The organism is Streptomyces sp. NPDC091280 (assembly GCF_044768565.1).
Classification (GTDB): domain Bacteria; phylum Actinomycetota; class Actinomycetes; order Streptomycetales; family Streptomycetaceae; genus Streptomyces.
The window spans coordinates 113,600-171,270 of sequence record NZ_JBIVUZ010000018.1 but is presented as its reverse complement, the minus strand read 5'-3'; the positions used below and the strand labels follow the sequence as shown (position 1 = coordinate 171,270).

General features: G+C 69.6%; 44 protein-coding genes and 1 pseudogene (2 of these 45 running past the window's edge). 17 read left to right on the top strand and 28 right to left on the bottom strand.

The genetic code is table 11. The annotated features are described in order from the left end of the window. Nucleotides 1-1,371, top strand: partial view of a class I adenylate-forming enzyme family protein gene (locus ACIQPR_RS42445; RefSeq protein ID WP_403660698.1) — the 3' portion only. The gene continues 189 nt to the left of window position 1, outside the view; only the last 1,371 of its 1,560 coding nucleotides appear in the window; its start codon lies off the left edge, out of view; the stop codon is at nucleotides 1,369-1,371. Nucleotides 1,372-1,429: 58 nt separating this feature from the next. On the opposite strand, the gene ACIQPR_RS42440 is transcribed toward ACIQPR_RS42445, so the two are convergent. Continuing rightward, nucleotides 1,430-1,990, bottom strand: coding sequence for a TetR/AcrR family transcriptional regulator (locus ACIQPR_RS42440; protein WP_403660695.1), 561 nt, complete (start codon nucleotides 1,988-1,990; stop codon nucleotides 1,430-1,432). 120 nt (nucleotides 1,991-2,110) lie between these two features. Between ACIQPR_RS42440 and ACIQPR_RS42435 the strand changes: the two genes are divergently transcribed. Continuing rightward, complete coding sequence (locus tag ACIQPR_RS42435) at nucleotides 2,111-3,805, top strand: CocE/NonD family hydrolase (RefSeq protein WP_403660692.1); 1,695 nt, start codon at nucleotides 2,111-2,113, stop codon at nucleotides 3,803-3,805. 31 nt (nucleotides 3,806-3,836) lie between these two features. Here ACIQPR_RS42435 and ACIQPR_RS42430 read toward each other — a convergent pair whose 3' ends face one another. Then, entirely contained in the window at nucleotides 3,837-5,852 is a 2,016-nt protein-coding gene (locus tag ACIQPR_RS42430; RefSeq protein ID WP_403660690.1) for an FtsX-like permease family protein, read from the bottom strand. Between the two features lie 19 nt (nucleotides 5,853-5,871). Further along, nucleotides 5,872-6,555: an ABC transporter ATP-binding protein gene (locus tag ACIQPR_RS42425; protein ID WP_403660687.1), complete on the bottom strand. Its 684-nt coding sequence runs from the start codon at nucleotides 6,553-6,555 to the stop codon at nucleotides 5,872-5,874. A gap of 195 nt (nucleotides 6,556-6,750) precedes the next feature. On the opposite strand from ACIQPR_RS42425, the gene ACIQPR_RS42420 reads away from it, so the two are divergent. Further along, nucleotides 6,751-7,935 carry a sensor histidine kinase gene (locus tag ACIQPR_RS42420; RefSeq protein ID WP_403660684.1) on the top strand — a complete coding sequence of 395 codons (1,185 nt, stop codon included), beginning with the start codon at nucleotides 6,751-6,753 and terminating at the stop codon, nucleotides 7,933-7,935. 399 nt (nucleotides 7,936-8,334) lie between these two features. On the opposite strand, the gene ACIQPR_RS42415 is transcribed toward ACIQPR_RS42420, so the two are convergent. The 4 genes from ACIQPR_RS42415 to ACIQPR_RS42400 form a co-directional block, all read right to left on the bottom strand. Continuing rightward, on the bottom strand, nucleotides 8,335-9,495 hold the full coding sequence (locus tag ACIQPR_RS42415; protein WP_403660682.1) for an ArgE/DapE family deacylase: 1,161 nt from the start codon (nucleotides 9,493-9,495) through the stop codon (nucleotides 8,335-8,337). A 60-nt stretch (nucleotides 9,496-9,555) separates the two neighbouring features. Beyond that, the gene (locus ACIQPR_RS42410; protein ID WP_403660679.1) at nucleotides 9,556-10,830 is read right to left on the bottom strand and encodes a M20 family metallo-hydrolase; all 1,275 of its coding nucleotides are present in this window, start codon (nucleotides 10,828-10,830) and stop codon (nucleotides 9,556-9,558) included. Between the two features lie 41 nt (nucleotides 10,831-10,871). Continuing rightward, complete coding sequence (locus ACIQPR_RS42405; protein WP_403660677.1) at nucleotides 10,872-11,048, bottom strand: hypothetical protein; 177 nt, start codon at nucleotides 11,046-11,048, stop codon at nucleotides 10,872-10,874. Nucleotides 11,049-11,143: 95 nt separating this feature from the next. Further along, nucleotides 11,144-12,265, bottom strand: coding sequence for a diaminopropionate ammonia-lyase (locus tag ACIQPR_RS42400; protein WP_403660674.1), 1,122 nt, complete (start codon nucleotides 12,263-12,265; stop codon nucleotides 11,144-11,146). 116 nt (nucleotides 12,266-12,381) lie between these two features. Between ACIQPR_RS42400 and ACIQPR_RS42395 the strand changes: the two genes are divergently transcribed. Further along, complete coding sequence (locus ACIQPR_RS42395; protein WP_403660671.1) at nucleotides 12,382-13,332, top strand: LysR substrate-binding domain-containing protein; 951 nt, start codon at nucleotides 12,382-12,384, stop codon at nucleotides 13,330-13,332. A gap of 276 nt (nucleotides 13,333-13,608) precedes the next feature. On the opposite strand, the gene arsM is transcribed toward ACIQPR_RS42395, so the two are convergent. Further along, complete coding sequence (gene arsM, locus ACIQPR_RS42390; RefSeq protein WP_403660668.1) at nucleotides 13,609-14,502, bottom strand: arsenite methyltransferase; 894 nt, start codon at nucleotides 14,500-14,502, stop codon at nucleotides 13,609-13,611. A gap of 122 nt (nucleotides 14,503-14,624) precedes the next feature. Here arsM and ACIQPR_RS42385 point away from each other — a divergent pair, with 122 nt between their 5' ends. Genes ACIQPR_RS42385 through ACIQPR_RS42375 form a run of 3 tightly spaced genes read left to right on the top strand, consistent with a single transcriptional unit; the run spans nucleotide 14,625 to nucleotide 16,186 of the window. Next, nucleotides 14,625-14,999 carry an ArsR/SmtB family transcription factor gene (locus tag ACIQPR_RS42385; protein WP_403660665.1) on the top strand — a complete coding sequence of 125 codons (375 nt, stop codon included), beginning with the start codon at nucleotides 14,625-14,627 and terminating at the stop codon, nucleotides 14,997-14,999. Next, entirely contained in the window at nucleotides 14,996-15,739 is a 744-nt protein-coding gene (locus tag ACIQPR_RS42380; protein WP_403660663.1) for an aquaporin, read from the top strand. The genes ACIQPR_RS42385 and ACIQPR_RS42380 overlap by 4 nt, the downstream gene beginning before the upstream one ends. A 24-nt stretch (nucleotides 15,740-15,763) precedes the next feature. Next, the gene (locus ACIQPR_RS42375) at nucleotides 15,764-16,186 is read left to right on the top strand and encodes an arsenate reductase ArsC (protein WP_403660660.1); all 423 of its coding nucleotides are present in this window, start codon (nucleotides 15,764-15,766) and stop codon (nucleotides 16,184-16,186) included. A gap of 544 nt (nucleotides 16,187-16,730) precedes the next feature. Here ACIQPR_RS42375 and ACIQPR_RS42370 read toward each other — a convergent pair. The 5 genes and pseudogenes from ACIQPR_RS42370 to ACIQPR_RS42350 all read right to left on the bottom strand — a co-directional run bounded on the left by ACIQPR_RS42370 (nucleotide 16,731) and on the right by ACIQPR_RS42350 (nucleotide 26,825). Beyond that, complete coding sequence (locus ACIQPR_RS42370; RefSeq protein ID WP_403660657.1) at nucleotides 16,731-18,896, bottom strand: RICIN domain-containing protein; 2,166 nt, start codon at nucleotides 18,894-18,896, stop codon at nucleotides 16,731-16,733. Beyond that, the gene (locus ACIQPR_RS42365) at nucleotides 18,889-19,815 is read right to left on the bottom strand and encodes a hypothetical protein (RefSeq protein WP_403660654.1); all 927 of its coding nucleotides are present in this window, start codon (nucleotides 19,813-19,815) and stop codon (nucleotides 18,889-18,891) included. Before ACIQPR_RS42365 ends, ACIQPR_RS42370 begins: the two co-directional genes overlap by 8 nt. Before the next feature lie 960 nt (nucleotides 19,816-20,775). Further along, nucleotides 20,776-22,234: pseudogene (locus ACIQPR_RS42360) on the bottom strand (NF041680 family putative transposase). 631 nt (nucleotides 22,235-22,865) lie between these two features. Beyond that, nucleotides 22,866-25,136 (bottom strand): ATP-binding protein, encoded by a 2,271-nt coding sequence (locus tag ACIQPR_RS42355; RefSeq protein WP_403660651.1) that lies wholly within the window; start codon nucleotides 25,134-25,136, stop codon nucleotides 22,866-22,868. Nucleotides 25,137-26,207: 1,071 nt separating this feature from the next. Then, a complete protein-coding gene (locus tag ACIQPR_RS42350) occupies nucleotides 26,208-26,825 on the bottom strand; it encodes a TetR/AcrR family transcriptional regulator (protein ID WP_403660648.1) in 618 nt (205 codons plus the stop codon). A gap of 189 nt (nucleotides 26,826-27,014) precedes the next feature. Between ACIQPR_RS42350 and ACIQPR_RS42345 the strand changes: the two genes are divergently transcribed. The 3 genes from ACIQPR_RS42345 to ACIQPR_RS42335 all read left to right on the top strand — a co-directional run bounded on the left by ACIQPR_RS42345 (nucleotide 27,015) and on the right by ACIQPR_RS42335 (nucleotide 30,803). Beyond that, the gene (locus ACIQPR_RS42345) at nucleotides 27,015-28,670 is read left to right on the top strand and encodes an amidohydrolase (protein WP_403660645.1); all 1,656 of its coding nucleotides are present in this window, start codon (nucleotides 27,015-27,017) and stop codon (nucleotides 28,668-28,670) included. A gap of 91 nt (nucleotides 28,671-28,761) precedes the next feature. Next, nucleotides 28,762-30,243: an APC family permease gene (locus ACIQPR_RS42340; RefSeq protein WP_403660643.1), complete on the top strand. Its 1,482-nt coding sequence runs from the start codon at nucleotides 28,762-28,764 to the stop codon at nucleotides 30,241-30,243. Nucleotides 30,244-30,614: 371 nt separating this feature from the next. After that, entirely contained in the window at nucleotides 30,615-30,803 is a 189-nt protein-coding gene (locus ACIQPR_RS42335) for a hypothetical protein (protein WP_403660640.1), read from the top strand. 180 nt (nucleotides 30,804-30,983) lie between these two features. Here the strand turns inward: ACIQPR_RS42335 and ACIQPR_RS42330 are convergent, their stop codons facing one another. The 3 genes from ACIQPR_RS42330 to ACIQPR_RS42320 form a co-directional block, all read right to left on the bottom strand. Beyond that, nucleotides 30,984-32,219, bottom strand: a complete 1,236-nt coding sequence (locus ACIQPR_RS42330; RefSeq protein WP_403660637.1) for an MFS transporter — start codon at nucleotides 32,217-32,219, stop codon at nucleotides 30,984-30,986. 87 nt (nucleotides 32,220-32,306) lie between these two features. Then, the gene (locus tag ACIQPR_RS42325) at nucleotides 32,307-32,699 is read right to left on the bottom strand and encodes a cupin domain-containing protein (protein WP_403660634.1); all 393 of its coding nucleotides are present in this window, start codon (nucleotides 32,697-32,699) and stop codon (nucleotides 32,307-32,309) included. 10 nt (nucleotides 32,700-32,709) lie between these two features. Beyond that, nucleotides 32,710-33,360 carry a TetR/AcrR family transcriptional regulator gene (locus tag ACIQPR_RS42320; RefSeq protein WP_403660631.1) on the bottom strand — a complete coding sequence of 217 codons (651 nt, stop codon included), beginning with the start codon at nucleotides 33,358-33,360 and terminating at the stop codon, nucleotides 32,710-32,712. A 154-nt stretch (nucleotides 33,361-33,514) separates the two neighbouring features. Here ACIQPR_RS42320 and ACIQPR_RS42315 point away from each other — a divergent pair, with 154 nt between their 5' ends. Next, nucleotides 33,515-36,304, top strand: a complete 2,790-nt coding sequence (locus tag ACIQPR_RS42315; protein WP_403660628.1) for an FAD-binding and (Fe-S)-binding domain-containing protein — start codon at nucleotides 33,515-33,517, stop codon at nucleotides 36,302-36,304. 96 nt (nucleotides 36,305-36,400) lie between these two features. Here ACIQPR_RS42315 and ACIQPR_RS42310 read toward each other — a convergent pair whose 3' ends face one another. The 4 genes from ACIQPR_RS42310 to ACIQPR_RS42295 all read right to left on the bottom strand — a co-directional run bounded on the left by ACIQPR_RS42310 (nucleotide 36,401) and on the right by ACIQPR_RS42295 (nucleotide 41,577). Then, nucleotides 36,401-37,288 carry a fumarylacetoacetate hydrolase family protein gene (locus ACIQPR_RS42310; protein ID WP_403660626.1) on the bottom strand — a complete coding sequence of 296 codons (888 nt, stop codon included), beginning with the start codon at nucleotides 37,286-37,288 and terminating at the stop codon, nucleotides 36,401-36,403. 102 nt (nucleotides 37,289-37,390) lie between these two features. After that, nucleotides 37,391-38,761: an NAD-dependent succinate-semialdehyde dehydrogenase gene (locus ACIQPR_RS42305; RefSeq protein WP_403660623.1), complete on the bottom strand. Its 1,371-nt coding sequence runs from the start codon at nucleotides 38,759-38,761 to the stop codon at nucleotides 37,391-37,393. A 37-nt stretch (nucleotides 38,762-38,798) separates the two neighbouring features. Next, a complete protein-coding gene (locus ACIQPR_RS42300; protein ID WP_403660620.1) occupies nucleotides 38,799-40,421 on the bottom strand; it encodes a flavin-containing monooxygenase in 1,623 nt (540 codons plus the stop codon). Between the two features lie 229 nt (nucleotides 40,422-40,650). Next, on the bottom strand, nucleotides 40,651-41,577 hold the full coding sequence (locus tag ACIQPR_RS42295) for a LysR substrate-binding domain-containing protein (protein WP_403660617.1): 927 nt from the start codon (nucleotides 41,575-41,577) through the stop codon (nucleotides 40,651-40,653). A gap of 328 nt (nucleotides 41,578-41,905) precedes the next feature. On the opposite strand from ACIQPR_RS42295, the gene ACIQPR_RS42290 reads away from it, so the two are divergent. The 5 genes from ACIQPR_RS42290 (at nucleotide 41,906) to ACIQPR_RS42270 (ending at nucleotide 47,589) form a co-directional block, all read left to right on the top strand. After that, nucleotides 41,906-42,781 carry a C-terminal binding protein gene (locus tag ACIQPR_RS42290; RefSeq protein ID WP_403660614.1) on the top strand — a complete coding sequence of 292 codons (876 nt, stop codon included), beginning with the start codon at nucleotides 41,906-41,908 and terminating at the stop codon, nucleotides 42,779-42,781. 183 nt (nucleotides 42,782-42,964) lie between these two features. After that, complete coding sequence (locus ACIQPR_RS42285) at nucleotides 42,965-44,437, top strand: APC family permease (RefSeq protein ID WP_403660611.1); 1,473 nt, start codon at nucleotides 42,965-42,967, stop codon at nucleotides 44,435-44,437. 146 nt (nucleotides 44,438-44,583) lie between these two features. Next, entirely contained in the window at nucleotides 44,584-45,888 is a 1,305-nt protein-coding gene (locus ACIQPR_RS42280; protein ID WP_403660608.1) for an FAD-dependent oxidoreductase, read from the top strand. 1 nt (nucleotide 45,889) lies between these two features. Continuing rightward, nucleotides 45,890-46,342 carry a flavodoxin domain-containing protein gene (locus ACIQPR_RS42275; protein WP_403660605.1) on the top strand — a complete coding sequence of 151 codons (453 nt, stop codon included), beginning with the start codon at nucleotides 45,890-45,892 and terminating at the stop codon, nucleotides 46,340-46,342. Nucleotides 46,343-46,377: 35 nt separating this feature from the next. Next, entirely contained in the window at nucleotides 46,378-47,589 is a 1,212-nt protein-coding gene (locus tag ACIQPR_RS42270) for a cytochrome P450 (protein WP_403660602.1), read from the top strand. Nucleotides 47,590-47,820: 231 nt separating this feature from the next. Here the strand turns inward: ACIQPR_RS42270 and ACIQPR_RS42265 are convergent, their stop codons facing one another. After that, nucleotides 47,821-48,366: a TetR/AcrR family transcriptional regulator gene (locus tag ACIQPR_RS42265; protein WP_403660599.1), complete on the bottom strand. Its 546-nt coding sequence runs from the start codon at nucleotides 48,364-48,366 to the stop codon at nucleotides 47,821-47,823. A 237-nt stretch (nucleotides 48,367-48,603) separates the two neighbouring features. Between ACIQPR_RS42265 and ACIQPR_RS42260 the strand changes: the two genes are divergently transcribed. Further along, on the top strand, nucleotides 48,604-49,638 hold the full coding sequence (locus tag ACIQPR_RS42260) for a ketopantoate reductase family protein (protein ID WP_403660596.1): 1,035 nt from the start codon (nucleotides 48,604-48,606) through the stop codon (nucleotides 49,636-49,638). Nucleotides 49,639-49,722: 84 nt separating this feature from the next. Here ACIQPR_RS42260 and ACIQPR_RS42255 read toward each other — a convergent pair whose 3' ends face one another. From ACIQPR_RS42255 to ACIQPR_RS42225, 7 genes are all read right to left on the bottom strand, one after another. Then, the gene (locus ACIQPR_RS42255; protein ID WP_403660593.1) at nucleotides 49,723-50,592 is read right to left on the bottom strand and encodes a 3-hydroxybutyryl-CoA dehydrogenase; all 870 of its coding nucleotides are present in this window, start codon (nucleotides 50,590-50,592) and stop codon (nucleotides 49,723-49,725) included. Next, nucleotides 50,589-52,217: a bifunctional 3-(3-hydroxy-phenyl)propionate/3-hydroxycinnamic acid hydroxylase gene (locus tag ACIQPR_RS42250; RefSeq protein WP_403660590.1), complete on the bottom strand. Its 1,629-nt coding sequence runs from the start codon at nucleotides 52,215-52,217 to the stop codon at nucleotides 50,589-50,591. Before ACIQPR_RS42250 ends, ACIQPR_RS42255 begins: the two co-directional genes overlap by 4 nt. Further along, entirely contained in the window at nucleotides 52,214-53,404 is a 1,191-nt protein-coding gene (locus ACIQPR_RS42245; RefSeq protein WP_403660587.1) for an acyl-CoA dehydrogenase family protein, read from the bottom strand. Before ACIQPR_RS42245 ends, ACIQPR_RS42250 begins: the two co-directional genes overlap by 4 nt. An 84-nt stretch (nucleotides 53,405-53,488) precedes the next feature. Then, nucleotides 53,489-54,607, bottom strand: a complete 1,119-nt coding sequence (locus ACIQPR_RS42240; protein ID WP_403660584.1) for an alcohol dehydrogenase catalytic domain-containing protein — start codon at nucleotides 54,605-54,607, stop codon at nucleotides 53,489-53,491. A 74-nt stretch (nucleotides 54,608-54,681) separates the two neighbouring features. Beyond that, nucleotides 54,682-56,133: a class I adenylate-forming enzyme family protein gene (locus ACIQPR_RS42235; protein ID WP_403660581.1), complete on the bottom strand. Its 1,452-nt coding sequence runs from the start codon at nucleotides 56,131-56,133 to the stop codon at nucleotides 54,682-54,684. Then, on the bottom strand, nucleotides 56,130-57,371 hold the full coding sequence (locus tag ACIQPR_RS42230; RefSeq protein ID WP_403660578.1) for an NAD(P)/FAD-dependent oxidoreductase: 1,242 nt from the start codon (nucleotides 57,369-57,371) through the stop codon (nucleotides 56,130-56,132). Before ACIQPR_RS42230 ends, ACIQPR_RS42235 begins: the two co-directional genes overlap by 4 nt. Then, nucleotides 57,368-57,671, bottom strand: the 3' portion of a protein-coding gene (locus ACIQPR_RS42225) for a 2Fe-2S iron-sulfur cluster-binding protein (protein WP_403660575.1). It continues 20 nt past the right edge of the window; 304 of the gene's 324 nt are visible here — the last part of the coding sequence; the start codon falls outside the window, past its right edge; its stop codon occupies nucleotides 57,368-57,370. The genes ACIQPR_RS42230 and ACIQPR_RS42225 overlap by 4 nt, the downstream gene beginning before the upstream one ends.

The following is a 57,671-nucleotide window of genomic DNA, read 5'->3' as shown; positions in this document are numbered from 1 at the left end:
GCGCCCGGCGACAAGGTCGGCATCATGCTGCGCAACCAGGTGGAGTTCCCGCTGACCTGGCTCGCGGTGATCGAGGCGGGCGCGGTCGCCGTGCCGATGAACCCCAAGTACACCCCACGGGAGATCGACTTCGTCCTCAGCGACGCCGGTGCCCGCTGGCTCGTCGCCGCCGAAGACGTCGTCACGGGTGCAGTCGGTGAAGGGCACATCGGCCCCGTGGTGAGCGAGCGGATCATCGCCGTCGGCCGACCGGTCGACGGTGTGCACGACTTCGCGACGCTCACGGCACAGGAGCCGACACCGCGCGCCCACCGGGCCGATCCCGGGGAGGTGGTCAACATCCAGTTCACATCGGGTACGACCGGGCTGCCCAAGGGGTGTCTGCTCACCCACACCTACTGGATCCAGATCGGCGTCTACGGCTCGGCCCTCGGCGACGCGCAGCGGATCCTGGCGGACCACCCCTTCTACTACATGCAGAACCAGGCCTATCTGATGATGGCGCTGATGGGCGGCGGAGGCCTGCACGTCACCGCGGGGCTGAGCCGGCGCAAGTTCATGGACTGGCTGGTCGACCACCGGATCGACATGGCGTGGATCGACGAGGGCATGCTGGACTTCCCCGAGAGCGAGGCCGACCGTCGACTCGCCCTGAAGCAGGCCCCGGTGTCAGCTCTCCCGCCCTCGCTGCACGAGCCCCTGGAGCGGCGCTTCGGCCTGCGGGCGCGCGAGGTGTACGCCAGCACGGAGGTCGGCAACGGCACCTACGTCCCGTACGACCGCACCGACACCGTCGGCACCGGCTCCATGGGCTGGTGCTTCCCGCAGCGCGAGTCGAAGGTCATCGACCAGGACGGCGGGGAGGTCGAGCCGGGCCGCTCCGGCGAACTGTGCCTGCGGGGCCCCGGCATGATGCTCGGTTACCACAACCGCCCGGAGGCCAACGCCGAACTCTTCCTGCCCGGCGGCTGGTTCCGCACCGGCGACATCGTCCGCAAGGCCGGCGACGGACAGCACTACTACGAGGGCCGCCTGCGCGACGTCATCCGCCGCAGCGGCGAGAACATCGCCGCCGCCGAGGTCGAACTGCAGATCCTGGGGCTGCCCGAGGTGGACGAGGTCGGCGTCATCCCCGTCCCCGACCCGCAACGCGACGAAGAGGTCAAGGCGGTCGTCGTGCTCAAGCCGGGGGCCAGCCTGACCGCCCAGGAGATCGAGGCCTGGTGCCTCCAGGGACTCGCCCGCTTCAAGGTGCCTCGCTACGTCGAGTTCCGCGACAGCCTGCCGTACACCGCCAGCGGCAAGATCGCGAAGGCGGAACTCCGTGCCGAGCCGCACAGTGACCGCGTCGTGGACCTGCGTGCGTCCTGAAACGGGACAGCGGACCGGCCTCCTGGCGCCGACCGGTCCGCTCCCCCACCGCCGACGCTCAGCCAGCCGGGAGCTCCGCGAACGACAGCACCTTCAGAAAACGCTCCAGCGCGGCCTGCTGGCGCTCGGGCGTCCAGATCTCCGGGTGCTCGACCACGGACAGGGCTATGCCGGACACCCACACCCGCACCATGTCGACCGTGCCGTCCACCTCGTCGGCCGGCACCAACTCCTCCACGGCCCGCACCAGCACCGCGCGCATCGCGGGCTCCATGCGCTGCAAGTGCCGCCCGATGACGGGCTCCGCACCCTGGTGCGTCAGCAACGCCACCCGCGCCCGCTCCTGCGTCAGCGCCTCCTCGGTGTCCGGGAGGAACCACTCCAGAGCGACCCGGAGCCGTTCCCGGGGGTCCGCGATCTCGTCCAGTTCCCCGAGAATCGCGTCCGCGTCGGCCAGCGCGTACTCCAGCACGGCGTCGAGCAGCGCCTCGCGGTTGGCGAAGTAGTGCGTGATCAGCGTGATCGACCCACCCATGCGCTGCGCGATCTTCCGCAGCGTCAGCTCGGCCAACCCCCCCTCGCTCAACGCCTGCAAGGAGGCCACGACGATGTCGCGCACGCGCTCCTCCGGATCCACAAACCGCGGCACCGAGACCTCCCTGCCCTTCACGCCGGGCGATTGCCGGGCGCGACTCGCACACCGTTGTATAACAAGCGAAATATATCTCGGAGGCAAGCCATGAGCTTCACCATCGTCGAAACCATGACGCCGGAGCCGCCGTCCGCACACGCCCGCGAGCACATGGTCGCCATGCGTGACGGAGTGGAACTCGCCACGGACGTCCACCTCCCGGAGCACTCGACCGCCCACTCGGCCATTCTCGTGCGGACCTGCTACGACAAGTCGAGCCGTTACACCGCCCTGTCCTTCGAGGCCGAGTACTACCGCGCACGCGGCTTCGCGTTCGTGACCCAGGACGTACGGGGCAAGTTCCGTTCGGGCGGCGAGACGGTCCCCTACGCCCACGATGTCGCCGACGGCTACGACACCGTCGACTGGATCGTCCGTCAGCCCTGGTCCAACGGCCGCGTCGGGGTGACCGGCCAGTCGTACTACGGCTTCACGACCTGGGCCGCCGTGGCGAGCGGCCACCCGGCCATCAAGGCGGCCGTCCCGATGGTGACAGGGATCGACATGGGCGCCGGGCACGTGGGCTCGCAGTGGGGCCAGCAGATCCCCTACCTCGCGGGACTCAACGACCTCCTGCAGATCTGGACCGACCACAACGGCTACCTCGCCGAGATCGACTGGAGCGCCGGCTCCGCCGAGGACATCGTCGCCGCGGCCCGCGCGCGGATCGGCGAGTGCCGGGCGGCCACGGACATGCTCCGGCGCTCCGTCGACCAGGGGTGGTACAACCCGTACGGCGACCGGCACCCGTACCACACCACCTCCGTCCCGATCCTGCACTGGCAGAACTGGTACGACCCCGGCCTGGCCCCGCTGGGGTTGCGCGACTGGCGGCATTTCCGCTCCCTGGCCGGCCCGCGCGACCTGCACTACCTGCGCGTCGGATCGGCCGACCACTCCGGCTACCTGCTCCAGGACGTCGGAGCCGGGGACGAGCGCAACCCGTACCTCAGCGGCGCCGCCCTCGCCGAGAAGATCGAGACCGAGTGCGCTGAGGTGGCCGACTTCTTCGACGAACACGTCAACGGCGTACGGCCGGCGGCCCCCCGCCCGCGCGCCCGGTGGCACGTCGGACACGTCGGCTGGCAGTCCTCGCAGGAGTACCCGCCGCCGAGCCGAGCGCTCACCTTCCACCTCTCCGCGCACGGCACGGGGACCTGTGCCCTGAACCGCGATCCGGACGCGGAGGCGACGACGCTGACCTGGACGCACGATCCGGACCACCCCGTCCCGTCGAGCACCGACATCGAGGCGATCTGGTACCTCCTGGCGGCCTGGCCCGATGAGCGCGACCTCGCGGAGCGGGCCGACGTGCTGACCTTCCGGTCCGAACCGCTCGCCGGGCACCTCGACTTCGCCGGACAACCGGTCCTCACGGGACAGGTCTCCTTCTCGGCGCCCTCCACTCACATCGTCGCGAAGCTCCAGGATGTCCACCCCGACGGCACCACACGCCCGATCTCATGGGGCCGCACCGTCCTGTCCCGAGCGGCCGGCGGTTCCTTGACCCTCGCCCTGGACGACAACGCCTACCGGCTCCGCAAGGGCCACCGCCTCCAGGTACAGATCCAGTCGAGCGACTTCCCCCACTCCGCCGTACACCCGGGCACCGACGGCAACCCGTGGCTCACGACGGAGCGGACCCCGAGCACGCAGGGCCTCACCGTCGGCGGCAGCACCGGCGCACGGCTCATCCTTCCCGTCATCACCGCCACGGAGACACCCGACGACGGATCACACTAGGCAGGAGGGCGGTCCGACCGTCGGTACGGCGTCAGTCCGCCGTCTGTGCCGCTCCCGCGGTCACCCTCCGCAGAAGGGGTCTGCTGCCGGTGATCGCGGCGAGCACGGTCAGCATGCCGACGGCCAGGCAGATCACCAGTTCCACCGCGCCGGAGCTGTTGATCGTGGTGCCGGCGGCCTTGTTGAGCTGCATGGCGCCGAAGGCACCCATCGCGGTGGTTCCGCCGGCGAGGACGGCCAGTGGGATGACGGTCTCACGGGTCCGGGCCCGGTCCAGGACGTCCAGCGGGGCTCCGGCCAGCCGCAGCAGGCCGTAGACCCGGCGCCGGTCGAGGACGTTAGCGGCCGCCGTGAGGCCGGCGGAGGCAGCCGCGACGAGGAAGCTCAGCACCAGGGTGGCGGTGCTCACGGTGGTGACGCGGGCGGTCACCGTGTCATCCGACGCGGACACGTACTCCTGGGTGAAGGGGAACCTGCCCGATCCCAGGGGCGTCAGGGCGGTGACGGCGGTGTCGATCCGCTCCTGCCCGCCGGAGACCTGGGCGATCACCCCGTCGACGCCGCCCAGCAGACTGTCGTACGCGTCCTCGCTCGTGACGGTGACGGTCGCCGTGACCCCCGCCCGCCGCAGTTTCGTGCGGGCCTCCGCGGCGGCGTGCCGGGCGTCGGCGGCGTTCGCGGTGATCACCGCGACCTGGCCCCGGTGACTCGGGCCCTCGGAGCCGAGCGTGCTGACGGAGAAGAACCCGGCCACGAACCCGACGAGCACCAGACCGCTGACGGTGCGCCAGACCGCACGCGGGTCGTCGCTGAGCCGACGTGCGGCCAGCAGCGTGGCCGGAGTCCTGGCGCGGCGGGCCACGATCCGGCCCAGCCGGTCCACGACCCAGGGACCGAACAGCCAGAACGCACCGTAGAAGAGCGCCAGCAGCACGAGCATCTGCCGGGTCTTGAGCTGGCCGTCGCCACCCGTACTGATCCAGATGCAGAGGAGGACAGCGACGAACAGCACCATGCGGATGGCGCGGGTGCGGCGCGGGTCGGCCTGCTGGGCGACGCCGAGAGGTGAGACGGCCACCTGGCGCAGCGTCGTCACCGCGCTGACGGTGATCAACGCCGTGACGGCCAGCACCACGGCCGCGAACCACGCCGGCCCCACCCACAGCTGACCGGGGTACCAGCCGCCGACGCCGTACGGCAGCTCAGCGAGCGCGGGCAGCAGTGCGATGTAGGCGAGCCCGCCCGCCAGGGCCCCGGCCGCACCGACCCCCGCGGCCTCCACGGCGGTCATGCCGAGGATCTGCCGGGGAGTCGCCCCGGCCAGCCGCAGCGCGGCGAGCTGCTGCTCCCGCCGGGCGGCACCGAGCCGTCCGGCGGCCGAGGCCAGCACGACGACCGGCATGGCGAGCAGCACCACGCCCAGCAGCACGGTCCCCTGGTCGGTGCCGGTGAACACGCTCGGCCTGGTGGAGGAGAACCCGGAGACGAGTGCGCGTCCGGTCAGGTCCTCGTCGTAGTAGTTCTGGTTTCCGGCAGCCTTGGAGACGGCCGCGTCGCCGGACGCCCGTCCGACCACCGCGACCAGTTCGTCGGGCGAGGCGAGACCGGCGGCGCCGATCGTGCCGTAGAACGTCGTCTTCGGGAAGCGGTCGGCGAGTTGGCCGGCGGGGAGCTTGTGCAGCAGGTCCGCCAGGGCGGGAGAGACGTACACCTCGCCCCGCTTCGGGAAGCCGTCCAAGCCCGGGGGCGCGGAAGTCGCCGCACGCCCGGGCAGCTGGGCCAGGTTCACGACGGTGACGGGTTCGCCGCGGACATGGGTGACGGTCGTGGCCTGGATGGCGGTGGCCTTCTTCGCCGGTACGGCGTCGGGGGTGCGCCACGTGGTGTGGTCGGCGCGGGCGCCCGCGCCGAGAGAGGCAGCGATCATCAGCAGCATGAGGAACGAGCCCACGGCGGCGGCCCCAGCCGCGAGCAGCTGGGACTGCAGGCCACGGCGGCCGGAGGATCTGGCGAGGTGCCAGGTCAGGGGAAGGACGGGGGAACGCATGGCAATGACTCCTGCGGAATCAGACGGCGGTGTACTGGTTGTGGCCGCTGATGAGGCCGTCGCGGACCTGGAGGACCCGGTCGCAGTGCGCGGCGATGTCCGGGTCGTGGGTGACCATGACCAGTGCGGCGCCCGTGTCCCGGGTGGCGAAGGTCAGCAGCTGGACGACCTCGGTGCTGGTGCGCTGGTCCAGAGCCCCGGTGGGCTCGTCGGCGAAGACCACCTCGGGCTCGCCGACCAGCGCACGGGCGATCGCCACCCGCTGCGCCTGGCCGCCGGACAACTGACCGGGCCGACGCCGCTCCAGACCGTCCAGACCGAGCGGTGCGAACCAGCGCCGGGCCCGCTCGACGGCCTGCGTGCGGGGCATGCCCTCCAGCATCAACGGCAGCGCCACGTTCTCCTCGACGGGCAGCTCCGGCAGCAGCTGGCCGGACTGGAACACGAACCCGAACCGCGTGCGGCGCAGTGCGCTGAGCCTGTCCTCGCCCAGATCGTCGACGCGCTCGCCACGAAGGAGGACCTGGCCGCCGTCGGGCCGGACGATCCCGGCCAGCGTGTGCAGGAGCGTGGACTTCCCGGACCCCGAAGGGCCCATGATCGCCAGCGAGTCGCGCTCGCCGACCTCCACGTCCACGCCGGCGAGGGCGGTGGTGGAGCCGTACTTCTTCACTAGGCCGTGACCGGCCAGAACCGTGCTCATGCTGTGTCGTGAGCCCTTCTCATTGCTCGGACTTCCACCGCATCGCGTGCTCCGGGTGTCCGTGGGTGAGGATGCGGCTCCACCCTGGCCCGCAGGCGGGGGCGCACGCCTCGGCCGAACAGCCGGGATCACGGACCGCCCGCCTCGGCCATTCGGCCGATACCGCTGCCGGAGGTCTGACCTACGGTGATCGGCATGAGGTCCGCTTCCGCCTGGGGTTGTGCCCGTGGCTTCGCCGTCGCCCTGCTGATCGCCGTGGGGGTCGTAGATGTCGCCCTGTACGCGGGTTCCGACGGAAGCAGCGTCCTGCCGGGGCTGGGTACCGTCTGGCAGACGCTGGTCGTGGTGCTGGTCGGGCTGGCCGCGGTGCTGTGGCCGGCGCGGCGGCGGCCCCACTGGCTCACTCCTCAGGTCCGCACGGCCGTGCCCGCTCTCGCCTCGCTCCTCCTCACAGCGGCGTCGCTGCTGGTCCGGGGGCCGGTCGTATTCGGCCCGGGTGAGATGACGATCCTGCTGAGCCTGCTCTTCATCGCGGTACGGCACTGCCCGCCCCGCTGGGCCCTGGTGTGCGGCAGCCTCGACGCGGGAGCCCTGCTAATCCTTCCGGTACGGGGCGACGCGACGCTGAGCAGTGACGCGATGGGCCTGGAGATGATCGGCCTGGTGCTGGTCGGCCTCGTCGCCGGGCTCGCGAGCTATCTGCGCTCGATGGACTACCGCCGCACCGTCGCCGTGAGCGATACCCGCCGCAGCGAACGCCTGGCCATCGCCGCCGACCTGCACGACTTCGTCGCCCACCACGTCACCGGCATCCTGGTGCAGACCCAGATGGCCCGCATGATGGCCACCACCCAGCCGCAGGACCTGGACCCGGTCCTCGCCGGTATCGAACGCGCCGCGACGGAGGCCCTCGCCTCGATGCGCCGCACCGTCGGGGTTCTGCGCGACACCGGAGAAGGGGCGGCTGACCGCCGCCCGGTCGGCGACCTCGCGGGCATTGCCGAACTGATCGAGAACTTCGCGACCCCGGGCCAGGGAGTCGTCCTGCGCCGCGACCCCGCCGTGACGGACGACCTCTCCCACGAGGTGCAGGCCGCCGCTTTCCGGGTCGTCCAGGAGGCGCTGACCAACATCCGCCGGCACGCGGCCGACGCCACGCACATCGAAGTCGTCCTGGGACAGGACACCGGCCGCCTTGAGGTGACGGTCGTGGACGACGGCCGCGGTGGTATCCGGCTCCCGCCGGCCGCCCACGGCGGCGGCTTCGGCCTCGTCGGCCTCAACGAACGGGTGACTGCCCTGGGCGGCACGATAGACACCGGGCCCCGAGGTGCCGGGGGCTGGGGAGTGCGGGCGGTGTTCCCGGCGCGAAAGCCCTGAGGACGCCGATCCGCCCTCGAACCGATGTCGGCCTCCCCTCGACCCTGTGCCATCCGCCGCAGGACGGGGCCGCCGCCTCGTGAACGGCCGGTGCTGCATCCGCCGCCCGTGACTCCGCGCACTCGGGCACAGTCGTTTACGGCAGACCAACGGCAGGCGGCTGGGTCACCTCACGGTCCCGAGGACAGCACAATGACGGTCACGGGCGCGGGCCGACGGTGTCCCCGCCCTCGGCGGTTCGGCCGAGGGCAGTGCCGGGTCTGCGGCCTTTCGGCCGAGGCGTCGTCGGCCCCCGTCGTCCGAGAGTGGAGAAGGGCGCACACGCCCCTGCCCAGCGGGCCGTAACCGACGGCGACCGAGTGTGCGGAGTCACGCTCGCCGAGGGGGCCGGCCGACGGTTCAGGAACAGAAGTCGCCGACGGTGGCGGTGAGGATGCGGGTAAGGCGGTCCAGCGAGGCGAGGTCGACATACTCGGTGGCCGCGTGGGCGCCTTCGCCGTCGACGCCGAAGAGCAGGCAGGGGATGCCTGCGCGGTCCAGCAGGGCGCAGTCGGTCCAGAAGGGCTCGGCGCGTACGACGGGCGGGTGGCCGAGGGCCTGCTCGGCGTGGCGGGTGAGCGTGCGGACGACGGGTGCCTCGGGGTCTGCCTCGAATGGCTCGCGGTGGAGGCCGCGGGTCAGGCGGTAGTGGAAGTCGGGGACCTCGTCGGCGAGGTGGTCGAGGACCTCGGTCAGTTCGCGCTCGACGCTGTCCGCGTTCTCGCCGGGGACGGTACGGCGCTCCAGAGTGATGCGGCAGTTCGCCGGGTAGGTGGACGCTTCCGCGCCGCCGTGGATGACGGAGGCGTGTACGGTGCCGGTGCCCAGGAGGCGGTGCGTCGGGCCCTGGGCGAGGCGCCGGCCCAGGTCCTCCAGGGCGACGAGGAAGTGCCCAGCCTTGGCGATGGCGTCGATGCCCAGGTCGGGACGGGAACCGTGCGCGGCGCGACCCACGATCTCCACGTCGTACCACGCGAAACCCTTGTGGGCGAGGGTGACTTCGAGATGGCTCGGCTCGATGACGATCGCCGCGTCGGCCGTGAAGGACTCCAGTACCTCCTCGGTGCCGAAGCTGCCGTGCTCCTCGTCGGCGACACCGGCGAGGATGACATCGCCCCGCAGGGCGCCGTCGGCGGTGGCGCGGGCGGCGGCGACCATCATGGCCGCGATGCCGCCCTTCATGTCGAAGGTGCCTCGGCCGTACATCCTGCCGTCGCGGATCTGTGGGACCAGTGGGTCGCCGTCGTAGTCGGCGAGGCCGACGGTGTCGAGGTGTCCGTTGAGCATGAGGGACCGGCCGCCGCCGGTACCGCGCGCGACCGCGACGAACGAGGGCCGGCCGGGGCGCTTCTCCAGCCGGTGGACCTCGAAGCCGCGCGCGGTCAGCCATCGGCCGCAGAAGTCGGCGATGACGGTCTCACCCGCGCCGCCGGGAACCAGATCGGGGTTGACGGAGTCGATGGAGATCAGCCGGGCCAGCAGGCCGACCGGGTCGGAGTCCGAGTCGAGGGGGTCGGGCACAGCGGGAGCCTCGTGGAGCATGGCGTCCTTTCGATGCGGGGTGCGGAGCGCGGGGAGTGATCAGTCCTGGTCGGCCAGGCGCAGGAGAGTGGTGGCCAGGACGTCGACGCCGCGGGCGCAGGCCTCGGGGGTGGAGTACTCACGGGGGTTGTGGCTGATGCCGTCGTACTCGCCGCGCACGAAGATCATGGCGGTGGGGCAGAGCGCGGCGATCTCCTGGGCGTCGTGCCCGGCACCGGAGAGCAGGGAGAGGTGTGCCAGGCCGTGGTCGTCGGCGGCCTGGGCGATGACCTTCTGCACGCTCTCGTCGAAGGGGACGTAGGCGGTCTTGGCCATCCGCCGGGTGGTCGACGCAAGGCCCGGCCGGCTGCCCTCCAGCTCGTGCAGGAACGCGGCCAAGGCCTCCTCGGCGCGGGCCATCTGCACGTCGTCGGGGTTGCGCAGATCGACCGTCATCTCCGCGCGGGCCGGGACGATGTTGGTCAGGTCCGGGTGGACGGTCAGATGGCCGACGGTGGCACGCAGGTCGCCGTAGTCACCGGAGTCGACCAGCTCCCTCAGCCGGACGATGATGCGGGCCGCCGCGAGGCCGGCGTCCGCGCGCAGACGGGTGGGGGTCGTACCGGCGTGGGCGGCGCGGCCGTGGATGGTGATCTCCTGCCATGAGATGCCCTGTACGCCGGTGACCACGCCGATCGGGACGTCGTTCTCGGCGAGGACGGGGCCCTGCTCGATATGGCACTCGACGTAGGCGTAGGGCGGGTCCAGCCGCGCGTCGACGGGTCCTGCGAAGCCGGTGCGGGCCAGTTCGTCACCCAGGGTGCGGCCGTCGCGGTCGGTCAGGGCGTGGGCGTACTCCAGGCCGAGGCGGCCGGCGGCGACGGCGCTGCCGAGCATGTCCGTGCCGAAGCGGACGCCCTCCTCCTCCGTGAAGACGCCGACCTCGATGGGGCGGCGGGTGGTGATGCCGCGTTCGTTCAGGGTGCGGACGACCTCGATGCCGCCCAGCACTCCGAGGCAGCCGTCGAAGGCACCGGCGGTGGCGACGCTGTCGATGTGCGAGCCGGTCAGCACGGTCCGCGCGGCTGGGTCGGCGCCCTCCCGTCGGCCGTAGATGTTCCCCATCCGGTCGATGCGGACGGTCAGTCCGGCCTCCTTCATCCATGCGATGACCTGACGACGACCGGCCGCGTCCGCGTCGGTCAGGGCGAGGCGGTTGACGCCGCGCAGGCCGGTGCGCTCGTCGTCGTACGCGCCGATCTCGGCGAGGTCCGTCAAGGACTGCCAGAGGCGGTCGCCGTCGACGGTGAGCTTCTCGGGGGTGGAACTCGTCATGGCCAGTCTCCTGGAGCGGTGTCGGAAGGGGGTGGGGCCCGTCAGCCGGAAGCGGTGGCGACGACGAGGCCGAGGCCGATGAGGGCGATGCTCGTGGTCCGCAGTGCCTCCCGGTGTCCGGCCACGAGGGCACGCCGGGTGACCAGCGCCATGTCCGGGCCCGGCACCACGGGCAGCAGGCCGAGGACGCCTGTCGCGGCCAAGAGACGGGTCAGCACGCTGTCGGCCTCCTTCTGGTCGGGCCGTTCGCGGTCCGGGGCGGGGTGCAGCCGGTGCAGGGGTTCGACTCGGGGGTCTTTCGCGGATCGGGACTTCAGCCGTCGGTGACGGCATGCGGGTTGGCCGCCCGGCCCTCGGTGCTCAGCAGCACGACGACCGAGGTCGGCCCGAGTCCCAGAGCCGTACGGCGTTCCTCGGCGCCCTCACCGCTGAGCGCCGCCCGCAGACCGGCGAGCGCCGCGGCCCCACAGGGACCCGAGGAGACACCGAAGGCGGCGAGATCGTCGGCCGCGCGGACGCTGTCGGCGTCCGTGACGGCGACCGCGGCGTCGAGGCCGCCGCGCAGGTAGGGCCAGGCGAGGCTGGAAGGTGTGCCGCAGTTCAGGCCGGCCATGACGGTGTCGCCGGTGGTCACGCTGACGGGTTCACCGAAGGCGAGGCTTTCCAGGACGCAGGCCGCGACCGCCGGCTCGACCGACAGCAACGCGGGGGCATGCCCCGAGGGACGGCTGCGGTAGTGGGCGATCACGGCCTGGGCCAGCGATCCCACGCCCACGGGCACGGCGACGAGGTCCGGTCCTGCGACGGCCCCGGCGGCCGTCAACTGCTCGTCGATCTCGGCGCAGAGAGTGGAGTAGCCCTCGACGATCCATCTTGGGATCCGCTCATAGCCCGGCCAGGCGGTGTCCTGGACCAGGACCGCGTCCGGCGCGGCGGCCTCCTCGGCGGCCAGCCGTACGGCCTCGTCGTACGGCCCGGGAACCTCGGTGACCTTGGCCTCCTCGGCGACGATGGCCGCGACCGCCGCCGGGTGCACACCCTCGGGGACGAACACGTGGGCGTCCTGACCGAGCAGCCGCGCCATGCGGGCCACCGCTCGGCCGTGGTTGCCGTCGGTCGCGGTCACCAGTGTCACCGGCCCCGGCGCGGCACCGCCGGCGGCCCGATCGTCAAGGACGCGCCGGACGGCCCAGGACGCGCCCAGCGCCTTGAAGGCGGGCAGCCCGAGACGGCTCGACTCGTCCTTGACGACAACCCGGCCGACCCCGAACTCGGCTGCCAGGGCTGGGAGTTCGACCAACGGAGTGGGCGCGTAGTCGGGCAGGGCCGCATGGAAGGCGCGCACCTCGGCGGGTACGGCGTCACAGCGCCACGTACGGGCCCCGGGCCACGCGAACCACGGCACCGTGAGTGGAGTGGAAGTCTTCTTGGTCACCCGATCAGGTTCCGCCCCTCTCTCGGGATCGGTCCAGCGAATGTTTCCGACCTATACTCATCGGAAAAACCGAGCATTCAGGTCGCTGTGCCTCAACGAGGAAGGGCTCTGCGTCGATGTTCGACCTGCACCGGCTGCGCCTGCTGCGTGAACTCAAGCACCGCGGCACCTTGGCAGCCGTCGCCGCCGCCCTCTCCTACGCCCCCTCCTCCGTCTCCCAGCAGCTCTCGCAGTTGGAAGCCGAAGCAGGCGTCACGCTGCTGGAACCCGTCGGGCGGCGCGTGCGGCTCACCGAGCAGGCCGAGATCCTCGTCGCCCACACCGAAGCGGTCCTGCAACGCCTGGAACGCGCGGAGGCGGACATCGCCGCTTCCCTGACCGAGCTGACGGGCACCTTGCGCATCGCCTCGTTCCAGACCGCCGCCCTGGCCCTGGTTCCCACCGCGCTCGGGCTGCTGCGCGACCAGCACCCGAACCTGCGCGTGCACGTCACCCAGACGGAACCGGAGCGGGCTCTGCCGGCCCTCCTCGCCCGCGACTTCAACCTGGTCCTCGCCGAGGAGTACCCCGGCAACCCCAACCCGCGCCCCGCCGGGCTCGAACAGGAAGACCTGCTCGACGACCCCCTCCACCTCGCCCTGCCGCAGCCCCCCGGTGGTCCGGTGGACGCCCCGGTCGCCGCCGAGACCCCGGTGGCGGCACTGCGTTCACTGGCGGACCATCCGTGGGTGATGGAACCCGAGGGCACCGCCGCACGGCACTGGGCGATGGCCCTGTGCCGCAACGCCGGCTTCGAACCCGATGTCCGGTTCGAGACCACCGACCTCCTGCTCCACCGCCGCCTCGTGGAGCAGGGGCACGCCGCCGCCTTCCTGCCCGACCTCGTCTGGAGCGGGCAGTCACCGACCACCCCGTTGCGACAGCTCCCACGCGGTCAGCGCACCCGGCGCGTCTTCACCGTCGTACGCCGCGGCAGCGGCGGGCACCCCGCCGTCCAGGCCGGCCGCAATGCCCTCGACCAGGCCGTCTCATCGTGCACGGTCGGTCGTGGCTCGGCACACGAGTAGTTCGTTGAACTCAGCGTGGTGGTGCTTGTTGCTTTTCATTCCCACGGCGTCGGCGATCCGCCGGCCCAACGGACCCACGGACCCACACCCTGCTCGGCGATCCGGCGTCGTCGTATGACCGCGAGGATCGGGCTTGTCGGCGCAACTCGACCCGCGCCGCCGGGATCCGACCCGGTTCCGAGCGATACGGAGCAGGGGGGCTTCACCCCGCCCGTTCCTCGGCGAAAGCCGGGGCGGGGTTCCCCACTCGATGGACTGCTCGGCCTCGTTCTTGCGTCAGCCCTGGCAGCCGCACCCTGACGCGGTCTTGGCCTCGGTCACGGTGCGAGCGGGGTCGACGGAGGTCTCGGCGGGCGTGCAGCAGGCGTCGACGCCACAGCATGCGTCCCTCGACTCGGCGTACGGGCGGGCCTTCTCGGCGGTCATCGGCTTGGTGGCGCGGACGATCGCGGAGTGCATGCCCGCGGCGACCGGGTGGGTCGCGATGACGGCGATGTCGGTGAAACCCGCGGCTTCGAGTCCGGCACGGTATTCGGCGTAGGAGAGTGCGCCGGCGATGCAACCGACGTAGTCGCCGCGCTCGGCACGCTGGTCGGGGGTGAGGGTGTCGTCGGCGACGACGTCGGAGACGCCGATCCGGCCGCCGGGCTTCAGGACGCGGAAGGCTTCGGCGAAGACGGCGGGCTTGTCCGTGGACAGGTTGATCACGCAGTTGGAGATGACGACGTCGATCGCGTTCGCGGGCAGCGGCACGGCTTCGATCGCGCCTTTGAGGAACTCGACGTTGGTGGCGCCCGCCTTGGCGGCGTTGGCCAGGGCGAGTTCGAGCATCTCGTCGGTCATGTCCAGGCCGTACACCTTGCCGGTGGGGCCGACACGGCGGGCGGAGAGCAGGACGTCGATGCCGCCGCCGGAGCCAAGGTCCAGGACGCGTTCGCCGTCGCGGAGTTCGGCGACGGCGGTGGGGTTGCCGCAGCCGAGGGAGGCGGCGACAGCCCCGGCGGGCAGAGCGGCGCGCTCCGCCGTGGCGTACAGCGTCGAGCCGAAGTTCTCGTCGGCCTCGACCGGCGCGGGTCCGCAGCAGGCGGTGCCGCCCTCGGTGACTTTGACGGCTGCGGCGGCGTAGCGGCGGCGGACGGTTTCGCGCAGGTCGGTGGACTGCTCACTCATGTCTTCGCTCCTGGATGACGGGCATGACGGAGGTGGCAGGGATGGTGGTGCCCGGAACGGCTTGTATTGATGTTTTTCGATGCAAGCTTGCGCCTTGATTCGAAGGACGTCAACATAGAAGCATGTCGAAACAAGAGCTTGAGGTGATCGGCCAGGACGCCGTCCGCTGCCCCGGCCTGTCCGCCGCGCCGCTGGACGAGGACCAGGCGGCCGACCTGGCGAAGGTCTTCAAGGCCCTGGGCGATCCGGTCCGGCTGCGGCTGATGTCGATGATCGCCTCGCGCGGGGAGAGCGGCGAGGTCTGCGTGTGCGAGCTGACCCCGGCCTTCGAGCTGTCCCAGCCGACGATCTCCCACCACCTCAAGCTGCTCCGACAGGCCGGGCTCATCGACTGCGAGCGCCGCGGCACCTGGGTGTACTACTGGGTGCTGCCCGGCGTCCTGGACCGGCTCTCCGCGTTCCTGTCCAGCACTCGGCCCGCCGGAGTTCCTGCGTGAGCGTGCAGCTCGGACGCCGGGTCGCCGCGGAAGCGATCGGGACCGGGCTGCTGGTGGCTGTGGTCGTCGGTTCCGGCATCCAGGCCACCGAACTGTCGCACGACGTCGGTGTCCGACTGCTCGCCGACTCCCTGGCCACCGTCTTCGGCCTGGGCGTGCTGATCGCCCTGTTCGGGCCGGTCTCCGGCGCGCACTTCAACCCCGCTGTGACCCTGGCCGCCTGGTTCACCGGCCGCCGCACCCCGGGCGGCCTCGCCCTGCGGGACGTCGCCGCGTACGTGTCCGCCCAGATCGCGGGAGCGGTCGGCGGGGCGATCCTGGCCGACGCGATGTTCGCCGAGCCGCTGGTGAAGTTCTCCGCCCACGACCGGTCCGCCGGCCATCTGTGGCTCGGCGAATTCGTCGCCACGGCCGGGCTCGTCCTGCTGGTCTTCGGCCTGAACCGGATCGACCGCGCCTCGCTGACCCCCGCCGCGGTGGCCTTCTACATCGGGTCCGCCTACTGGTTCACCTCCTCCACGTCGTTCGCGAACCCCGCGGTGACCATCGGCCGGGCCTTCACCGACACGTTCGCCGGGATCGCGCCCGGCTCCGTCGCCCCGTTCATCGCCGCTCAGCTGGCCGGCGCCGTAGTAGGGCTCGCCGCCGTGACCGCGGTCTACGGACTGCATGCCCCTTCGGCCCGCAGCGCGGTCGCGGCCCTGCACAGCGAACCCGAACCCGAACCCGCCGCCTCCTGACCACACCCCGATAAGGACACCGCTATGAGCTCTCCCGCCGCGCACCCGTCAGTGCTGTTCGTCTGCGTCCACAACGCCGGCCGCTCCCAGATGGGCGCCGCCTTCCTCACCCACCTCGCCGGCGACCGCGTCGAGGTCCGCTCGGCGGGCTCCGCGCCGGCCGACTCCGTCGCCCCGGCCGTCGTGGAAGCGATGAAGGAGGTCGGCATCGACATCTCCGCCCGGACACCGAAGGTCCTGACCACCGAGGCGGTGCAGTCCTCGGACGTGGTGATCACCATGGGCTGCGGCGACGCCTGCCCCGTCTTCCCCGGCAAGCGGTACCTGGACTGGCAGCTGGAGGACCCGGCGGGCCAGGGCATCGAGGCCGTGCGGCCGATCCGCGACGCCGTCGAAGCACGGGTCCGCGCTCTGCTCGGCGACCTGGGCATCCCGGCCTCCGCCTGACCGCCGACCGGTGCGCGATCAGGTACCGAAGGGCGGGACCTGCTGCACGGTGAGGTCGTCGCACGGTCGCAAGCAGCGGTGGTACTCCAGCTCACCGCAGGTGCCCCACCGAACGGAGAAACGACGCCCTTGCCAACTCAGCCGCAAACGACCCACGGCGTCGAAGCGGGCCAGCAGCGTTGACAGGGCAGGCGGGGTGCTGGTCAAGGAGACCCGCCGCGGCACCATCCGCCCCGCCCCTGGTCATCAAGAAGGACAACCCGGCCTGAGGCATGGGACAACTGCGCTGCGCTGGCCGAGGGGTAGCGCAGAAGTGGACAGCTCCAGCCCGGACGGGTGGTCGAGCACGGCGAAGCTCCTGACGGACAAGGTTGATCTTGGTCCACAACCCGTCCACCAGGAGCTTCGTCGTCCTGCCACCCTCAACCACCCCAGCCTGCGGGAAGATTGAAAAGGCCTTATTGGTACCGTGATCTCCGGAAAGGCACAGCTCTTGCTCGAAACGGGCAAGGCCATCACGAGGCAAAGCTAACTTAGACTCGGGTCAGCTGACGGGGGTGAGCTGCCACTGCTGGTCCGCGCTTCCGTTGTCGGTCCACTGCACGGCGGTTGCGCCCGCAGTCGTGGACGCGCTGGAGATGCCGAGCAGCAGGCCGCTGTTCTTGTTCACCAGCTTGACGTAGCCGCCGCCGGCGTCAACCACTTGCCACCGTTGGTCCGCGCTTCCGTTGTCGGTCCACTGCACGACGGCTGCGCCCGCAGTCGTGGACGCGCTGGAGATGCCGAGCAGCAGGCCGCTGTTCACATCCACGATCTTGTAGTAGCCCGGTTCAGCGGCGACCAACTTCCACTGCTCGTTGGTCGTACTGTCGGGTGCGAGCTGCACGGCCGCGCCGTTGGGGGCGGTCGAGGCTCCGGAGACGCCCAGGTTGAGGTTGCTGTTCTTGTTGATGATCTGCATTGCCGGGGCCGTCTGGCTCGCCACGGTGATCTGGCCGGGGTAGGCGCTCAGCAGGGGATTGGTGACCGACGACGGTGCATCGGTGTTGACTACGATCCGGTCGCTCATCCCGTCGTAGTGCACGGACAGGCTGTAGAACACCGTGGAGCCGGCGGGCTGGATCTGGTCGACGGCGGCGGCGATGATCTCCTGGACCTTGGCGGCAGTGAACAGGACGCTCTTGGCGGTGGTAGGGGTGGGCCAGCTGGTCGGGGTGGCACCGGTGGAGTCGGTCCAGTCAGTCGGGTTTTGCAGGTTGTTGATGTCCCCTGAGTAGTCGGACGGGAATATGATCACCGAGCCGATCTTCGGATCCTCGAAGGAGGCCAGGGCGCAGTTGTAGTCGGCCAGGGCCTGCAGTTGCTCGCTCGCGGTGGTCTCGCCGCCGGAGTTGCCGGGGTTGGTGTTGAGCGAGACCTGGGGCGCGCACGAGGCGGGCGCGGTGTTAGCGGGCGGCCCCTGGATGACGAGCTGGTCGGGGTACTGGGTGGCCAGCGAGTCGGTAATGGACGAGGGGGCGTTGGTCTGCGCGATGACCCGGTCGCTCATGCCGTCGTAGTGCACGGACAGGGAGTAGGTGGTGTCACCGTCGGGCTGGATCGCGTTATCGACCGCGTCCTGCACGGCGTCGATCTGGTCCAGGGTGAACATGGCGCTCTTGGCAGTGGTGGGGGTGGGCCAGCTGGTTGGGGTGGCGCCGGTGGAGTCGGTCCAGCCGCTCGGGTGTTGCAGAGTGTTGATGTCGCCGGTGTAGTCGGACGGGAAGATGATGACGGGACCGATGTTCGGGTCTTCGAACGCCGTCAGGGCGCCGTTGTTTTCGGCGAGTTCCTCCACTTCCTCCCACTGGGCGCCGGCGTCGGCCTGGACCTGGACGGCGTTCAGGGCGTGGTCGTAGACGCGGAAGTTGCGCATCTTGCCCTTGAAGTAGTGGTCCGTGGCGTAAAGGGAGCGGCCGATGAAGTCGGCGGCCGTGACTCCGCCGCCGATCGCACCCGGCGTGATGCTGATCGAGGTGTTCTGGGATACCTGCACGCCGTCCTTGTAGAGGGTGCCGGTGGTGCCGGTCTGGGTGTAGGTGACGTGTGTCCAGGTTCCGGTGGGCAGCGCGGTGCCGGGGCTGGTGGTCTTCTCGCCGGTGTAGTTGGTGGTGGTGATGGAGCTGCGGAAGTTGTTACCGCTGGCCATCAGGTAACCGTTGCCTTGGCCGTTACTGGTGTTGGTGTTGCCGAAGCCGTAGAGGAAGTACGGGGTGGCCTGGGCCGGGTCGATCCATGTGTCGAAGGAGACAGTGATGGAGTTGAGCCCGGCCATGATGTTGTTGGGGGCCTTGATGTAGGTGTCGGTGCCGTCGAAGGTCAGGCCCTGGTCGCCGCCCCAGGAGGCGGTGCCCGCGACGGTGCCGTCGTTGCCGTGGCCGGAGGAGTCGGTGGCGACCGTGCCCGAGGCCTCGTTGAGCGGGTACCACAGCAGCAGGCCGTTGACTGTGTCGGCATGTGCGGGCTCGGCCGGCAGCAGCGAGCCGGCCGCCAGCAGCAGGGGCAGAAGGGCAAGCAGAGCGGAGCGCGACCGCTTCCAGGGCGTTGTGCGCCTGCGGCCCGGCGCTGTGAGTGCGTACTCCGGCATGGTCTTCCTCGCGTGCGGGAGGTGGGCGGTCACGGTGGTTCGCGTGTCACCCGGTGCGTTGAGAGTCGGGTCGGGCTCAGCCACCGTTGCCTCCTCTGCACCGGTCGACTGTGACGCAGCCGCGGTGATACGGGTTCCCCGGGATGGGGGGGATGCCGAGGTCGGTGCTCACGCCGAAGTGGGCCGACGCGTCGGCGCCCGGGTCGTAGGAGATCTGCGCCTGCGTGTGAGCGGAGTTGCCCTCGTAGCGGTTGTAGGTGAACGTCTGGGTCCGGAAGTCGATCCTTCCGTTCGTCATGCGCGCCCTCATGCGGTAGATGCGCACGCCCATGACCGCGGTGTTCGGGATGTGGCGGACGTAGGCCCATTCCTGCTGGCTCGCGTAGCGCTCCAGCGTCGGGTCCCCGCGAACCTCGTCGGGAATGTAAAGGGCATTACGTGCCATATGGGAATCGATGACATACACGTAACTGTCCGCTTCCACCCACCCGTTGAGGCAGTCCTCGTACCGCCACCAGCCGAGTCCTGGAATGGTGGACCATTGCGCGAACCGCCCGGCCCGGCATTGGGGCTGCGACGCCGTCGAGGCGAGATTGCGGCCGCCCTGGCTGCGAGCGAAAGTCTCCGACTCCGACAGCGCCGCACTGGTGGAGATGTAGCCGCTGTTCGCGCTGTTTCCTCCGCGCACGTGGCGTGGAACGTTGTAGTCCTCGCCAACCGACGTGAAGCCGTGGCGGAAGATGTCGTACGGCGACCGCGAGTCGCCGCGGTACACCTGGGTCGGCAACTGCCGTTGGCTGACCTCGTCATTGTTGACCAGATTGGAACACGAGGTCGAGTTGCCGAAGCCTGACGAGCAGGAGTAGAGCCCCGCGGCGCGCGCCGGACTGCTCCAGAGGACGGCTTGGGTCAGCATTGCGAGGGCGGCGAGGAGCGCCGCGAGCGCCAACAGCCGATATCGCATCCGCCACCTGGGCAGACGCATTGCTGCTCGATCGAACATGAGCTCTCCGTGTCGGGGAGTGGTTGCGGCCGTGCGCCTGCGGCGCCGCCGAGGTGAGAGCGCTCTCAAGCGCAGATCAGTACATACCGTCTTCGCGGGAAGGGCGCGGCGCCGTGCGCCAGGCTGGACCCGCTGTGACCTGACACAAGCGTGGGTCCGCAGGCGCCTTCGCAGCTACTGGTGTTTCTGCGGGTCTCCCGGTACCCCGGTAGTTTTACGAGGTGGGTCGTTCCTGGCTGGCCCATCAGACAGGCGCTTGCATCCGGCTGCCGAAACCGACCTTGGCCCGGATCCTCTCCACATGGAAGTCGCCTGGTTGGGGCGAGACGATCAGCTCGGCGGCGATCTGTCAGCAGCTGAGGTGGTGGAGTAGGTTGCCCTGCGCGACTAGGAGTTGCTCGGAGCACACAACGCGTCTCGCACTGAGAGCGCGCCCGCTTCCGCTCGTGGGAGTCGGCCGCACTCTGGGCTCCAGCGGATACGGACCATGGCCGGTCGACAGGAGACGCGCTGCAGTCCCCGCCGGTAGAGCCGCTGGTCGAGGGGGCTTTGGGGCGAGCAGATGCTCGCCTGCGCTGCGGCAGCCCGGTGCCACCTGCATCGCCGCGAGCCGGCTCGCCGAGACGGTGGACGAGGTCTTCCCTCGGCACACGGATGTCGAGGTCATCCTGGGTTTCCCCGGTTGGACTCGGAATCTAGCGCGGCGCCCAGGTTATCGCTGAGATCGGAGACGACCACACCCGGTCCGCCACTTGCCGCGGTACGAACCTCCACGCCGACACCTCGCCCATCACCCGTCGCCCGGGCTCAGGCAAGGCCTATCGGTTCGACGAGATCCAACGCCCGGGCCGGATCACTGGCGGTGCGATCGAACCAGGGGCGTCAGGCGGGCATGTCCGCCGATCATTCTCAGGCTCGGGATCTGCGAAGTGACGTCCGACAGTCGACTCAGCTTGTTATTTAACCTTTGCGAGCTTTGAGTTGGTTTCGTTCGGTGATGGTCTCGGCGCGTCTGGTCGTTTTCCCCACGTCATGGTGGGGTGCGGGACGTCGGTTCTTCGATCCAAGTGGACGTCCTGGAGCTGGTGTTGAGGGTTTCGGTGCGCGGGCTGGATTGTGCAGGTAGGGGCGGAGGTTCCGAAACCCTCGCCGGACGCGGGCCGGGGTGAGGCGGGCGGGCTCGACCGGCTTCTCCCAGGGGCGGTGGAGATCGGCGGCGGCTTCCCTGGTCAGCCTCAGCTGGGTGTGGGCGGCGATCACGAGCCAGGTCCACCGGTCCGCGGCCTCAGGACTGCGGAGCTTCGGCCGGGTCCAACCAAGCGTCTGCTTGATCATGCGGAAGGTATGCTCCAAGTCGAAGCGCCTCAAGAACGCCTGCCAGCGCAGGTCGACGTCTTCGCCGGTCACTCCGGTCTTGGAGGACCACAGCCAGATCGGTAACGGGTCCTGGCCACCCGGCAGGTGGTCGACCTGGAGGCGGATCAACGTACCCTCCAGGAGCGGGAGTTCACCCTCGTGGTCGATCCATGCGGAGCGGGTTGTGAGCCGCGCGTGGATGCGATTCCAGGCCATCGCCTGAGCGGTGCCGTAGCGGTCGGTGACCTGCATTGTCTCCGCGTCGGGCTCGCCCCAGGTGTCGGGCTTGGCGAAGCGGAACTCCTTGCCGTGCTTCGGCGGCCGTCCGCCCCGAGGATAGGCCAGGGCGTACTCATTGAGAGAGGGCGACGGCCGCCGCATCACCCGGTCCGAACGCATCCGCCCCAGCACCTCGACCGGCAGCCCGTCCAGGAGGTAGGCCATGCGCGGGGCGTCGTAGCCGGCGTCGAAGACAACCAGGTTCTCGGAGTCCTCCGACTCCCACTGGCCACCCCTCGATCAGGTCGGTCACCACACGGCGGACCTGGGCGGCGGTGACCTCGGCGACATCGTCGTCGGGGCCGAGCCGGACGGCATCCAGCAGCTGGCACCACGAGGTCCTTCCGGCCTCCGAGGCGGCAACGAAGGAGTACGGCCAGCCGGGGACGAACTGGTCGCTGGAGCGTCCGTTACGACCATAGACATGGCAGAACAGACGGTCCGGGCTGCACGGGGCATCTGACCGCAGCCAGTTGGTCACGTCGACTGCGAGAACGAGCCGGTTGTCGGCGGCCTTGGGCTGCGGCAGCACGGCCAGCGCCCTGCGCAGCCCGTCCACGTCGACGCGGCCGCAGTTCAACGCGTCGTACAACGCGCCGTGCCCACGACGGTGCTCGGCCAGCAGCGTCAGGTCAACCGGCGAGGTCACCGGCCCGTTCTCACAGAGCATCGCGTCGGTGATCTCGAACAGCGTGTCACCGCGCCGTGGCAGGCACGCGTACAAGTCCTCCCGGAAGTGTGACGTGAAGTCGAGAGCGTCCCGCCGGGCATCGTGGTCCAGCACACTCACCTCAGCGGCCTTCGTATGAAGTCTGATTCCGTGGTGGAACGCAGGATCATGCGAGGGCCGTCCGCTTGCCCGGCGAATCCCCGGACGAGTGAACCCGTTCGAAGCGACGTTCGGAGTCATGGCACCATGGTCGGCATGACGACAAACCGAAAGGTCCATGCCGCGTAGACGGCCAGGACGCATCCGAACGGGCATCTCCCGCCGCGACCGGACACCAGACGCAAACCCCGTTGTCGACGGCCTGTCCTCGCGTGCACTGTCAGAGATCTACCGTCTCGAACGCACCCGGAATTATCTGCAGCCAGGCGACGTCAGCGCGGCCGTGCGCTTGTGGAAGGACTACGTCCGTCGTCCTGAGCGCGAGCTGTGGCACGACTACCAGTGGGGCAACGTGCATTGGTACTGCTGCGGCAATCCCCTTGAAGCGCGTGCTCTCCTCGACGCCGTGACGCAGGCCGTGTCGCCTCGAACTACCCGCGAACTCCGCCAGATCATCAGCAGCTTTGATGACGTCTGGAACCAACCATCACCGCCGTACGACACGGACAGAGGATAAAAGACAAGCTCAGCAGCTGTACCGGATCGCCGAGTGGCCGTCGGTCTACCCACTCCACCGGGCGTGGCTTCACTGGGTGGATGGTGCTTGCGTGGCCCACCAGGCAGCGACCTGTGCCCGGCCGCTGAAGCCGAGCTTGGCGCGGATGTTCTCCACGTGGAAGTCGACCGTGCGCGGTGAGACCACGAGCTTTCCGGCGATCTTCCGATTGCTCAGCCCCGTGGCCACCAGCGCCGCCACTTCCCTCTCCCGGCGGGTCAGCGGGCTCGGGATGGCAGTGTCCTCGGATGCCGGATCGATGCCGCCGCCCAGAGCGAAGTCGATGGCCTGCTTGGGGTTGTCGCTGCCTCCCCCGACCGCGAGTGCCCTCTCGTAGCCCTCCGGTCCCAGTGCTCCTGCAACCAACTGTTCGCATTGCGCGTGGTCGTCGTCCAGCGGCGGACCGAACGCGGAGATGCTCACGCCCACATCACGCCACAGTTTGCGCGTGGAACCGAGTATCCGGGCCGCCCGCTCGTACTCGCCGTAGGAAGCGATGATCCAGGCGAACGTCTCCAGCATCAGTGCCGCGCTGAGCGGCTCGTTGAAGCCCCGCTCGATCTTGAGCGCGGCTTCGATCAGCCCCAGGGCTCCCTCGCGCTCGCCCTGCCTCCACGCGTGGCAACTCAGCGTCCACAGTGCATGCGCGCGAGCCCACCATTCGCCCTGCGCCTCCGCCGACGCGACCGCCTGTCTGCCGGTCGCCCTTCCCCGTGGATCTCCCAAGTCCATTTGCACGGCGCCTAGTTGGAACAACTCGAACAGCGCCGAACCTTTCCCCGTTGCCACCGTGTGGGAGGCGACCGCACTCTCAAACAACGGCATGGCCTCAGCCAGCCTCCCCTGGAACGCCGCCTGCATGCCACGAAGGCCCACGACACGCGCGCGCAGCGCCCGGTCCTCCTGCTGCTCGCCCAGCTCTTCGGCTTCGGCCAGCCACCGGTCAGCCGCCGGGCGGTCGCTCTGCAACAACGCCACCCAGGACGCGGCGCACAGCGCCCGGGCGCGAGCCGGGGTCGGTTCGAGCGCGGCAGCGAGCACACGGTCAAGTTGACGGCGCCCTTCGGTGAGGAATCCGCCGACGCACCAATGGAAGCGCAGCGCCGCGGCCAGCGCCAGGGTGGCCTGCGGATCATCGTCCTGAGCCAGAGCGGCCAACAGATTGGCGTGTTCGGCACGCAGTCGGGTGAGGGCCTCCTCCTGGCCAGGGCCGTACCAGCGGTCGGCGATGCGCTCGGCAAGGGCGAGGTGGAAGTCGCGGTGCCTGCGCATCAGTCGCTCTTCCTCGCCGGACTGGGCGAGCCGCTCCCGACCGTAGTCTCGGACGGTCGCCAGTAGCCGATAGCGGGGCAGGCCCTCGTGCTCGATGGGCAGGACGACGGACTGGACGACGAGCCGGTCGAGGACGTCCAACACCTCCTGCTTGGGAAGGCCCTCTCCGGCGCAGACGTCCTCGGCCGCGTCCAGGCCGAAGCCGCCGGCGAAGACCGCCAACCGGCTCCACAACAGGCGCTCGGCCGGGGAACACAGCTCGTAACTCCAGTCCATCGCCGCGCGCAGCGTACGCTGCCGCGGTCGCGCGGTCCGGCTGCCCCCGGTGAGCAAGGCGAAACGGTCCTCCAGCCGGTCAGCTGCCTGCTCGACGGTCAGCGTACGCAGCCGGGACGCGATCAGCTCGATGGCGAGCGGCAGCCCGTCCAGTTCGGCACAGAGCCGGGTGACCGTGTCCCAGTTGGCGTCAGTGATCCGGAAGTCGGGCCGTACGGCGCACACGCGGTCCCGCAGGAGTTCGACCGCCTCATCGGGCACCTTCAATGGCGGCACGGTGAACACGTGCTCACCCGCGATGCCAAGCGTCTGGCGGCTCGTCGCCAGCAGACGCAGTCCGGGGCAGGCCGACAGCAACGCGTCCGCCAACTCGGCGCAGGCATCGACAAGGTGTTCACAGTTGTCCAGCACGATCAGCGCCTGCCGCTCGGCCAAGCGCTCGGCAAGCCGGTGGAGGGCGGGTCTGCCGCCGAGGTCCGCGATACCCACAGCTGCGGCGGCCGTGGTCGCCACCGCCGAGGGGTCCCGTACCGGTGCCAGGTCGACCAGCCACGTCCCGTCGGGAAAGGTCTTCGTCACCGCGGCCGTAAATTCCAGCGCCAGCCGCGTCTTGCCCACGCCACCCATACCGGTGAGTGTCAGCAGCCGCGAGGAGCTCAGGACACGGCGAACCTCGGCGATGTCCTGGCGCCTGCCCACGAACGAGGTGAACGCTTCGGGGAGGTTCCCCGTGCGCGACACAGGAGCGGTCATGTCAGTCGCCTCCCACCAGAGCGAACCGCGCCCGAACACTCACTCGCCTGCCGGTCGGCGGCCGTACGTGCCACAGAATACCCACTGACATTTCACATATCACTATGCCTCGGGCTCCAGGGTTCGCGGACACGTTCATACCGTTGCCGGATGCGGGTGCCTGGCGAGAAGGACCTGCGCGGCAGGTCGGGCCGGGATCGAACGACCTGCTGGAGAACAGGGAGCTGACCGTCCAGCCAACTGTCCGCGACGCGTCGGCACCGGACGCTATGGACTGGCTGATCAGCAGCGCGGATCTGGCCGCGTGCCCGCACCTGATCCAACTGGACCTGTCCGGCCAGGGTCGGGGTAATCGTCGAGTTCAGCACCACCGGGGCGTGCACTCCCAATACGATCGAACCGGTGCCGGGCAGGCTGGCCGAGGACTTTCCCTGCCTGCTCGTGCCGGCGGTAGACGTGCGCCGAGGACGACGAGGCCGTACCGACACCAGTGCCACTACGCGACGGACACGAGATCTGGCGGTCGGCCATCGACGACGACACCGACGTCGAAGTGACGCTGCCGACGGCGTTGCAGGCCGCCCACCGGCCCGGGTGACCGGCGCCCCCGAGGGGCCGCCCCCCGTACACCCGGCCGGTGAAGTGCGCCCATGTCGACGAGAAACCTGACGGCGTGGCTGCGAGTCATGGGCCATTGGCTCTCGTCGTCGCAATGAGCTGGCCGATGTTCCGCTCGGCGCGCCGAGCGAGGCCCTGCCGACCGTCAGCAACGATGAATGGTGTGGATTTTCCGATGACCGGAACGACACGCCGTAACGCGGCACACGGCAGTAGCCGCGCCCTGTGGACCCTACGGTTGCTGCCACCGAGAAGTCGAACAGCCCGGTCCGGGATGACGATCGGCGAGAAACTCGGCATGAGCTGGGTGCCGGTCCGGGAGTCCCTGCGGAGCAAGTCGATCCCTATCCGCCCGAGACCATCGGCGACTTACTGAGGCGATCATCGACAGCGACTCTGTCAAGTCTGTGAAGTCGACACCGCCATCGGGACGTACACCCACCCGGAGACGAGTCAGTTGTCGGAAAGAAGCTGGCGGAAGCCGGTGAGCATGGCTCGCAGGCCGATGTCGAAGGTGTGCTCCGCGCGTGTGTGGTCGGAAGGGGTTCGGTCGAGTACGGCGCTGAGGTGCGGGGTTGTTTCGCGGGTAACGTCGGAGACCATGACCGAGGGCGAGACCAGGTCGAGGGCGGAGCCGAGGATGAAGCTCTCCAGCGCGTTGATCAGGGGCATGACCTGGGCTTCGGCGAATCCCGCGGCGAGCAGCAGTTCGGCAACCTTCTCGTACATGGCATGCATGAAGGGCTCGGCGAGCGGCGCCACGGCGAGCAGCGGGACCGCGCCGGGATGGGATGCGAAGGCGGCCAGGTAGGAGCGGGCCCAGGCCTCCAGTGCCCGCTCCCACGGCTCGGACCAGTCCTGATCGATGCCGCCGGTGGTCAGAGCCAGTTCCTCGCGCATGAGCGAGATGATCTCCTCGCGGCCCGAGACATGGTGGTAGAGGGCGGACGGAGCGACCCCGAGGCACCGGGCGAGGGCGGGGATGGTGAGGGTGCCCTTCTCGTCGGCCAGGCGCAGTGCGGCTGCCCCGATGCGCCGCCGGTCCAGCAGGGGTGTGCGTGGTCGTGGCACGGGGTGGTTCCTCGTCTCCTGTGTCCAGAGGCCGACCCGCTCGGGCCGTCGTAACCCAGACGTTACTGAATATCTTTCAGTAAAACTCTTCCGCACCGCCCGGGCGACGCCTACATTACCGGAAACCGAATGCCATTCAGTTAATGCGTTCGAGCCGCAGAACCAGGCCGGGAAGGGCACCACCACGCCATGTACGCAGACACCGTCTTCACCGGGGGAATCATCCGCACCGGGGGCACGGACGTTCCCGTCCATGACGTCCTCGCGGTCACCGACGGCCGGATCAGCGCACTGGGCCCGGAGGCCTCGGCCGCGTGCGGACCCCGTACGACCGTGATCGACCTGGCGGGCGGAGCACTGCTGCCCGCTTTCGGCGACGGACACGTGCACCCGGTGCTCGGCGGGCTCGGGTTGCGTGGTGTGCCCGTCCGGGAGTGCGTGTCGGTGGAGGAGATCGCCGACGCCGTACGACGCTGGGCCGATCTGCACCCCGAGGCCGAGTGGATCACCGGCGACGGCTTCGACCCGTGGCTGGCACCGGACGGGCTGTTCGACGCGCGGTGGCTGGACGCGGTCGTATCCGACCGTCCGGTGCTGCTGCGCACCTCCGATCACCACACGGCGTGGGTGAACAGCGAGGCCTTGCGGCGTGCCGGGTACTCCGCCGACGCCCCGGATCCCGCGGGCGGTCAGGTCGTCCGCAGGGACGGCAGTGATGTACCGCTGGGCACGCTGCGCGAGTTCGGCGCCCTGAACCCCGTCCTCGCCCTCGTTCCGACGCCATCTGCGGAAGAGCACGTGGACGCGCTGCGCGACGCGGCAGCCCGGTTCGCCGCCTCCGGGGTGACCTGGGTGCAGGACGCCCTGGTCCTGCCCGACCACGCCGAGGTCTGGGTCACCGCCGCGACCACCGGGCCGGGCTTGCCGGTCCGCGCCGACCTGTGCTTCCTGCTGGAGCCCGAGGGTTGGCGGGAGCGAGTCGGCCGCTTCCCGGCAGACCGTGAACGGGTGGAGAGCGCCGCGCCCGGGCTGATCACCGCACGGAGCGTCAAGTTCTTCGCGGACGGGGTGATCGAGGCGGGCACCGCCGCCCTGCTGGAGCCCTACACCGACTGTCCGGACTCGCATGGGATGGCCACCTGGACACCCGCGGAACTCGCCGAGGCCGTCACCGCCGTGGACGCGCTCGGGTTCCGACCGCACATCCACGCCATCGGCGACGGCGCCGTACGCGCGGCCCTGGACGCCATCGAGCAGGCCGACCGCACGAACGGACCACGCGACCGGCGCCCGGTCATCGCCCATGCCGAGTTGATCGATCCCGCCGACCTGCCCCGTTTCAAGACCCTCGGAGTGATCGCCGGCCTCCAGCCGCTTTGGGCGCAGTGCGACCCCCTGATGACCGAACTGATCCTGCCGAGGATCGGCACGGAACGCGGGCGGCGGCAGTACCAGATCGCCTCGCTGCTCACCCGCGGTGCCCGCGTCGCCTTCGGCAGCGACTGGCCGGTCACCGCTCACGAACCACTGCGGGGCATCGCCACCGCGGTCACCCGCCAGACGCCCGAGGGAACTCCCGAGGGCGGCTGGCTCCCCGAGGAGCGGATCGACACCGCGACCGCACTCGCCGCCTACTCCGCGGGCTGCGCCCACCAGGCGTTCGAGGAGAAGGACTGGGGCGCCCTGCGCCCCGGGATGCGTGCCGACCTGGTGCATCTCGCCGCCGACCCGGTCACCACCGCACCGGCCGACCTCGCACACCTGCCCGTCATGGGCACCTGGCTGGCCGGCCGCCGCACATACGGCGCCGGCCTCTCCACCCCCTCGCGTGCCGCGAAAGGTTAGACGTACGGTCAGTACGCCGACGCCACGACCGGCCCGCGGGTCAGGGGCAACCCGCTCATCCCCTCGCTCACACGCGCCACGCGGAGACACCATGACCGAGCCCCTCGTCCCCACCGCACCTCAACAGCCCCCACAGACCACCAGGACCGACGCCAGCAGCCACCTGCGGCGCGGCACGCTCGGCCTTGCCGACATCGTCTTCTTCGTAGTGGCAGCCGCCGCCCCGCTCACTGTGATGGCCGGTGTCGCGCCACTGGCCATCCTCTTCGGCGGCATCGGCGCCCCCGTCGCCTACCTGGTCATCGGCATCCTGCTGTGTTTGTTCGCGGCGGGCTTCACCGCCATGACGCCCTACATCCGCAACACGGGCGCCTTCTACTCCTACATCACGCGGGGGCTGGGACGCCCGGCCGGCCTCGGTGCGGCACTGCTCGCGCTGTTCTCCTACAACGCCCTGCAAATCGGCGTGTTCGGTGCCTTCGGCTTCTTCGCCGCCGGCACCGCCAACGATCTGTTGGGCGTCGACCTGCCGTGGTGGACGTACGCCTTCGCGGGAGTGGTCCTCGTCTGGTTCCTCGGCCTGCGCTCCATCTCCCTGGGGGCCAAGGTGCTGGCCACCCTGCTCATCGCCGAGACCGCGATCCTGGTGCTGCTGGCCGGTGCGATCCTGATCAAGGGCGGAGCGAGCGGCCTAAGCCTGGACTCCTTCGCACCGTCCCACGTGTTCACCTCCCAGATGAGCGCGCCTCTGGGGCTGGCCGTTGCCGCCTTCACCGGCTTCGAGGCCACGGTGATCTATCGGGAGGAGGCGCGTGACCCCGACCGCACAGTGCCCCGCGCCACCTACGTCGCCGTGGGCTTCCTCGGCCTCTTCTACACATTCGTCGTTTGGGTGATCGTGCAGGGGTTCGGCAACGACGGCGCCGTCGCAGCGGCGGCGAAGAACCCGGCCGAGATGTTCTTCACCGCCATGACCCAGTACGTCGGCAGCTGGGCCACCGACCTCCAGCGGGTCCTCATCATCACGAGCCTGCTGGCCTCCCTGCTCGCCTTCCACAACGCGATCACCCGTTACGGATACGCCCTCGCCACCGAGCACGCTCTGCCCGCGCCGCTGGGCCGGATCCATCCCCGGCACGGTTCGCCGTGGATCGCGGGCCTCGTGCAGAGCCTCCTGGCGGCGGTAACCGTGGCCGTGTTCGCGGCGATCGGGGCCGATCCGTACAACCAGTTCCTGCTGTGGGTTAACACCCCCGGGGTGATCGGCATCCTCGTCCTGCAGTTGCTGGCGGCCTGCGCGGTCGTCGCCTTCTTCCGCCGCAACCCCCCGCAGCGTGGCGAGGGACGGCTGCGCACCCAGGTCGCCCCCGGCGCCGCCGCGGTCCTGCTCGCCGCCACCACCGCTCTGGTCTGCACCCGCCTGAACCTCTTCACCGGTGCGAGCCCGGCGGTCAACTGGACCTTGATCGCCCTCACACCGGCCGTCTTCCTCATCGGTGTCGTCCTCGCCGCCCGAATACGCCGCACCCGGCCCGATGTCTACGCGAGGCTCGCCACAACCGACGTGGATTGAGCGGTCCTGCGGCCTGACGGGCTCACGGCGCTGTCCCGGTGCCCGACTTCAGTTGAGCGCCGGGACAGCGCCGTCCGACGCACCGATCAGGTGTCTCTCGCCGACCTCCCCAACCGCGAGGAGGGTGCAGCACCCGCCACGCACATCCGCCGCAAGAACACGCCGCCACGGCTGGCCGCCGAAGCCGACGACACCTCACTGGACTACGTGTGCCACCGACTCACCACCCGGAGTGCCGCCCACCCTCGGGCCCTCGCCCTTTCTCTCGTCGAGCGGCTCTTCAGGGACAAGCGCCTCCCAAAAGTCCTGGCCACGCAGCGGGCGATCTTCGTCCGTAACCCCTGGCGCCGTGAAGCACACTCGTGGGCCGGATGGCGGCCATCGAGCCCGCTGGCGCTTCCTCATCCGGTCTCCCCCTGCTCGCTGCGCCCTCGTCGGGCCCCGGCTTCGGCTACGCCATCGGATTCCTCCTCTTGAGCGAACTCGCCCGCCTCGGCACCGACATCCTGGAGACCAGCGCACTGACGACCATGGACAACGGCATCGTCTCCAGCTGGTAGGAACAGCATGGTGGCCACGGACGTTCACCGCGAAGCCCAGCGCGCCAGCGCCTTGGGCGTCACGCCATTGACTACCACCGGCTTGCATCGGCGCGTGTCGTGCCACCGCGCCAATCAGCGGGCTCCAGCACCGTCGACTAACGCCGGATGATCTACGGCCGGCACGGTATCGCCGTCGATTTACGCCGAGCCCGCGTCGCGGGCTGTGGCGTTCACGTCGGCATCGACGGCGCGCCTCCCGGGCGATCCCCCGGTCTCTACCGCCGGGGCCAGCAAAGCGGCACACAGAACGCAGGTCAGCACGACGAGCATGGCAGTCCGCAGACCGAAGTGGCCGCCGAGGAAGCCGAGTCCGGGCGGACCGACGAGGAAGGCGACGTAGCCGATGACGGCCACGAGGCCCACCCTGGCCGTCTGGTCCGGACCGGACTCCCCGGCGGCCGAGAGAGCGAGCGGAAAGCCAAGGGCCGCTCCGAGCCCCCACAGCAGTACGGCAGCTCCGGCCAGGACAGCGTTGTCGGAGACGATGACGATGAGCAGGCCCAGCGCACCGGAGAGGGCGCTCGCGCGGACGACGACGGTGCGGCTGAAGCGGTCGAGGAAGAACGTGCCGGCGAAGCGGCCCAGTGTCATCGCCGCGGCGAAACCGGCGTACACAAGGGAGCCCGCCGTGGCGGTCATGCCGTGGCCGTCGACCATCAACAGGGGCAGCCAGTCGTTGGCCGCCCCCTCGGCCAGCGCCATCGCGAGGACGATCCCGCCGATGAGCAGAAGCCTCCCGTCCTTCCACACCGCCGGGCGACGCCTTCCCGCGCCCGCTGCGCGCGCCTCCTCGGGCGCGGCACGGCCGGTGCCCTCCGGGATGCCGGGGAGGGCGTAGAGGAGGAGGCCGACGGCGAGCACGACGACCGCCGCGAGGTGCCAGCGCACCGGTATACCGGCCGCCGTTGCCGCCATGCCTGCCCCGGCGCCCAGCACCGTGCCCAGACTGAAGCAGCCGTGCAGTGCGGGCAGAGTGGTCCGGCCGCCGACCCGCTCAACGTCCGTGCCGTCGACGTTCACCGCCACGTCGCCGACGCCCAGGCCAGCGCCGAAGGCACACAGGCCCACGGTCACCGTCAGCGCCGACGACAGGGCGCTCCCCCAACTGATCGTGGCCATCCCGGCGATGAGGAGCCATGTTCCCCAGACGATGACGGGCCGGGTGCCGAACCTGGACACCAGCCGCCCCGAGCTGGAGATGCCCGCCATCGAGCCGAGCGACAGGCCGAACAGCACCAGTCCCATCTGCCCGGTGGAGAGGTTCAGTTGGTCCCGGATCGCGGGCGTGCGCGTCACCCAGGAGGACATCGCTATCCCCGCCAGCAGGAAGAGCAGGAACAGCGCGTGACGCCGCCGACGCACAGCCTGTTCCATGAGGCCCCTTCAATCCGCCCGACCTGGATAAATGTACATGCCATTTCAGCACGACAGAGAGCGCTTTCAAGCAGATCCGAGGGTGGGCTACAGGGCGGATCCGTCGGAGTCCTCCGCCGATTCCAGGCGCACATAGGCGTGCACTCGACTCGCCGCCCCCTGCGGGTTCGGGCCGTAGACGGCGAGCATGCGGGCGTACCCGGGGGCCCAGTAACGGCCGACGCTGCCAGCCGGGACCCGGACGACATCGCCCGCCAGGGCCTCGACTGTCTCACCGTCGCAAGCAACGAACAGGCGGCCCTCCAGGACGTAGTTGAACTCGTCGTGGGGATGTTCGTCCGTCCATGACTCGCCCCGGAGCTCCCACTCCATGAGGGCCACCCCCGGCCGGCGGTCCTCACCCGGTGGCACGAAGGCGTGGCCTTTCGGCCGCCCCTCCCGGCGGACGAGGGGACTTGAGGGGTACTTCTGCGGCGCCATCGCTACCCCTTCAACCCTTCGCGAGTTCCAGCAGCGTCAGCGTGGCGCTGTTCGCCTTCTCGGCCAGCGGCGCGAGCGACCGTCGTTTGCCGTCCCACATGGCCCAGCGGTTCGCGCCTTCGAGGACGGTCATGACGAGCTTGACCTGCTGGACGGACGGTCCGAAGCCCATGTCCTCGGCGGCGGCACGGTAGAGCGCCTCGTACAGATCGACCCAGGCGTCCACTTCCTCCCGCAGCGCTGGCGGGAGGAAGTGCACGACCTGATCTGTCGCCACCAGCAGGTCCCACAGGTTGCTTTCGGGAAGCTCGATCTGGCGGGTCAGGTGCACATGCACCATTCGGCGCCAGCCATCCCTGGGGTCCGCGACGCCACGCACTTCTTCGAGCAGGGCGATGCCGAACTTGTAGAAGTGCCAGCGGAGGGACTCGGCAACGATCTCGTCCCGTCCGTCAGGGAAGTGGTTGTACAGGCTCGGGGCCTTGATGGACATCTCCCGGGCGATCATCCGCATGGTGACCGAGTTGAACCCGTTCTCGGTGGCAAGGCGGAGAAACGCCTCCAGGATCGCTCTGCGGGAGGCGCTCTGGCGACTCCAGTCGAGCTCGCTGAGGTGCTTGTCGAACTCCTCGACGGCACGGGGCCACCGCTCCTCGGCCACTGCCTCCTCCTTCACCCACGTGCGACGCGATGCGGAAAACTACCTTACGTTAGTCAGTCTCCAGCAATGCCGCAGTAGCGAAACTACCTTACGTTAGTTAGTCTGAAGTATGCCCGTTCAAGCACAGCAAGTATCTGGCGGAGCCCCTGACGACTTGTCGACGGCGTCCCGCGCCGAACTGGCCGCCGCGCTCCGCGTTGCGGGCGTCGAGTTCGACGACTCCCCACTGACCCGAGCCCTGTACTCGTCGGACGCTAGCCTCTACCGCGTCGTCCCTTCCGCCGTCGTGAAGGCGCGCGGCGAGGACGACGTGATCGCCGCCCACGAGGTGGCACGTGAACTGCGGATACCGGTGACGATGCGAGGCGCAGGCACCAGCATCGCCGGCAACGCGGTCGGAAGCGGCGTCGTCGTCGACACCAGGCGGTTCAACCGGGTACTCGGCATCGATCCTGACGCGCGCACGGCGCGCGTGGAGCCGGGCGTGGTCCACGCGGACCTGCAGCGCGAGGCAGCCCCCTATGGGCTGCGATTCGGACCTGACCCGTCCTCGCACAGCCGCTGCACGGTCGGCGGAATGATCGGAAACAACGCCTGCGGATCGCGCGCGTTGGGCTACGGCCGGACGGTGGACAACGTCGAATCGCTGCGGGTCCTGTACGGGAACGGCGAACTCGCCCTGGAACAGCGCGGCTTGGCCGCCGGTGAGACCGCGAGGCGACTGGCGGCCGTCGGCGACGCCAACCTGGCCCACCTGCGTACCGAGTTCGGCCGCTTCGGCCGCCAGGTCAGCGGCTACGGGCTGGAGCACCTGCTGCCCGAGCGACGCCGTGTGGAACGGTTCCTGGTAGGGAGCGAGGGAACGCTGGCCACGGTCCTGGAGGCGACCGTCCGGCTGGTCGACGACCGCGTCCAACGCAGGATGCTGGTGCTCGGGTACCCGACGATGGCCGACGCGGCCGATGCCGTACCGGCGCTGCTCGCGGCAGTGCCCGGCCGTCTCGTCGCGTGCGAAGGCATGGATTCACGCATCGTGGATCTGGTGCGCGCGAAGGGCTCTGCCGTCCCCGACCTGCCGAAGGGGGGCGGCTGGTTGTTCGCAGAGGTAGCGGGCGAGGACGCGACGGATACGGCGCGGCGGCTCGTAGCCGCTGGCTCCGCCCTGGACTCCAGGCTCGTCGCCGACCCTCGGGAGGCTGCGGCGCTGTGGCGCATCCGTGAGGACGGCGCCGGGCTCGCGGGCCGCTCGCTGCCGACTCCCGCGTACGGCGGTTGGGAGGACGCCGCCGTTCCGCCGGAGCATCTCGGCGCGTGGCTGCGCGACTTCGAGGAAATCCTGCGGGCGCACGGTCTTCGGGGCGTCCCGTACGGGCACTTCGGCGACGGCTGCGTCCACTGTCGTATCGACTTCCCGTTCCGGCCCGGCGACCCGGCCTCGGCCGGGGTGTTCCGCGACTTCATGACGGCCTGTGCGACACGGCTGCGCGACTACCGAGGCACCCTGTCCGGCGAGCACGGTGACGGCCGGGTCCGCGGCGAGTTGCTGCCGCTGATGTACGACGAGACGTCCCTTGCCCTGTTCCGACGGGTGAAGGCCATCTGCGATCCCGACGACATCCTCAATCCCGGCATCATCGCCGAACCGGTTCCGATCACCGACGACCTCCGCCCAGTGCGCCCCCAGGCATCCGTGCATCCTGGACTGCGGCTGGTGCACGACGCCAGGGACCTCGGGGCCGCCGTGCACCGCTGCACCGGTGTCGGGAAGTGCGTGGCGCCGAAGACCGCGGGGGTGATGTGCCCGTCCTATCTCGCCACGAAGGACGAACGGGACTCGACCCGTGGTCGTGCCCGGGTACTGCAGGAGGCGCTCGACGGCGGCCTGTTGCGCGGTGGTCTGGAGGACACAGCAGTGGCCGAGGCGCTGGATCTGTGTCTCGCGTGCAAGGGATGTTCGAGCGACTGTCCCAGCGGCGTCGACATGGCCACCTACAAAAGCGAGGTACTGCACCAGCGGCACGACGTCGCCGGTCTGCGCCGACCACGGTCGCATCTGTTCCTCGGACGGCTTCCGAAGTGGGCCCGGCTCGCTGCGCCGCTGGCGCGGCCGGCCAACCTGCTTCTGCGTCTCAGACCGCTCGCCGCCGTGGCCAAGTGGGCTGCCGGCATCGATCACCGGCGGTCCGTACCGCAGTTCGCCTCCCCCACCCTTAGGAAAGCTACGGACGCCTCGCACGCGGAAGCCGCACCACCCGACGTGTGGATCTGGGCAGACTCGTTCACGGACCACTTCTTCCCCGAGTCCGGCCTGTCGGCGATCCGGTTCCTAACGTCACGCGGCCTCACGGTCCGCGTCATCCAAGAGGATGCCTGCTGCGGCCTGACCTGGATCACGACCGGACAACTCGACCGGGCCCGGACCATCGTCGGTCGGACCGTGCGGACCCTGGTGCCCTACGTCCGCAGTGGAGCCCCAGTACTCGCGCTTGAACCGTCGTGCCTCGCGTCCTTGCGCAGCGACTCCAGAGAGCTGTGCGACGACCAGGATGTGGACGTGGTGGCCTCGGGGGTAGTCAGCTTCGCCGAGCTGGTCGAACGTCTCGACCTGCCGCTGCCCGACCTGACCGGCGTGGAGGTAGTCGCACAGCCTCACTGCCACCACAGCGCCGTCATCGGCTGGGACACCGACCACCGACTGCTGGAGAAGGCCGGCGCGACCGTCACCAAGGTGCAGGGCTGCTGCGGTCTCGCCGGCAACTTCGGTGTGGAGAAGGGCCACTACGACGTGAGCGTCGCAGTGGCCGAGACACACCTGCTGCCCGCAGTGCGCGGCCACGCGGACGCGGTGTTCCTCGCGGACGGCATGTCCTGCCGCATCCAACTGGACGACCTGGCCCAGGTGCCGACGCAGCATCTGGCCGAGTTGTTCGCGTCACGCGTCTGAAGCGGCATCCCCTGGCCATCGGCCAGGGGATGCCGGCAAAGCGTCTGCGGAGCCGGCCCAAGGGCTCGGCTCCGCAGACATACGGCGTGTGACGGCTCAGTGGATCTCGTTGTGGAGGATCCCGACCTTCTCCAGGACAACCTCGACCTTGTCACCAGGGCGCAGCCACAGGGGCGGAGTCCGCTTGGCACCGATGCCCTCGGGGGTACCGGTGGCGATCACGTCGCCGGGGCTGAGGGTGAGGAACTGGCTGATGTACGAGACGATCCTGGCGACCGGGAAGATCATGTGCCTGGTGTTGGAGCCCTGGACACGGGTGCCGTTGACAAAGGTTTCGATGTCCAGCGTCTGCGGGTCACCGATCTCATCCAGGGTGACGATCGCCGGCCCGAACGGTGTCGCCCGGTCCACGGCCTTGCCCGCGAGCCACTGGGTGCCGCGGTACTGGAGGTCGCGAGCGGTGATGTCGTTGAGGACGGACAGACCAGCGACGTACGACAAGGCGTCGCCCTCGGCGACCCGGCCGCACTCCCGGCCGATGACGACGGCGAGTTCGCCCTCGAAATCGAGGTTGTCGGTGACGTCGGACCGGTCGATGGCGTCGTAGGGACCGATCAGGCTGCTGGCGAACTTCGCGAACAGGTCGGGATGGGCCGGCATGGCACGGCCGGTCTCACCGACGTGGTCGGAGTAGTTCAGGCCGACGCAGAGGACCTTGAGCGGGTCGGTGATCGGCGGGCCGAGTTTCACGGAGTCGAGAACCCCCACGGGGTCCAGGGCACCGCCATCGAGGACAGGTCCTACGGCAGCGGCAATGTCCGGCAACTGGTCGCCGTGGACTTGGAGGAAAGCGCGGACGGACGGCAGGTCCGAGGAGGCCTGGAGCCCGGCGGCCCGGAGCGCGGCGCCGAGGCCGAACACCTGGTCACTGTGGAGCAGTCCCGGCTCCGAGCCGGCGCCGCGGTCGTAGGAAACGAGCTTCATGTCATGTCCCTTCGGGGGGTGAGTCGCAGGGCGGTGTGTGCCGTTCATGGCTGCGCCCTGCCCGCCGGGGAGGTCGCGAGCAGGGCGCCGTGTGAGGACCCGTCAGGAGAGACGGATCATCTTCTTGTTGGCGAACTCGTCCAGGCCGAGGCGGCCGAGTTCGCGGCCGATGCCGGAGGCCTTGACGCCGCCGAACGGCAGGTCGGGCTGGCTGCGGATGAGGGTGTTGAGGCCGACCATGCCGACCTCCAGGCGCTCAGCGATGTCCGCGGCGAGGTCCTCGTCGCGGGTGAACACGGCGGAGCCGAGCCCGAACCGGGAGTCGTTCGCCAGCTCGACGGCCTCCTCCACGGAGTCGACCTTGTACAGGACGGCCACAGGTCCAAAGAGTTCCTCGCTGTGGGCGCGCATGTCCGGGGTGACCCCGGTGATGACGGTCGCCGGGTAGAAGGCACCCGGACCGTCGGGGAGCACTCCGCCCAGGTGCAGTTCGGCGCCCTTGGCGACGGCGTCCTCGACCTGCTCGGCGATCTCGCGCCGGCCGGACTCGGACGCCATCGGGCCGATGCGGGTCTCCGGGGTCAGCGGATCACCGGTGTTCCACTGCTTCGCGCGGTCGAGGAACCCCGCCAGGAACCGGTCGTAGACGTCGCTGTGGACGATCAGGCGCTTGGAGGAGGTGCAGGACTGGCCCGCGTTGCTGAACCGGCCGGTTGCGGCCAGGTCAAGTGCGAGGTCGAGGTCGGCGTCGGGCAGGACGATGAAGGGGTCCGAGCCTCCGAGTTCGAGGACGCACTTCTTGAGGTGTCGGCCGGCCTGTTCGGCCACTGTCCGGCCGGCCTCCTCGGAGCCGGTCAGCGAAACGCCCTGTAGCCGGGCGTCCGCGATGAGGGCGCCGATCTGCGAGGAGGACACAATGAGGTTCTCGTAGACACCCTTCGGGGCTTTCGCGTCGGCGACCACGGCGTCGATGAGGAGCGCGGTGCGGGTGCAGGAGCGGGCGTGCTTAAGGAGGACGGTGTTGCCGAGCAGCAGGTTGGGGGCGACGAACCGCGCCACCTGGTAGAGCGGGAAGTTCCACGGCATGATCCCGAGCACCGGACCCATGGGAGCCGTCCGGACGACGGCCCGTCCCCCGGCACCGACCTCGATCACCTCGTCGGCCAGCAGCCGGGCGCCCGCGGTCGCGTAGTACTCGTAGATCGAGGCGGAGAGATTGACCTCGCCCTCGGCCTGGGCGAGAGGCTTGCCCATCTCGGTCACCATGGCCTCGGCGAGTTCGGCGCTTCGCTCGCGGTGCAACTCTGCGATACGGGCCAGCAGGGCGACCCGGTCCTCGATCCCGGCGTGGGCCCAGTCGCGGTAGGCGTCGGCGGCGCGGGTGAGCGCCTCGGTGACCTCGGTGTCGGTCATCATCGTGTACTCGGCGAGCACTGCACCGTCGAGCGGCGAGATGGTCTTGTAGGTGGGCATGGCTTGCTTCTCCAAACCGCTTGCGGGAGGGGTGGGGTCAGACCGCGGACGGGACGCGGACCTCGTAGCTGGGGTATCCCTGGGCCGCTTCGGCCTCGGAGATCGCAATGAACCTGTCGAGGCCGCCGACGTAGAAGTTGGCCGTCCGGGCCTTGCGCTTGCCGGGGATGTTGTTGCCAAAGATCCACGACCCGGTCTCCAGGAACAGGGAGCCCTTCAGGGCGTCGAGGCAGGTCTGGAGCCAGTTCTCCTCGGCCTCCTGGCGCAGCCAGATGGAGGCGCCGGGGGTGTCCTTGACGCTCTTGACGGCCTGGGCGATCCACTTGGCCTGGACGCCGATGGCGGAGGGGTTGTTGACGAACGGGCCGTTGGGGCCGAGGACCATGAACAGGTTCGGGAAACCGGACACGGTCATGCCCATGTGGCTGCGGGGGGCGTCAGCCCAGTGCTCCTTGAGCGTCCGGCCACCGGTGCCGCGGATGTCCATGTTGCGGTAGCTGCCCTCGACGGCGTCGAAGCCGGTGGCGAGCACCAGGACGTCGAGTTCGTGAAGGGTGCCGTCCTCGGTGACGATGCCGCCCGCCACGAACTCCACGACAGGGTTCTCCCGGGTGCTGACCAGGGTGACGTTGGGCTGGTTGAAGATGTCGAAGTAGCCGGAGTCGCAGATGGGGCGCCGGGCGAACAGCTCGGTCGGGGTGAGCTTGCGCGCCGTCTCCGGGTCCTTGACGATCGCCTTGATCTTCCGCTTGATGAAGTCGGCGGCGAGTTCGTTGGCGGCACGGTCGCTGGTGACATCGCAGAAGGTCTCGTTGGCGAAGGTGTAGTTGCCGCCCTTGCGCCAGGCCCACTCGAAGATGGCCTCGCGCTCCTCCTCCGAGACGCTCCAGATGCTGCGCGTGGTCTCGTCGACACCGAAGCCGATCTTGGAGGTGCGGAACTCCTCCCAGCGGTCCTCGCAGGTGGCCTTGAACTGCTCCAGCTCTGCCTCGGACCACTCGCGGTTCCCGGCCGGGACCGTGTACTGCGCGGTGCGCTGGAAGGAGGTCAGATGGGCGACGGTCTTCGCGGCCTCGGTCATGAACTGGATGCCGGTGGAGCCGTTGCCAATGACACCGACACGCAGGCCCGTAATGTCGAGGTCCTCGGGCCAGTCGGCCGTGTGGACGATACGGCCCTGGAACTGGTCGATGCCGGGGAAGTCGGGGATGTTGATCCGAGAGAGCAGGCCGGCGGCGGTGACCAGGAAGCGGGCACGGAACTCGCCCCTGTCGGTGACGATGTGCCAGCGTGCGCTCTCTTCGTCGAAGGCCGCACTGACCAGGGTGGTCTCCAACTGGATCCGGGAGCGCAGGTCCCAGAAGTCGACGGCGTCCTCGACGTACTGGCGGATCTCCGGCCCGGGCACGTAGCGCGTGCGCCAGTCGGTCCGCTGGAACAGTTCCCGGTCGTAGGGCAGCTGGTACATGAAGCTCTGCGTGTCGGAAAGGGCGCCGGGGTAGCGGTTCCAGTACCAGGTACCACCGATCTTCGGCGCCTTGTCGATGGCGATCGCGTCGAGACCGGCGTCGGCGGTGAGCGTGCGCAGTGCCATGACGCCGCCCAGGCCGGTTCCCACGACGAGCGCATCGATCTCACGCACGGTTTCTTCGGTGCCCATGTATTGCTCCTTTGCGGGATCTCGCGCACGGAAAACAACTCGGCCGGCACGGCGGACGCGGCGCGTTTCCACGCGGTCATTGTTTCGCCTGAATTTCCGGATGGAGTCGAGTGCGATTTCGACAACGTGACGCTACGTCCAGAAAATGTTGATCGCCAGATCGCATTGATGCGAAGGCGGCGGGCGATTGTTTCCAAAACTGGAATGATCGATGCGGCAACGTGCCCGTTCAGGCGACGGCGGCCGATCGCTCGTGCTGCAGGCAACGGCGCAGATGTCCTAGTGCGACATCGACGGGCAGGTCCGCGGCCCCGGATCGCCACGCCGCACGCAGGTGTACGTCGGGTACGAGTTCGCATTCGCGTCGTACGAGCGGGATGAAGACGACGTTGGGATTGGCCGTCGAGCGGGAGACGGATCGCAGGGCGAGATGGCAGCCGACCTCCGCTCCGACCAGAGCCAGACAGGAAGAGGTGTCGGGGGCGAACTGCACGTTGTTCACGCCACCGGCGCCGTGTGCGTAGCCGAGACGCCACAGTCGGTCGGTAGTGACCGACCCCGTGGCATAGGGCAGCGAGACGAACGGCTCGGAGGCCACGTCATGAAAGGAGACGACCTGGGAGCCGGCGAGCCGGTGGGTCCGGGGCATCGCGACCACGAGCGAGTCAGCAATCAGGACCTCGCTGTCAAGGCCGGGCGGCAGGTTGTCGAACCGCCCAAGTCCAACGTCCACCTCTTCGTCCAGCAGGCGGCGGATCGTCGGCCTGGAGACGGCCTGCGAGGTGAGATCGAGTCGGATACCCGGGTGATCAGCACGCATAGCGCGGGAGAGGGCGGCCACCAGGGGATGCGCCGCAACCCCGCAGAACTCGACCCGGACGGTGCCCGACTCACCGGATACCGCCGCACTGACAGCAGCCTCGGCGACGGCGACGGCGTCGAGCACTTCACGGGCCGGCCCGATGAGCGCCTTGCCTGCGGGAGTGAGGGTGACCGAGCGGGTGTTGCGCTCGAACAAGCGGCTGCCAAGCTCGGCCTCCAGTGCCTGGATGGTGCGGCTCAACGGGGCCTGGGCCATGAAGAGCTGCTCCGCGGCACGGCCGAAGTGCAGGTGTTCGGCGACCGCGAGGAAAGCTTGAAGTTGTCGCACGTTCACGGCCGTACACCTCCAGATGTGACACTCCGCACCCATCTTAGGCTAACTTGCGTTAGTTAGCTAGAGTCTCCTGGCAACCCGATCCATCCGGTTCCAGCAACACACTGTTTCCAGTTCCGACGTATTCCGATTCCACCGCACCGAACCCGTTGACGGACTGTTCGTCGGTACTTACGTTTCATTTCACTTTCCCCGCGAACAGGTTTAGGCGGCTGTTGAAATGTCCCTTGCAAGCAGCACCGAAATCCCGGCCGACACCACCGGTCATGTCGGCGGTCTACTCCTTGTCGGTCCGCAGCAATATCCGAGCCTGGAGCGGGAGCGGGCATTGGCCGATGAGTTCGGGCTGGAGTTCATGGTGGCACCGGACCGCCAGGCGTTCCGCGCGTCGATCCCAGAAGCCACCGTGGTGATGGTGACCCCGTACGCACCCGTCGAGGCCCAGGACTTCGCCGCGATGAACGAGTGCATCGCCGTGATCCGGTACGGCATCGGCTACGACAACATCGACGTGACGGCTGCACGGGAAAAGGGTGTCCCTGTCGCGATCGTGCCAGGTGCGGCCACGGAGGAGGTCGCGTCGCACGCGCTCACGATGGGGCTGCTGCTGGCGCGCCGCATCCCGGCGGGGCAGTCGGCCATCGAGGCCGGCCAGTGGGCGGGCAGCATCGGGATGGACACGCCACGCTTCTCCCAACTGGACGTCGCGGTCGTGGGCATGGGCCGGATCGGCCGCCAGGTCGCCCGGTGGTACGCGGCCCTGGGCACCAACGTCCGCGCCTACGACCCGTTCGCGACCTTCGAGTCGGTGCCGGCCGCGCCGCTGAAGGAACTGCTCGAACAGTCAGACGTGGTGTCACTGCACCTGCCATTGTCGGCAGAGACCCGAAACCTGGTGTCGGCCGAGGTCATCCGGCGCATGAGGCCGCACACGGTCATCGTCAACGTCTCGCGGGGCGGCCTCGTCGACGAGGCCGCGCTGGCGGACGCGCTGCGCTCCGGCCATCTGGCGGGTGCGGGGCTCGACACCTTCACGACGGAGCCGCTGCCGGCCGATCACGTACTGCGCGGCGTGCCGAACCTGGTGATGACCCCACACGTCGCGTGGCGGTCCGAACTGGCGATGGACGCGCTGCAGGAAGCCGTGGTGCTGCGCGCCCGGCAGGCACTGACGGGTCGACCGTTGTCGGACCTGGTCACCTGACCGGACCAGCATCGCGCCACGGCCACTTCCCCCACACCCGAACGTCTGCGCGGGCACTGACGCCGACGCAGCAAGCTCCACGCGGTGAGCACGTCCCGAACAGGACGGCATCCCTCGGGAGGCGACACCAACCCCAACCGGCCCCGCGGTAGCTCGGGTGGGCCCCACCAGGAAGAGAAACTCATGGCAAGACGCGAGCAGGTCCCCACCGTGAGTGGTGCGAAACGAGAGGCGGAAGTCGTGGAACAGCCGCGACGACTGCAGGGCAGCATGGGCGTCGGCGAGCTCGCGATGAGCGTGCTCGCGTTCTCCGCGCCGCTGACGACGGTGGCGGGGTTCATTCCGGTGTTGCTGATGTACGGCGGCAAGACCGGACCGGCGATCTACATCGTGGCGACGGTCGTACTCCTCGCCTTCTGCGTCGGCTTCACCCTGATGGGCCGCACCGTCCCTAACCCCGGCGGCTTCTACGCCTTCGTGACGCAGGGGCTGGGGCGCTCGGCCGGTCTGGGCGGAGCGTTCCTGGCGACGTTCGGCTACTTCATGATCGGGTTCTTCGCCCCGCCGTTCTTCGCCATCACCATCCAGAGCTACGTGGAGAAGAACCTCCACGGCCCCCACATCGGCTGGGGCTGGTACGCGCTGGCGATCGTCGCGGTGACCACCGCGCTGGCCTACCGGCGCATCGACCTCTCGGCGAAGGTACTGACCGCCGTCATGCTGCTCGAAGTCGTGGTCGTCGTCGTATTCGATGTCGCCTCGTTCGCGCACGGGGCCCCGTCCGGCACCGGAGGTGCCTCACTGAGCCTGCCCTGGGTCACCGACCCCAACATCGGTCTCGCCCTCCTGTTCGTGGTGGGCAACTTCTTCGGCTTCGAGGCCACCGTCATTTTCCGCGAGGAGGTCAAGGACCCCGACCGGACCATCCCCCGGGCCACCTACCTGTCCGTCGTGGGCATCGGCGTCTTCTACGCACTGGCCGCGTGGGCCTACATCGCCTTCACCGGTGCCGACAAGGCGCAGTCGGTCGCCACAGCCAACCTCGGTGGGCTGTTCACCGACTCGATGACCGCGCTGGTCGGCAAGACCGTGGTGGACGTCGTCACTGTCCTGCTGATGACCTCGATCCTGGCGTCGATGCTGTCCATCCACAACGTCGCGGCTCGGTACATGCACTCCCTCGGTACCGACGGGGTGGTACCGAAGACGCTGGGCAAGGTGCACCCCAGGCACGGGTCGCCGTACGTGGCCGCGTCCCTCATCGGTGCGCTGTGGGCGATCGGTGTGGTCCTGTTCGTGGCACTGGGCAGCGACCCGAACGTCCTGTACGCGCGCGCGTCCGGCATCGGCTCCTTCGCGATCCTGCTGCTCCTGTTCGCGGCGAGCGTTGCGGTGTACTTCTACTTCCGCCGTAATCCATCCACCGAACCCATGTGGAAGACCGCGTTGGCACCGCTCGTGTCAGCCGCCGGGATCGGAGTGGTGGCGTACCTCGCAGTGGCGAACTACTCGGACCTGCTGGGCGGCTCCGGCTTCGTCACGTCGTTCTTCCTGTTCTTCACCTTCGCCCTGTTCCTGGTCGGGATGGTCCACGCCCGGATTCTGCGCGGCCGACGTCCCGAGGTCTACCAGCGCATCGGCCGTCAGGAACTGTGACGGCGTTCCCCTGACGGGGGCCGACCTCGATCCAGCGATCACGTCCTTCGCGAGAACGAGGCCGGCACCCCTGATGCTAACTATCGTTCGTTAGCTACAATTCATCGCACCTGCCGAACGCCCCTTCCGCTGCAACCGAGGTAGCCATGAAAACTCCGGCACAGACAGCGCCGACCCGAGCGGCTGCCGCAACCGGCGACGGAGTCCCGTTCCGGATCGCGGTCGTCGGCGCCGGCCCCAGCGGGTGTTACACGGCTCAGGCTCTGCGCAAGGGACAGCCGGACATCGAGATCGCTGTCTTCGACTCCCTGCCGACGCCCTTCGGGCTGGTCCGGTACGGCATCGCACCGGACCACCAGGGCGCCAAAGCCGTGTCGCGCCAGTTCGAGCGAGTGTTCGCACAGCCAGGAGTGGAGTTCGTGGGCAACGTATCCGTCGGGACCGACGTCGGCTTCGAGTCGCTGCTCGATAACTTCCACGCCGTCGTACTCGCCACCGGGCTGGGATCGGACCGCCAGCTGGACATCGACCAGGATCCCGGCGCCCGGGTCGTCGGCGCGGGTGACCTGATCCGGCTGCTGAACTCGGATCCGGACGCCCGCCTGCGTCTCCGGCAGGGCGGTCTCGACAGTCTTGGCGCCGAGGTCGTCATCCTCGGTACCGGAAACGTCGCGGTCGATGTCGCACGACTGCTGTGCAAGTCCGACCTGGACTTCATTGCGTCCGACGTCGACGACGAAGCACTGCGCGCGGTGATCCCGGATCCCGTGCAGACCATTCATATCCTGGGGCGATGTCCGTCGCATCTGGCGAAGTGGGACGCGCCGATGGTGAAGGAACTCGCCCATGTCGTCGGCGTCCAAGTAAGTGTGGACGGCACGCCTCTGCCCGGTGAGCCAGGGGTGTCTCCGCGGACGACGGTGGAGGTGCGGTTCGAGCGCGTTCCGGCCGCGATCCGACGGCACGACGGCCGGATCCGCGTGACAACGCACCGTCCCGGCAACAGCAGCCTGGTCGACCATCTCGACGCCGACACCGTCATTACGGCACTCGGATTCGAGTCCTCCACGGCACAGGCGGCGCGGTTCGGCGGCCTTGAGGCTCCCAACGTGTTCCGCGTGGGCGGTCCGGCCACCGGCCGCCTGGGCAATCTGGCGGAGAACCGGAAGCTCGCGGCGGACACGGCGAGGGACGTCATCGCCTTCCTCCGCAGTCAACAGCATCAGCACCGTGCGGGCCTGGACGGGCTGCGCGGCCAACTGTCTCCCTCGACCGTGGACTTCGAGGCGTGGCGACGCATGGATGAGGCGGAGATCCGCCGCGCTCGGCCCGACCGGTGTCGGACGAAGTTCACGAGCAGGGACGAACTCCTCGCCGCTGCGGCGGGTTCCGACGTCCTGTCTTCCATCTCGCAGGCCATCACCGGGCCGGCGGCAACCCAGGAGAAGTGAGATGACTGTCGTACACATCCTGTTCGGGACCGAGTCGGGCAACGCGGAGATGGTCGCCGACGACATCGCCGCCGCGTTCGGAGGCCAGGGATTCGAGACCGCCACCGCGGAGCTGACCGACATAGAGGTGTCCGACCTGGCGGCCATGGAGATCGCCGTGTTCGTGAGTTCCACCTACGGCGAGGGCGGACTGCCCGAGACGGCAGCGCCGTTCTACGACGCGCTCATGACAGAGCGTCCCGACCTGACCAGCCTGCGGTTCGCGGCGTTCGGTCTCGGCGACAGCGTCTACGAGACGTTCAACAACGCCATCGACACCATCCGTAGGGCCCTCCTGGATCTCGGCGCGGAGCAGATCGGGACCACGGCCAGGCATGACGCCGCTTCGACGACGCCGGCCACCGACCTCGCCGAGGTGTGGGCTGGCGACCTCCTGACCCTTGTGAACGCCTGACCCGGTTCTGGCCGGCCAGAACAGAAGGAGTGACCATGAGCCTGACCATCGAGGACGCCTCAGCGCTGTTCCCGTGGAACGACGAGAAGTTCAGGGCCGACCCGTACCCGGCATACGAGCGCGCTCGGACGATCGCGCCGGTGCACCGGACGACTGAGAACACCTACGTGGTGCTGAACCACGCGGACACCATGCACAACGCGAAACTTCCGTGTATGCGGATCGCAGAGCCAGCGTCCTTTGCGGTCCCCGATGCGCCGCCACACCCGTGGACCGCGTTCGACAACACGGTCCTGTCGAAGGACGCGCCGGAGCACACCCGCATGCGTCGGCTCACCAATCGCTGGCTGACGCCTAAGCGGATCAGCACCTGGGCTCAGCTGACGCACGACTTCACGGTAGAGGCGCTCGACCGGCTCAGCCCCGGCGAAGTGGTTGACGCCCACTTCGATCTGGGAGTGCTGCCGACCCACCTGACGATGTGCCGCATCCTCGACATGCCCGTGGGCGACGTCGAAGGGATGTTCTGGGCACTGTGGGACGCGATGCTCATCAACGCAACCGCGCCAGGCGAGGGCATCCACGCCAGGTCATTGGCCGGTATGAACTTCATGTTCTCCGAGACCGAGCGGTACGTGCGGGAGAAGCAAAGCGCCGAGCAACCCGGAAACGGCCTGGTAGACGAACTCCTCGCGGCTCACGGGCGCGGTGAGCTCACCTGGCGTGAGGTCCTGGAGACCACAGTGCTGCTGTACATGTCGGGCGGCCCAAACCCCGCCTACCTCATCGGCGCCGGATTCAAGCTGTTCGCCGAACGTCCGGACCTGATGGCCGAGTTCGGCCGACGCCCCGAGATACGGGACTCCTTCATCAACGAGCTGGCCCGGCTGAATCCGGTCGAACTCATCATCACCCGCTTCCCGAACGAGGACATAGAGATCCAGGGCGTGCACATCCCTGCGGGCTCTTGCATCAAGTACCCGATCGGCGCGGCGAACCGGGACCCTGCGGTGTTCGAGAACCCTGACTCGTTCGACTACAACCGTCCACCTGACGCGAGCCGCAACCTGACCTTCGGCCTCGGCACCCACGCTTGCGCCGGACAGTTGCTGGCCCGAGCGGAGACCAGCGCGATCCTCGGCCTCGTCGCAGAGCGGTACTCCTCGGTCGAACTCGCCGGAGATCCGGTCGAGGTCCGCACCGACCGGCTGGTCGCCTTCGACAAGTTGCCAGTCCGACTCTCCTGAGCCGAACAACTGTCGATCCCGGCCCCGATGAACGTCCGAGGCATGGACGACCTCGCGACCGTCGGACAACCAACCCTGGAGGCCGCTGGCCCCGTACCCGCAGAGGCGGGTACGGGGCCAGCGGTCAGTACGGACGACCTGTGCTCAGTCGGTCGACATGGCGGCCCCGTACCGGCTTCCCGCGGGACCCTCCAGTCGGCGAGAAGCGTCGAATCCTGAGGTTCCGGCCGGTCAGGAGACAATCAGGGCAGCAAACGCCTCGTCCAGGAGGGCGGTCAGATCCAGCCGGCCATCGGTTGCGCTCCAGTGGTCAAGCGCAACGTTCAGGCAGTCCAGGGCTACGCCAGCACGTACGGCGTGGGTCAGCGTCGCCTGCTCGGCCGACCCGGTTCGCTCGGCCAATGCCCGCGCCAGAGTCGGCCGCCAGCCGCTCTGCTTTTCCAGTCGGCGCGCGCACAGTGCCGGGGTCTCTTGGACCAGGCGTGTCATCGCGAGGGCCCCGTCCGGGTCCTGACGGTAGTGCTCCAGCGCGACGTCCAGCGCATGCCGTAGCGCGGTCCAGTCGTCCTCGGCGGCCGGGCGGGCACGCAGCGCGTCGGCGACGCGCTCACCGTGCGCATCGAAGGCGCCGAGGACGGCCTCCTCCTTACTGCCGAAGTAGCGCAGGAACGTACTGCGCGACACACCTGCCGCGGCGGCGAGGTCGTTGATGGTGACGTTGCCGTATCCCTCACGGCGGAACAGCTCGAAGGCCACCTGGGCCAGTTCGGCACGCACGGCGCCCCGGGCGATGTCTCTAGTGCTGGTTCGCGCGCCTGTTGGACTCACGCATCGCACAGTACCGCGAAAGAGCCACGATTGCATTTCTGAAATCCAATACCTATCGTGACACCAAGTTCCACAACTGGGACTTAGGTTCGGCGATACCACCTGCGGCGGAGTGCGCCCGCAAAAGCCGTGATCGACGCGATGAACCACCTGCCCACCAACCGCTCCCCCATCGGAGGCATTCGCATGACCACCCCGTCCGTACTCATCGTCGGCGCCGGGGCCACGGGCCTGCCCGTCGGCTATCACCTCAGCCTGGGGGAAGCCGACGTCACGTTCCTGGTCCGGCCGGAACGGAAGGCACTGCTGAGCTCCGCACAACAGCTCTACTGCTACGACGACGCCGAACTGAAGAGCTTCGAGGACTACCGCGTCGTGGATGACATCGCGGAGCTGACAGGCACCGGCTTCCAGTTCGTCGTCATCACCCTCGACGGCCACACCAGCCGGACGCCAGCAGGCACCCAGCTGCTGCGTGACCTGGGCAAGGTGGTGCGGGACTGCGACGCGCACGTCATCATGTGCGGCTTCGGTCTCGGTATCCGTGAGCACCACCTCCAGGCCCTGGGCATCGAGGAGGACCGGCTCACCCACGGATTCCTGGGCATGCTCAGCCACCAGGCCTCGGCCGACCTGCCCGTCCACCCACCGACGGACCCGGCGCACGTGGCACAGGCGCGCATCTGCTATCGGCATCCTGTCAACCGCACCGGTTTCCGCATCGAGACCGGCAACGCCACCGCCGCTCAGCAGTTCACCGAGTTGTACGAGCGCAGCGGAGTGTCGCGGTGCGGTCACCTCAGCCGCGAGGTCGACGACGTCCTCTGCAACGCCGCCTCACCCGTGTACGCGGCTTGCGAGCTCGCCGGCTGGCCCGCCTTCGCCACCCTGACACGGGACGAGGAACTGTGGAGCCTGGCCTGCCGCGCCCAGGCCGAGATCATGACCCTCCCGCGACACGGCGGGACGGGACAGCAACTGGCGCAGGCCATGGGTCCGCGCGAGACGGCTCAGGCGCACCAGAACATCGAACGGGAGATGTTGCCGCTGGACTATCAGGCGTTCAACCGCTTCCACCACGGCGGCAAGGTCCGTTCCCAGGATGTCGAAGCCATGTACGACTGCCTGGCCGAGGGCCGCCGCGACGGCCACGCCATGCCGGCCCTTGAGGAGCTGCTGAATCGGCTGGAGCAACGCCGGACCGACAGCCACTCACGCTGACATCCTGTCGGCGGTTCCAGGTACCCCGACGCGATCGACCGAGCGTGCCGAGCCGTCGGCCGGCCGCGATCACGCCACTGACCGTCACAGGTGGACGGTGTACTCGTGAAAGCCGCGCCCCGTCTTCCGGCCCAGAAGGCCCGCCCCCACCATGCGCAGCAACAGCGGCGGTGCGGTGTGCCGGGGGTCCTTGTACTCCTCGTACATCGCGCCGGCTATCGCGGTGAGGGTGTCCAGGCCGATGAGGTCGGCCAGGCTCAGTGGACCCATGGGGTGGGCGCAGCCGAGGACCATGCCGGTGTCGATGTCCTTCGCCGAGGCGTGGCCGGACTCCAGCATGCGGATCGCGGAGAGCAGGTACGGCACCAGCAGCGCGTTCACCACGAAGCCGGCGCGGTCCTGTGAGCGGATCACCCGCTTGCCGAGGACCGAGGCGGCGAAGTGCTCGGCTCTGGAGAGGGTTTCGGAGCTGGTCAGCAGGGAGGGTACGAGTTCGACCAGTTCCAGGACGGGCACGGGATTGAAGAAGTGCACCCCGATCACCTGTTGCGGCCGGGTGGTGGCGGTGCCCAGCGTCATGATGGGCAGGGACGAGGTGTTGGAGGCGAGGATCGCGTCGTGCCGGAGCACGATCCGGTCCAGGTCGGCGAAGAGGCCGGTCTTGACCCGTTCGTCCTCCGTGGCCGCCTCGATCACCGCGTCCCGGTCGGCGAGGTCTTGGAGGTCGGTGGTGACCCGCAGGGCGGCCAGGGCCTCGTCGCGTTCGCAGCCCTGGAGGGTTCCGCGTCGTACAGCGCGGTTCAGTGAGGCGGTGATCCGCGAGAGTCCCGCCTCCGCGGAGTCCGCGTCCCGCTCGTGGACGATCACGTCCAGACCGGCCCTGGCGCAGATCTCGGCGATGCCCGCGCCCATCAGTCCGCAGCCGACGACGCCGACCCGCAGGATGTCCGTCACGCCGCACCCCGTTCCGGCGAGGGAGGATCGGACAGGTGGTGGTCCCGGGGACGCAGCTGGCGCTGCGCACTGCCCAGCAGGTTCGCGACGTCGTCCACGCTGCGGGCGCCGCCGAAGACGTAGTGGTCCGGGCGGGCGAGGACGGCCGCGCACGACCTGCGTCGCATCCACTCGTCGAGGACCGGCCCCACCTCCCGGTACTCGTCCGGCCGCGCCGGTGTGCTCTCCGTGGTCATGCGGACCAGCCGCAGCGGAAAGCCTCCCGCCGCCCGGTGGGCCGAGACGGCCCGCTCGACGGCCGAGGCGTCCACGTCGTGCCGGACCACGAGCCGGAAGGTACTTCCGGTGAACGCGTCGAGCAGGTCTTCCTTGCCCCGGACGTCCGTGACGGTCGGCTGGGGCAACAGGTCGCCGATCGCGGGGAATCCCACGGGAGCGAGGAATCCCTCGGCGAGGCCGGGGATGAGGGACTGCCGGACGATTCCTTCGGGCCGGGCCGCCAGTTCGCGGAGCAGTTCGGTGTCGCGTGCCGCGGCGGCGGCGACGTCGCGTTCGCAGATGATCCTGCCCAGTTCCTTGGCGGCCAGTGTCACCTGCCGGACATGCGGCTCCCGTTCCCGCTGATAGGTGTCCAGCAGCGGTTCCTCGGCGAGGCCGCGCAGGTGGAGTGCCAGCTTCCACAGCAGGTTGGAGGCGTCGCGGATGCCCTGGCACATGCCCTGCGCGAGGAACGGCGGTGTCATGTGGGCGGCGTCGCCCAGGAAGAACAACCGCCCGGCGCGCCACTGCCGCAGGACGAGCGCGTGGAAACGGTAGCTGGACGCCCGCCACAGGTCGTACTCGCCCGGGTCGAGCCAGCGGGAGAGGAGCCCTCGTACGAAGTCCTCCCGGGACACCTCCTCCGGGTCCTCGCCCGGGTTGATCATGAACTCCCAGCGTCGCAGGTTGCCCGGGCCGACGACGAACGTGCTGGGGCGCGCGGTCTCGCAGTACTGGACGTTGGTCCGGGGCAGGTCCTGACCGGCGCCGGAGTGCAGCAGGACGTCGACCACCAGCCAGGGTTCGTCGAACTCCAGGTCGCGCATGCTCAGGCCCAGCGCGGTCCGCAGGGGACTGGCGCCGCCGTCACAGGCGAGGACGTAGCGTGCCCGCAGGGTGCGGTTCCTGCCGGAGAGGTCGGTCGCCTCGACGCGGACCCCGTCGTCGTCGAGGCGTACGCCCGTCGCCTCCGTCCCGAGGAGCACCTCGACGTCCGCGCACCGCTCCAGGCGCTGTCGCAGCGCGCCCTCCAACCGGGGCTGGAGGAAGACGTAGTTGGGCGCCCAGCCCAGGGGGTGGGGCGCCGGCGCGGTACCGATGCGTCTGATGACCCGTCCGTCCGCGTTGTGGTACTCGGAGGGCCGGTAGGGCATCACGTGCGGCGCGATCGCGTCGGCCAGGCCGAGACCGGCGAAGACCCGCATGGCCTCCTGATCGAAGCCGACGGCTCGGGGCCGGGGCTCGACCTGTGTCGCCCGGTCGAGGGCTACGACGCGAAGCCCCAGGTCGTGGGCGAGGTTGGCGGCGGTGGCGCCCACCGGCCCGAGGCCGACGACCGCCACATCGGCGTCGAACATGCGGGTCATCGGAAGGCCGCCTGTCCGGTCAGCGCCTGGCCGATCATCAGGGTGTGCATCTCGACGGTGCCCTCGTAAGTGAGGATCGACTCCAGGTTGTTGGCGTGCCGGATCACCGGGTACTCCAGCGAGATGCCGTTGGCACCCAGCACGGTCCGTGCCGTACGGCAGATCTCCAGCGCGGCCCGGGTGTTGTTGAGCTTGCCGTGGCTGACCTGCTCGGGGCGCAGTCCCCGGTCGTCCTTGATGCGGCCCAGGTGGAAGGCGAGCAGTGTGCCCTTGGCCAACTCCAGCGCCATGTCGGTGAGTTTGGCCTGGGTGAGCTGGAAGGAGCTGATCGGGCGGTCGAACTGGACCCGGTCGCCGGCATAGGCCAGCGCGGTGCGGAAGGCCGACCTGGCGGCCCCCATCGCGCCCCAGGCGATGCCGTAGCGAGCCTCGTTGAGGCAAGACAGGGGGCCGCGAAGGCCGCGTACCCCCGGCAGGACGGCCGTCGACGGCAGCCGTACGGCGTCCAGGACGAGTTCGCTGGTCACCGAGGCCCGCAGGGACATCTTGTGCTTGATGGCGGGGGCCGAGGAGCCGGGGGTGTCGGTGGGGACGACGAAGCCGCGGACGCCGTCCTCGGTACGGGCCCAGACCACCGCGACGTCCGCCACCGAGCCGTTGGTGATCCACATCTTGCGGCCGTCGAGCACCCAGTCGGCGCCGTCACGGCGGGCGTGGGTGCGCATGCTGCCCGGGTCGGAGCCGGAGTCGGGTTCGGTGAGGCCGAAGCAGCCGATGGCGGTGCCCGCCGCCAGCCGGGGCAGCCACTCCTCCTTCTGCTCCTCGGAGCCGAAGGCGTGGATCGCGAACATGGCCAGCGAACCCTGGACGGAGACCAGGGAGCGCAGCCCGGAGTCGGTCGCCTCCAGTTCCAGGCAGGCCAGGCCGTAGTCGACCGCGCTCATGCCCGCGCAGCCGTATCCCTCCAAGTGCATGCCCAGCAGGCCGAGTTCGCCCAGTTCCTTGGTCAGGCCGCGGATGTCCTCGATGGCACCCCGCTCGAACCACTCGGCGATGTGCGGCTCCACCCGCCGGTCGCAGAAGGTGCGCACCGAGTCGCGGACGGCGCGCTCGTCCGGGGTGAGCAGGGTGTCGAGTTCGAGGAGGTCGAGGGGGTCGGCCGGGCGCGGGGGGTGCTGAGCGTGCATCAGATGTCTCCGGAGGCAGAGGGGTTGTGAGAGGGGAAGAGGCCGCCGGTCAGGGGAGGGACCGGCGGCCTCCGGCTCGGTCGGTCACGAGGAGGCGGTCGGGCTGATGACGAAGTTGCTGAAGCCGCCGTTGCGTTGCGCGATGCCGCCGATGGCCTCGTTGACCCGTTCCAGCGGGAAGACCTGGTGCTCCAGCGGGCCGAGGTCGAGCAGGCCCGCCCCGGCCATGTCCGCCATGACCTGGCCCTCACCGGCGGTGAACCAGGCCGAGCCGACCAGCCGCAGCTGCTGGTCCATCATCCGGTGGACGTCGACGGGCAGGTTCCCGGCGACCGCGCCGATGTTCACCGCGATCCCGCCGCGGGCCAGCGCCCGCATGCCGGCCAGGAACGTCTCGTGCGGCGCGCCGGGCCCGAGCGCGTCGATGTAGATGTCGGCGCCGTGGCCGTCGGTCTCCTCGCGGATCCAGTCGTCCAGCGGTCCGTCCTGGAGGGAGTGCAGCCGCAGCCGTCCGCCGGCGAGCTTGCCGACCTGGTCGAGCAGCTCCTTGTCGCGGCCGGTGCCGTAGACGTGGGTCAGGCCCAGGGCGGGGGCGAGGAGCGCCGCGCCGATGCCGAGGGTGCCGCTGATGCCGTTGACCAGGATCGTCCTGCCCGGTCCGGCACCGGCCTTGCGGAGCGCGGAGTACATGGTGCCGAGGTAGCCGAAGCGGGCCGCCGCGTTGAAGGACAGCGTGTCGGGCAGCTTCACCAGGGAGTACGCCGGAGCCACCATGTACTCGGCGAGACCGCCCTGGTAGCGGTCCAGCAGGTCGATCGCCGTCGGTGAGAAGCCGAAGTAGCCGGCGAACGCGTAACTGGCGCAGTTGATCGAGTCGTTGTCGCGGCAGGAGCGGCACGAGCCGCAGGAGCGGCCCGGGTTGACGTAGACCCGGTCGCCGGGCTTGAACGCCTGCACACCCGCGCCGACCGACTCCACCACGCCCGCCGGGTCGAGACCGAAGATCGCCGGCAGGCTCGGCAGGGGGCTGTCCGGGAACCAGGTGGTCCACATGTTCAGGATGTTGGCGAGGTTCGGGACGATGTTGACGGCGTGGACGGCCACGCGGACATCGCCGGGGCCGGGTTCGGGAACGGGCAGTTCCTCGATCCTCATCGGCTCGCCGACCTTGTGCATCCGCGCGGCTCGCATGGTCGCACTCATGGCGTCTCCTCGGGTACGGGAGGGGGAAGACGGCGCCACGGCGGCGCGGTCTCGGGGAGTTGTGGAGGGTGGGGTCAGTCGTCCAGCAGCGTCGTCAGCCGGGCGCGCTGGAGTTTTCCGGTGGCCCCGCGGGGCAGGGCGGGTACGGCGCACAGGCGGCGGGGCCACTTGTGCCGGGCCAGTCGGCCGTCGAGGTGGGCGCGCAGGTCGTCCAGTGTGGGTGCGCCCGAGTCGGTGACCAGGAAGGCGGTCACCAGCTCGCCCCAGACCGGGTCGGGTGCCCCGGAGACGGCGACCTCGACGACGCCGGGGAAGTCGGCGAGCGCGTTCTCCACCTCGGTCGGGTCGACGTTCTCGCCGCCGGTGATGATGGTGTCCTTCAGCCGGCCGACGACCTCCAGCCGGCCCTCGGCGTCGAACCGTCCCCGGTCCCCCGTGCGGAACCAGCCCTCGTCGTCGGTCACGGGCAGCGGCCCGGCGGCGGTCCGGTACTCGGCGGCCACGGACGGCCCCCGCACCCAGATCTCGCCGGGTACCCCTACTGAGGTGGGGGATCCGGCCGCGTCCACGACCGTCACCTCGGCCTCCGGGACGGGCGATCCGGTGGAACCGGCCGGGTCGTCGGGCGCGGAGTACGTCACCCCGGCCGCGGTCTCCGTCAGGCCGTAGGAGTCGACCACACCGATCCCGCGGGCCCGGAACTGCTCGCGGGTGGCGGTCTGGGCCGGTGAGCCCCCGGACAGGATCCAGCGCAGGGTGTCCAGGTCGCCGCCGCCGAAGCGGGGATGGCGGGCCAGCAGGGCGGACATGGCCGGTACGGCGAACGCGCAGGTGACCCGGTGGCGGCGGACCACGTCGATGAACAGACCGGGCTCGAAGCGAGGGGCCAGGACCACCGTGCCGCGCCGAGCCCAGGTGCACTGCGGCAGTCCGCCCAGGACGGCGACATGGGCCAGCGGGGTGGAGATCAGCGCGACGTCGTTCCGGCCGAGGGGCATCCGGGCCAGGCCGCCGGCCATGCTCCAGTACAGGTTGTCGTGGGTCAGCGCGACGCCCTTGGGGCGCCCCGAGGTGCCGGAGGTGAACGCGATGACGGCGACGTCCGAGCCGGCCGGGGGGTCGTGGGGGACGGTGCCGGGTCCGTCGTCCCCGGGACGCAGGTCCTGCCAGGTCAGTCGCAGTCCGGAGCCCGCCGGGAACCCGTCGTCGGCGACCACCGCTGCCGGTCCGGTCTCCTCGCACACCACCGCGAGTTCACCGCCGGTCACCTGCGGGTGCAGCGGCACGAGCACCGCCCCCATCCGCGTCACCGCGAACAGGGTGATCAGGGCCTCGGGTCGCGCCGCCCCCTGCATCACCACCCGGTCGCCCCTGCGCACCCCGAACGTGTCGAGCCGGACGATCGTCCGCCGTACGGCGAGGTCGAGTTCGGCGTAGGTCCAGGTCCGGTCCTCGAAGACCAGGGCGGTCCGGGAACCGGCCTCGGCCGCGCTGCGGGCGAGGTGGGAACCGAATGGCGCGGTCATCTCCGCACCTCCGGGGTACGTCCGGCGCGAAGCAGCGCGTTGAGGGTGGTCCCGGCGAGGTCGGCGGTCGAGACCGGCGTCCCCCGTTGGAGCGTCCGGCGCGCGGCCAGGTGCTCGGCGGGCCAGTTCAGCGTCTCCACGGCCACCAGCCGGTCGTCGCGGAAGGCGTACACGGCCAGCCGTTCCGCCGTGTCGCCGGGCACCACTCGCACCTCGTCCTGGCTCCGGCGCAGTCCCGCGATCTGCAATTTGACGTCCCCCTGATCGCTCCAGAACCACGGCAGGTTCTCGTAGGAGGCGGCGGACCCGGCGATGCGGCGCGCGACCAGCGTGCCTTGGTCGACGGCGTTCTGCACGGACTCCAGCCGCACCGGTCCGTCCGCTCGCGGATGCGGATGGCGGGCGCAGTCGCCGACGGCGGAGACGCGGGGGTCGGTCACCGACCGCAGCCGCTCGTCCACCAGCACTCCGTCGCGCACCGCCAGTCCGGCCTGCCGGGCGAGTTCGTCACGGGGCACCGCGCCGATGCCGTACACGACGAGGTCGGCGGGCAGCGCGCCGTGCTCGGTGACGACCCGCTCGATCCGTCCCTCCCCCTCCAGGGACCGGACGGCCGTGCCGGTGAGGATGCGGACGCCGGCCCGCTCGTGGCGCTGCCGCAGGATCGGTTCCAGTTCGGCCGACACGGCCCGGCCCAGGAGTCGGCCGGCCAGTTCCAGCACGGTCACGCGGGCGCCTTCGGCCAGCGCGACCCGGGCCAGTTCGAGGCCGATGAAGCCGCCGCCGACGACCACGACGTCCCGGGCCGTCGTCAGGGCCCGGCCGATCGTCAGGGCGTCGTCGAGAGAACGCATGGCGCGCACGCCGGGCAGGTGGGAGCCGGGGACGGACAGCGGACGGTTCCGTGCGCCTGTGGCCAGCACCAGGTGGTCGTAGCGGACGCGTGTGCCGCTCCGGGTGAGGGCGGTGCGGGCGGCCGGGTCGAGGGCGACGGCACCGTCCCCGAGGCGCAGGTCGATGTCGCGGTCGCGGTAGAAGGACTCCGGCACCAGCTCGACCCGGACGGGACCGGTGTGTGCCTTCTTCGACAGCGGCGGCCGTTGGTACGGCGGATGCGGCTCGGCGGCGAGCACGGTGACCGGAGCGTCGTACCCGCAGGCGCGCAATGTGGAGGCGACGCTGAATCCGGCCTGTCCGCCGCCGACGACGACCACGCCCGCCACGTCGGCGCCGGTCACACCTGCTCCTCGGGCACGCGGACGAGCAGCCCGTCGAGCAGGTCGGTGAGCTGGATCTGGCAGCTGAGGCGGCTGGTGGGCCGGCGTTCGGCCGCGGTGAAGTCCAGCATCTCGTCCTCGACGTCGTTCGGCGGCCCGACCAGTTCGGACTGGCCGGCGGCGACGTAGACGTGACAGGTGGCGCAGGAGGCGTTTCCGCCGCACTCGGCGACGATGCCCTCGACGCCGTTCGCGACGGCGGCCTGCATGAGCACGGTCCCCGACGCGGCGGTGACCTTGCGTTCGGTCCCGTCGGGCGAC

What these genes read in the sequence shown, in the direction of transcription:
- ACIQPR_RS42435 (WP_403660692.1), top strand. Translation starts at nt 2,111, where the DNA reads ATGAGCTTCACCATCGTCGAAACCATGACGCCGGAGCCGCCGTCCGCA.
- ACIQPR_RS42430 (WP_403660690.1), bottom strand. Translation starts at nt 5,852, where the DNA reads ATGCGTTCCCCCGTCCTTCCCCTGACCTGGCACCTCGCCAGATCCTCC.
- ACIQPR_RS42425 (WP_403660687.1), bottom strand. Translation starts at nt 6,555, where the DNA reads ATGAGCACGGTTCTGGCCGGTCACGGCCTAGTGAAGAAGTACGGCTCC.
- ACIQPR_RS42420 (WP_403660684.1), top strand. Translation starts at nt 6,751, where the DNA reads ATGAGGTCCGCTTCCGCCTGGGGTTGTGCCCGTGGCTTCGCCGTCGCC.
- ACIQPR_RS42410 (WP_403660679.1), bottom strand. Translation starts at nt 10,830, where the DNA reads ATGACGAGTTCCACCCCCGAGAAGCTCACCGTCGACGGCGACCGCCTC.
- ACIQPR_RS42395 (WP_403660671.1), top strand. Translation starts at nt 12,382, where the DNA reads ATGTTCGACCTGCACCGGCTGCGCCTGCTGCGTGAACTCAAGCACCGC.
- arsM (WP_403660668.1), bottom strand. Translation starts at nt 14,502, where the DNA reads ATGAGTGAGCAGTCCACCGACCTGCGCGAAACCGTCCGCCGCCGCTAC.
- ACIQPR_RS42385 (WP_403660665.1), top strand. Translation starts at nt 14,625, where the DNA reads ATGTCGAAACAAGAGCTTGAGGTGATCGGCCAGGACGCCGTCCGCTGC.
- ACIQPR_RS42375 (WP_403660660.1), top strand. Translation starts at nt 15,764, where the DNA reads ATGAGCTCTCCCGCCGCGCACCCGTCAGTGCTGTTCGTCTGCGTCCAC.
- ACIQPR_RS42365 (WP_403660654.1), bottom strand. Translation starts at nt 19,815, where the DNA reads ATGTTCGATCGAGCAGCAATGCGTCTGCCCAGGTGGCGGATGCGATAT.
- ACIQPR_RS42355 (WP_403660651.1), bottom strand. Translation starts at nt 25,136, where the DNA reads ATGACCGCTCCTGTGTCGCGCACGGGGAACCTCCCCGAAGCGTTCACC.
- ACIQPR_RS42345 (WP_403660645.1), top strand. Translation starts at nt 27,015, where the DNA reads ATGTACGCAGACACCGTCTTCACCGGGGGAATCATCCGCACCGGGGGC.
- ACIQPR_RS42340 (WP_403660643.1), top strand. Translation starts at nt 28,762, where the DNA reads ATGACCGAGCCCCTCGTCCCCACCGCACCTCAACAGCCCCCACAGACC.
- ACIQPR_RS42335 (WP_403660640.1), top strand. Translation starts at nt 30,615, where the DNA reads ATGGCGGCCATCGAGCCCGCTGGCGCTTCCTCATCCGGTCTCCCCCTG.
- ACIQPR_RS42330 (WP_403660637.1), bottom strand. Translation starts at nt 32,219, where the DNA reads ATGGAACAGGCTGTGCGTCGGCGGCGTCACGCGCTGTTCCTGCTCTTC.
- ACIQPR_RS42325 (WP_403660634.1), bottom strand. Translation starts at nt 32,699, where the DNA reads ATGGCGCCGCAGAAGTACCCCTCAAGTCCCCTCGTCCGCCGGGAGGGG.
- ACIQPR_RS42310 (WP_403660626.1), bottom strand. Translation starts at nt 37,288, where the DNA reads ATGAAGCTCGTTTCCTACGACCGCGGCGCCGGCTCGGAGCCGGGACTG.
- ACIQPR_RS42305 (WP_403660623.1), bottom strand. Translation starts at nt 38,761, where the DNA reads ATGCCCACCTACAAGACCATCTCGCCGCTCGACGGTGCAGTGCTCGCC.
- ACIQPR_RS42300 (WP_403660620.1), bottom strand. Translation starts at nt 40,421, where the DNA reads ATGGGCACCGAAGAAACCGTGCGTGAGATCGATGCGCTCGTCGTGGGA.
- ACIQPR_RS42285 (WP_403660611.1), top strand. Translation starts at nt 42,965, where the DNA reads ATGGCAAGACGCGAGCAGGTCCCCACCGTGAGTGGTGCGAAACGAGAG.
- ACIQPR_RS42280 (WP_403660608.1), top strand. Translation starts at nt 44,584, where the DNA reads ATGAAAACTCCGGCACAGACAGCGCCGACCCGAGCGGCTGCCGCAACC.
- ACIQPR_RS42275 (WP_403660605.1), top strand. Translation starts at nt 45,890, where the DNA reads ATGACTGTCGTACACATCCTGTTCGGGACCGAGTCGGGCAACGCGGAG.
- ACIQPR_RS42270 (WP_403660602.1), top strand. Translation starts at nt 46,378, where the DNA reads ATGAGCCTGACCATCGAGGACGCCTCAGCGCTGTTCCCGTGGAACGAC.
- ACIQPR_RS42260 (WP_403660596.1), top strand. Translation starts at nt 48,604, where the DNA reads ATGACCACCCCGTCCGTACTCATCGTCGGCGCCGGGGCCACGGGCCTG.
- ACIQPR_RS42250 (WP_403660590.1), bottom strand. Translation starts at nt 52,217, where the DNA reads ATGACCCGCATGTTCGACGCCGATGTGGCGGTCGTCGGCCTCGGGCCG.
- ACIQPR_RS42245 (WP_403660587.1), bottom strand. Translation starts at nt 53,404, where the DNA reads ATGCACGCTCAGCACCCCCCGCGCCCGGCCGACCCCCTCGACCTCCTC.
- ACIQPR_RS42240 (WP_403660584.1), bottom strand. Translation starts at nt 54,607, where the DNA reads ATGAGTGCGACCATGCGAGCCGCGCGGATGCACAAGGTCGGCGAGCCG.
- ACIQPR_RS42235 (WP_403660581.1), bottom strand. Translation starts at nt 56,133, where the DNA reads ATGACCGCGCCATTCGGTTCCCACCTCGCCCGCAGCGCGGCCGAGGCC.